Here is a 55217-nt window from a genome sequence, read left to right on the forward strand (position 1 = left end):
GTGCAGGTCGGCGCCGCGCTGATGTTCAACCTGCGGCGCCTCTATCCGCGCTCGAACGCACAAATCGAACGGCAGCTGGTGCTCGCCGGCGCGGCGGCCGGCCTGTCCGCGGCGTTCAACACGCCGCTCGCCGGTATCGTGTTCGCGATCGAGGAACTCACGCGCAGCTTCTCCGCGCGCGCAAGCGGCGTGCTGATCACCGCGATCATCCTCGCCGGCGTCGTCGCGTTGGGCGTGAACGGCAACTACACGTACTTCGGCACGATCAACGCCGGCCAGCATTTCCCGAAGATGCTGGCGGTCGCCGTGCTCGTCACCGCGATCGTGACGGGCATCGCCGGCGGCCTGTTCAGCTGGCTGCTGCTCAACACCGGACGCTGGCTGCCCGCGCGCCTGCTCGTGCTGTATCGCGAGCGCCCGATCGCGTTCGCCGCGCTGTGCGGGTTCGTGATCGCCGTCGTGGGCATCGTGTCGGGCGGCACGACGTTCGGCAGCGGCTATGCCGAGGCACGCGGGCTGCTCGACGGCCACGAGCAGCTGTCGGTGTTCTATCCGTTTCTGAAGATGGTGTCGATGGTCGGGTCGTACCTGCCCGGCATCCCGGGCGGGATCTTCGCGCCGTCGCTGTCGATCGGCGCGGGGTTCGGCAACCTGCTGCACCTCGCGTTCGGCAACATGAGCCTGCCGATGCTGATCGCGCTCGCGATGGTCGGCTACCTCGCGGCGGTCACGCAATCGCCGATCACGTCGTTCGTGATCGTGATGGAGATGATCAACGGCCACGCGCTCGTGATTTCGCTGATGGCGACCGCGCTGGTGTCGAGCCGCATCGCGCGCTTCTTCGCCCCGCCGCTCTATGAAACGCTCGCGGAGCGCTATCTCGCGCCGCCGGCCGCCGCACCGTCCGCTACGGCACCAGCGGCGGCTGCCGCTGCCGCGGCGGCTACGGCCGCGAGCGGCGTCACGGAGCCGCAGGATGCGCCAGCCGATCCGCTCGACACGCTGCGCGAAGAAGACGGCGACGCAGAGGTCGCGACGCAGGCGCAATCGCCGTCATCCGGATCGGCACCCGCAGCCGGCCACGACGCAGCGCACGCCTCTGCGGCACGGCCCGATGCCGACTCGCCGGCGTCGACGGCAGCCGACCCGCGCGACCCTCAGTAGATCACCACCGGCGCGGGCCGATAGTAAATCGGCCGGGCCGGCACGACGATACAGCCCGCGAGCGTGATGGCGACGAGCGCAATCGCGATGGCGGTCCGTTTCATCGCAGCCCCCGGTCAGGCCCAGTGGCCGCGGGTCCAGAACCAGTTCGGCCCGCGCTGATCCCAGTGGCCGGGCACCCAGTGCATGCCGATACGCTCGGCTTCCCAGTGGCCGCCGATCCAGACGTAACGGCCATGCTCCCAGCGCCAGTGACCGCGCTCCCACACGTAGCCGACGCGCGCGTCCGGCACGACCTCGTAGCGAACCGGCGGCGGCGCGTTCGGCGCGACGACGACGATCTGCTCGGCCGGCATCGCGACCGGCTCCGCGACGACCATCCGGCCCGACGGCACCATCAGCGGCGCGCCGACGAGAATCTCGTCCGCGCGCGCGGCGAGCGGCGCGACGACGGCCGACAGGCCCGCGACGCACAAGGCCAGCGAAACGATACGGCGTTGAACAGTAGAGACAGCCATCACAACCTCCTGATTGACGAATGACGCGAGCGTATTCGTTCAATGCGGGAGGCCGGCGAGCGGCCGACAGGCGCCGTGTTACGGCGTGCCCGAAAGTGCAACAGGGCGTAAGACGCGCACGGCGGCGTGGCGCCGCCGTGCGGAGAGGGAGCGAACAGCTCAGGCCTGCGGAATCTCGATCTTCACTTCGAGCACTTCGAGATCGTCCTGGCGCTCGAGGCTCACGCGGATGTCGTCGTTCGAAATCTGCACGTACTTCGAAATGACCGCGACGAGTTCCTTCTGCAGCGCCGGCAGGTAATCGGCCGGCGGACGACCGCCGACCCGCTCGTGCGCGATGATGAGCTGCAGGCGCTCCTTCGCGACCGACGCGGACTTCTTCTTCTCACCGAGGAGAAACGAAAGAATGGACATGGGCGGCCTCCGTTACTTGCTGCCGAAGAGGCGCTGCAGCAGGCCCGGCTTCTGGTAATCGGTGAAGCGCAGCGGCTTGTCCTCGCCGAGGAAGCGCGCGACGACGTCCTTGTACGCTTCGGCGACGTCGGTGCCGTCGATATGGACGGCCGGCAAGCCCTGGTTCGATGCGTGCAGCACGGCTTCCGACTCCGGCACCACGCCGATCAGCTTGATGCGCAGGATCTCGCTGATGTCCTCGAGCGACAGCATTTCGCCTTCGCTCACGCGCTTCGGGCTGTAGCGGGTGATCAGCAGATGCTCCTTGATCGGCTCCTTGCCTTCGGTCGCGCGCTTGGTCTTCGACGACAGGATGCCGAGGATGCGGTCCGAGTCGCGCACCGACGACACTTCCGGGTTCGTGACGATCAGCGCTTCGTCGGCGAAGTACATCGCGTGCAGTGCACCGGCCTCGATACCGGCCGGCGAGTCACAGACGATGAATTCGAAGTCCATCGCGGCCAAGTCGTTCAGCACCTTCTCGACGCCGTCGCGCGTGAGCGCATCCTTGTCGCGCGTCTGCGACGCCGGCAGGATGAACAGGTTCTCGCACTTCTTGTCCTTGATCAGCGCCTGGTTCAGGTTCGCTTCGCCCTGGATCACGTTCACGAGGTCGTACACGACGCGACGCTCGCAGCCCATGATGAGATCGAGGTTGCGCAGGCCGACGTCGAAGTCGATCACGGCCGTCTTGTGGCCGCGCAGCGCAAGGCCGGACGCGAAGCTGGCGCTCGTCGTCGTCTTGCCTACGCCGCCCTTGCCCGAAGTCACCACGATGATTTTTGCCATTTACCCAATACCCTGTGTTCGTCAATGAGAGCCGATCGATCCGGAGCGCAGCGCGTGAATCACGTCAGGCGCAGCGGTTCGATCATCAGTTTTTCCTCTTCGAGCCGGATCTGCACCGCTTTACCCAGTATGTCGGCGGGCAACGGGTTCTCGGTGGTTCGATAGATACCCGCGATCGAAATCAGTTCCGGCTCCAGACACGTGCAGAAAATGCGCGCATCGTGGTTGCCGTGCACGCCCGCGAGTGCGCGGCCGCGCAACGGCGCGTAGATGTGGATGTTGCCTTCCGCGATGATCTCGGCGCCGTGGCTGACCGGCGCGAGCACCACGAGGTCCCCTTTCGCGTAAATCTGCTGCCCCGAACGCAGCGGCCGGTCGATCACCAGCGTCTGCGCACCCGTCGTGGGCGCGCTCGGTGCGAGCTCTGGCGCCGGTTCCGGCACCGCTTCCGCTGCCGCCGCAGCGACAGGCGGCTCGGCCTCGTCGGCCGGCTCCGGCTTCGCCGTGGCCCCGCGGCGATCGCGCGCCTCGAGCAACGGCAGGCCGGCTTCGGCCGCCCACGCCTGCGACGCCTGCGCGACGACACCCACCGGACGCATCCGCACGTCGTTCAGCATCTGGCGGATGTCCGAGAGCGCGACGCGTTCGCCCTCCGCCAGGCGGCGGACGTCGATCGCGACGACGTCGTCGGCGAAAAATTCGGGAGTCGCTTCGAAGCGCTTGACCAGTTCGGCACGCAACGCATCGAGATCGGTCGTCTTCACGGTGAACAGCAACGTATCGACCGATCCGCTGCGCAGCTCGAAGAATGGCGATTTTTTAAGCGACATGGACACTCTGCAAAAATTTTTTGCGTATTTTACAGGCGTCCAAGCGGCCGGCCATTATTTTTGGGCGACCTGGCAAGCGGTGTCGCAAGACGCGCGCGACCGGCGCGCGGACAGCGGGACGCGTACACGGGCCTTCGTCGCTCGGCGCGGGCCCGCACCGGCGCGCGTCACGGTGTATCGATGTGGGATACGAACAACGACTTCATCGCGCCGGGCATCCGCGCGACCGGCGCGTGCTCGCCCGTGTTGCCGAAGCCGGCGCGCTCGTAGAAACGGATCGCGTCGCGGTTCGCATCGGCAATCCATGCGTAGATGTCCCGCGCGCCGCGCTCGGCCAGCCAGCCGGTGGCCGTTTCGAGCAGCAGCACGCCGCCGCGCAGGTGGCGCACCGCGTGAGCGACCCACAGTTCGCTGACGAACGCGCGCCGCTCGGGCGTATTGTCGAAATACGCGCCGATCATGCCGGCCGGATGGCCTTCGGTGTACAGCAGGAAAGTCGTCGACTCGTCGGACGCGGCGCGCAACGCGGCAATGGCCGCCGCCGCGTCGGCGTCGACGCTCAGCAATTCGGCCTCCGGCGCTTCGCCCGGCGCGTAGGGCTCACGAAGCGACGCGGCGCGGAGTTCGCGATACACGCTGCCCTGGTCGGCAGCGATACGACGAACGGTCAAGGTCGAACTCATGCAGGCACAGCCCCCTTCGGACAGCAAGCTACTAGCTTCAACCGAAAGCGGGGCATGAGTCAAATCGTTATTTTCAAACGGCCGCGCCGATCGAGAGTCGGCGCGCAACGCAAGCGCGTGCGGGCCGCCGCCGCTGTGCAGGTGCAGCATGCTGCCGTCGGTCGGCGAACCGTCACGACGATCGCGTCCGGCCTTCGGACCGTGCGCCTCGCTCGGCTTGTCACTCGGGCATTCCAGCAATCGACGTCCGATGCGGAGGCGTCGAAACCGTCAGCGCCCGGCATCCGCACATGCGAAAACGCGGCGCGCGCCGTCCTCGTCGCGCGATCGATATTGCGACGCAACATTCGTTGCAGCGTCGGCCGTCGTCTGTCGCACAGGCCTCGGCATGCATTCATCTGATCAGAACGCAGGCCTTGCGGGAGGATCGCGCTGCGCGACGCCCGTTTCAATCGTCCGGCGTCGCCGCCCGCCCGCGAGCCCAACATGCGGTCCGCCGTTTGGAGTTTCGCGCCTAGCGCCTGAGTTTGGAAAGCGGCCGCGGCCGTCGTATAACTGGCACAGCCGGACGATCGATCCGGTGCCGCGCATGCCTCACGCTGCATCGCGGACCAACCACGACGAAATGACACGAGCGGCCGTCGCGCTTGCAGGCGCAGCCGGCCCCCAATGGAGGGAGACGATGGCAACGACCGACGGACCGGCCTCGGGCTGGTCGGATGGCAAACGTTATCTGTGGCTGCTCGGCGCGGTGACGATCACGTTGCCGATCCTCGCGGCGCAACTCGCGCTGTCGACCGGCGTGCACCTGTTCTGGTGGTTCGGCCCGCTGTTCGCCTTCGGCGTGATCCCGATCCTCGACACGCTGATCGGCGACGACCGCGACAATCCGCCCGAAGCCGTGGTGCCGCAGCTCGAACGGTCGCGCTACTACCGCTGGATCGTCTATCTGGCGACGCTGGTCGAATACGTCGCCTTCTTCATGTGCGTGCGGATCGTCGGCACGCATGCGCTCGCGTGGTACGACTACGTCGGCTTCGCGCTGTCGCTCGGTGCCGCCACCGGCATCTCGATCAACACCGCGCACGAGCTCGGGCACAAGACCAACCGGTTCGAGCGCTGGCTCGCCAAAATCACGCTCGCGCCGGTCGCGTACGGACACTTCTTCGTCGAACACAACCGCGGCCATCACGTGCGCGTCGCGACGGCCGAGGATCCCGCCAGCGCCCGCTTCGGCGAGTCGTTCTGGGCGTTCCTGCCGCGCACGGTTGCCGGCAGCATCCGTTCGGCGTGGCGGCTCGAGAAGGCACGCCTCGAACGGCTCGGCCGCTCGCCGTGGACCTGGCGCAACGAGGTGCTGCACGCGTGGGCGATGACCGTCGTCGTGTGGGGCATCGCGATCGCGATGGCCGGCCCGGTCGTGATCCCGTTCCTCGTGATCCAGGCGGCGTACGGCGCGTCGCTGCTCGAAGTCGTCAACTACGTCGAGCACTACGGGCTCGGCCGCCGCAAGCTGCCGAGCGGCCGCTACGAGCGCTGCACGCCGCAGCATTCGTGGAACAGCAATCACGTCGTCACGAACCTGTTCCTGTACCAGCTGCAGCGCCACGCCGACCATCACGCGAATCCGACGCGCTCCTATCAGGCGCTGCGCCATTTCGACGACTCGCCGCAGCTGCCGGCCGGCTACGCGACGATGATCCTGTTCGCCTATGTGCCGCCGCTCTGGTATCGCGTGATGAACCCGCGCGTGGTCGCACATTACGGCGGCGACATGGCGCAGTCGAACATCAAGCCGTCGATCCGCGAACGCGTGCTCGCGCAGTATCCGGCCGCGACCTGACGCGGGCCTAGGCGGTCGCGGCCGCGCCGCTCAAGCGGCCTGCGGCAGCCTGAATACGGCTACCGCGCGCCGCAGCGCGTTCGCCTGCTCGGCGAGCGCCTGGGTCGCGGCCGAGGCCTGCTCGACCAGCGCCGCGTTGCGCTGCGTCGCTTCGTCCATCTGCGCGACGGCGACGTTCACCTGCTGGATGCCGGCGCTCTGCTCCTGCGATGCCGACGAGATCTCGCCGACGATCGTGGTCACGCGCTCGACCGCGCCGACGATCTCGCGGATCGAGTCGCCCGCGCGGCCGATCAGCACCGCGCCCTGATCGACGCGCTGCGTCGATTGCTCGATGAGCCCCTTGATCTCCTTCGCGGCGGACGCGCTGCGCTGCGCGAGCGAGCGCACCTCCGACGCGACGACCGCGAACCCGCGCCCCTGCTCGCCGGCCCGCGCCGCCTCGACGGCCGCATTCAGCGCGAGGATGTTGGTCTGGAACGCGATGCCGTCGATCACGGCGATGATCTCGCCGACCTTCGCCGAACTCGCGGCGATGCCGTCCATCGTCTGGACGGCGTCGGTCATCACCCCGCCGCCCGCCGACGCGACCTCGGACGCGTCGCGCGCCAGTTGCGCCGCATACTGCGCGTGCTCAGCCGATTTACCGACGATGCCGGTCAGCTCGGTCATGCTGGCCGCGGTTTCCTCGAGCGACGCGGCCTGCGACTCGGTACGCGACGACAGGTCGTGATTGCCCGAGGCGATCTCCGCGCTCGCGGTCGCGACCGCTTCGGCGTGCGTGCGCACTTCGTGCACGACCTCCGACAGGCTCGCCTGCATCGTCTGCAACGCGCGCAGCAGATCGGCGATCTCGTCGCGGCCGGCCGCGTCGACCGTACGCGTGAGGTCGCCGCCGGCCACCGCCTGCGCACAGGCGACCGCGCGATCGAGCGGCCGCAAGATCGCGCGACTGAACAGGAAGGCGCCGATCATCGCGATGCCGAGCACGATCAGCATCAGCACGACGCTCGTCACGCTCGCGTAGCTCGCATCGCGGCTCGCCTGCGCGGACACCGCCGCGCTCTGCTCGGCGATCACCTTCGCCGCGCGTTCGAGCAACGCGGCGGGCGTCCGGTCGACGCCGGCGACCGCCGCGTCGCCGGCGGAAGGCTCGAAGCCCGCGGCCTTGAATGCGTCGAAGCCGCGGCGATAACCGTCGCCCATCGCCGCATGCGCGCGCGTGAACTGCTCGACGAGCGCTCTGCTGTCGCCGGGCGGCAGCTGCTTGACGAGCTGCGCGGCGAGCGTATCGACGGTGCGCTCGCGCGTCTCGAACGCGTGCCAGTATTTGTCGAGCATCTCCGGCTGCTTGCCACGCAGCAGCGTGTCCTTCCATTCCTGGACCTGCAGCTTGAATTCAATGAGCGTCGCCGACACGAGCCGCTCGTTGGCGACCTGCGTCTGGACGTCGTTGGCGAACGTGTCGATCGAGCGATTGAGAATGCGGATGCCGTACAGCGCGCCGCCGAACATCAGCAACAGCGCAACGGCGAATGCGAGAGGAATCTTGTAACTGAGCTTCATGGGGCCTTGAATCGGAAGACGGCGACGACGCGGAAAACGCGCGTTGCTGACTTCTGTTAACGGCGTAAGGGGCCGGGGCTGAAGCGGCGAAGCCGCGGGGATGGGCGGTGCTGGCGACGTTGCGGAGCGGAATGCCTGCCGGCGCGCATGCGGGGCATCGAAGGCATCGACACCGCTTCCGTTCGCGATCGCACGGACAAAACGAAAAACCCCGTGATCCTTTCGAATCACGGGGCTTCGTATTTTGGCGGAGAGGGTGGGATTCGAACCCACGGTACGGGGAAACCGTACGCCTGATTTCGAGTCAGGTACATTCGACCACTCTGCCACCTCTCCTTCCTTGCTGCATTTCGCGGTTGGTCGTTTCCGCGAGAAAAAGATTATAAGACGATCGCTTCGCGGCTGACAAGCCCTTTCTGAAAATTTTTTACGAGGGCTTCGCAAGACCCGCGTTACGACGCCTGCACCGGTGCGTCGATCCGCTCCATGCCACCCATGTACGGACGCAGCACTTCCGGCACCGTGACCGAGCCGTCCGCGTTCTGGTAGTTCTCCAGCACCGCGACGAGCGTGCGACCGACCGCCAGACCCGAACCGTTCAGCGTATGCACGAGTTCCGGCTTGCCCTGCGCGTTGCGGAACCGCGCCTGCATCCGGCGCGCCTGGAACGCCTCGGTGTTCGAGCAGCTCGAGATCTCGCGATAGGTGTTCTGCGCGGGCAGCCATACCTCGAGGTCGAACGTCTTCGCCGCCGAGAAGCCCATGTCGCCCGTGCACAGCGTGATCACGCGGTACGGCAGGCCGAGCTTCTGCAGGATCGCTTCCGCATGGCCGACCATCTCGTCGAGCGCAGCGTACGACGTGTCGGGCGCGACGACCTGCACCATCTCGACCTTGTCGAACTGGTGCTGGCGAATCATGCCGCGCGTGTCGCGGCCATACGAGCCGGCTTCCGAGCGGAAGCACGGCGAATGCGCGGTCAGCTTGATCGGCAACGCCGACGCATCAACGATCGACTCGCGCACGGTGTTCGTCAGCGAGATCTCGGACGTGGAGATCAGGTACTGCGTGATCGTGTTTTCGGCGCCGCCCTTCTCGACGCGGAACATGTCGTCCGCGAATTTCGGCAACTGGCCGGTGCCGTACAGGATCTCGGGATTCACGATGTACGGCGTGTACGTCTCGCTGTAGCCGTGCTGCTGCGTGTGCGTGTCGAGCATGAACTGCGCGAGCGCGCGGTGCAGGCGCGCGATCGGCCCGCGCAGCATCGTGAAGCGCGCGCCGGCGAGCTTCGCACCGGTTTCGAAATCGAGGCCGAGCGGCGTGCCGACGTCGACGTGATCCTTCACGTCGAAATCGAACTGGCGCGGCGTGCCCCAGCGACGCAGCTCGACGTTGTCGGCCTCATCCTTGCCGACCGGCACGCTTTCGTGCGCGATGTTCGGCATGCCCAGCATCAGGTCGGACAGGCGCGACTGGATCTCGCCGAGCTTCACCTCCGACGCCTTCATCTCGTCGCCGATGCCGCCGACTTCGGCCATCACGGCCGACGTGTCCTCGCCCTTCCCCTTCATCGCGCCGATCTGCTTCGACAGGCTGTTGCGGCGCGCCTGGAGCTCTTCGGTACGGGTCTGGATCGCACGGCGTTCCGCTTCGAGGGCGGAGAACGCGGCGACGTCGAGGGTGTAGCCGCGATCGGCGAGGCGCTTCGCGACGCCGTCGAGGTCTTTGCGCAGCAACTGGATGTCGAGCATGGGAGGACTTGGAAAATCGTTGTGTAAGACGCGAATTCTAACGCACCGCGGCGGCGCCACGGCATCGGCCGGACGGACAGTACCGCAAATAGCCGGCCGCGTGGCAGTATCGGATCCGGCGGCGCACCCGCGTCTGTGCCGCGCCGGCCGCACGCGACGTCGCCGGCAACGCGTGCACCCGCACCACCCTCAACGGAGCAACCCGATGGCCATCGATCTGGACAAGGACGTACGCGAGCGCGCGATCGCATCGCTGCAACGCTATTTCACCGAAAACATGGACGAGCCGATCGGCAACATCCAGGCCGGTGCGCTGCTGCACTTCTTCGTCGAGGAGATCGCGCCGGCGATCTACAACCTCGCGATCGCGGACGCGCAGGAGCGGCTGCACGCACGCGTCGCCGAACTCGACATCGAATGCCACGCGGAGCCGTTCGAATACTGGAACAAGCAGCCGGGCCGCAGGCGCTGATGTGCCGAGGCCCGTCGCGGCCGGCCGCTCAATCCTTCTTGCCGGCGTCGCGATCGAGCTCGCGCAGCCATGCGAGCTTCTCGGCGATCTTCGATTCGAGCCCGCGCGGCACCGGCTTGTACCAGTGCGGTTCGCGCATGCCGTCCGGCAGATAGGTCTCGCCGGCCGCATACGCGTTCGGCTCGTCGTGCGCGTAGCGATACGCATGGCCGTAGCCGAGCTCCTTCATCAGCTTGGTCGGCGCATTGCGCAAGTGCACGGGCACCTCGCGCGACTTGTCCTGCTTGACGAACGCCATCGCCTGGTTGAACGCGTTGTAGCCCGCATTGCTCTTCGCCGCGCACGCGAGATAGATCACCGCCTGCCCGAGCGCCAGTTCGCCTTCCGGCGAGCCGAGCCGTTCGTAGGTTTCGGCCGCATCGTTCGCGATCTGCAGCGCGCGCGGGTCGGCCAGGCCGATGTCTTCCCATGCCATCCGCACGATGCGCCGCGCGAGATATTTGGGATCGGCGCCGCCGTCGATCATCCGGCAGAACCAGTACAGCGCACCGTCCGGGCTCGAACCGCGCACCGACTTGTGCAACGCCGAGATCTGGTCGTAGAAATTGTCGCCGCCCTTGTCGAAGCGGCGCGCGTTCAGCGTCATCGCGCTGCTGACGAAATCGGCGTCGATCGTCGTCACGCGCGCGGACGACGCGGCCGTCTGCGCCTGCTCGAGCAGGTTCAGGAAGCGCCGCGCGTCGCCATCCGCATAGCCGATCAGCGTATCGACCGCCTTGTCGTCGAACGCGAGGCCGTCGAGCGCAATTTGCTGCGCGCGCTCGAGCAGCTGACGCATCTCGTCGTCGTCGAGCGACTTCAGCACGTACACCTGAGCGCGCGACAGCAGCGCCGAGTTGACCTCGAAGCTCGGATTCTCGGTGGTCGCGCCGATGAAGGTCACGAGCCCCGACTCGACGAACGGCAGCAATGCATCCTGCTGCCCCTTGTTGAAGCGGTGGATTTCGTCGACGAACAGGATCGTGTGGCGGCCGGTGCGATTCAGCGTGTCCTTCGCCTGCTCCATCGCCTCGCGGATATCCTTCACGCCGCCGAGCACCGCGGACAGCGCGATGAACTCGCAGTCGAACGCGAGCGCGGTGAGGCGCGCGAGCGTCGTCTTGCCGACGCCCGGCGGCCCCCACAGGATCATCGAATGCGGCTTGCCGGATTCGAAGGCGAGGCGCAGCGGCTTGCCTTCGCCCAAGAGATGCGTCTGGCCGATCACTTCGGCGAGCGTCTTCGGCCGCAGCGCCTCGGCGAGCGGTCGGCGCGGCTCGACTTGAAACAGGTCGGACATGAACCCTCGCTCCAGATCAAACGGTGGCGGCCGCGACGGCCGCCGGACCCGCCATTATGACAGCCGCACGACCCGGCGGCGGTGCGCGCGGCCGCAAGCGCGGCGCGCCAAAACAGCACGGGCCCGCCGTCGCCGGCAGGCCCGTGCAGCGAAACGGCGCGATGCCGGTCAGCCGTTGATCACGTCCGCGCCCTTCGGCACGACGAACTTGAACGTATCGTTCTTCAGCGGCGGGTTCGTCTGGATGTTGGTGAACGTGAGCAGCGTCACGTTGCCGAACACGTCGTGCAGCTCCATCGCGGCGAGCGTGCCGTTGCGAAAGCCGATGCCGATCCGCTGGAACTGCGTGTCCTGCGCCTTCGGCAGCATTTCGAGCCAGTCGATGCCGCCCTTCTCGCCCGCGTCGCGCAGCGTGTAGTTCTTGTCGAGATCGTTGCTGCCGAACAGGATCGCGGCCGGGCTCGCGCCCAGTGCGCCGTTCAGCTTGCGCTCGGTCACCTGGTTCAGGTCGCGGTCGTACACGTAGAGCTTGTCGCCGTCGGCCTGCAGCACCTGCTGATACGGCTTCTGATAAGTCCAGATGAATTTGCCGGGGCGCGCGAACACGAACGTGCCGCTCGAGTTGTCGTTCGGCTTCGGCGCGACCTGTGCGGCGCTCGCGCCCTTGGCCGGCGCCTTGACGATCTGCTGCGTGAAATCGCCCCTCGCCGAGCGCACCTGCGACACGAAGGCCTTCAGTTGTTCGGTGCCGCCCGCGAACGCGTGCGTCGCCGCGAGCATCAGCGATGCGCCGGCGAGCGCCGCGCCGAGCCAGCGCCGCGTCGAACGAAGGGAAGGAACGAACGAATGTTGCTGCATGATCCGGTTTTCTCCGTGGGTGGCCGGCGCCTCGGGCGCCGCGGACTCATTCCGCGTCGCGCGCCGGCACAAGAATTTCGCGGTTGCCGCTCGACGACATCGCCGACACGAGCCCCGACTGTTCCATTTGTTCGAGCAGCCGCGCCGCGCGGTTATAGCCGATCCGCAGATGACGCTGCACGAGCGAGATCGAAGCGCGGCGGTTCTTGATGACGATCTCGACCGCCTGGTCGTACAGCGGATCAGACTCGCCGCCGCCTTCGCCGGTTCCCGCGCCGGCCGAACCTTCGTCGCCGTCGACGGTGCCGCCTTCGAGCAGACCTTCGACGTAGTTCGGCTCGCCGTGCTCCTTGAGCTTCTCGACGACGCGATGCACCTCGTCATCGGCGACGAACGCACCGTGCACGCGCACCGGCAGCCCGCTGCCGGGCGGCAGGTACAGCATGTCGCCCATCCCGAGCAGCGATTCGGCGCCCATCTGGTCGAGAATCGTGCGCGAGTCGATCTTCGACGACACCTGGAACGCGATGCGCGTCGGTACGTTCGCCTTGATCAGCCCGGTGATCACGTCGACCGACGGACGCTGCGTCGCGAGGATCAGATGAATGCCGGCCGCGCGCGCCTTCTGCGCGATCCGCGCGATCAGCTCCTCGACCTTCTTGCCGACGACCATCATCAGGTCAGCCAACTCGTCGATCACGACGACGATGTTCGGCAGCCGGCCGAGCGGTTCCGGTTCGTCCGGCGTCAGGCTGAACGGGTTCGGAATCTTCTCCTCGCGCTTGGCCGCCTCGTCGATCTTGTTGTTGTAGCCGGCCAGGTTGCGCACGCCGAGCTTGCTCATCAGCTTGTAGCGGCGCTCCATCTCCGCGACCGTCCAGTTCAGCGCGTGGCCGGCCTGGCGCATGTCGGTCACGACCGGACACAGCAGATGCGGAATGCCTTCGTAGACGCTCATTTCGAGCATCTTCGGATCGATCAGGATCAGGCGCACCTGCTCGGCCGTCGCCTTGTACAGCAGCGACAGGATCATCGCGTTGATCCCCACCGACTTGCCGGAGCCCGTCGTGCCGGCGACCAGCAGGTGCGGCATCTTCGCGAGATCGGCGCACACCGGCTTGCCGCCGATGTCCTTGCCGAGGCTCAGCGTCAGCGCCGACGACGCGGCCGCATAGACCTCGGAGCCGATGATCTCCGACAGATGGACCGTCTGACGGCGCTGGTTCGGCAGCTCGAGCGCCATGTAGTTCTTGCCGGGGATCGTCTCGACCACGCGGATCGACACGAGCGACAGCGAGCGCGCGAGGTCCTTCGCGAGATTCACGATCTGGCTGCCCTTCACGCCGGTGGCCGGCTCGATCTCGTAGCGCGTGACGACCGGGCCCGGATAGGCGGCGACGACGCTCGCCTCCACGCCGAAGTCCTTCAGCTTCTTCTCGATCAGGCGCGACGTGAATTCGAGCGTGTCGGCGGAAATGGCTTCCTGCGCCTTCGGCGCGGGATCGAGCAGCGACACCGGCGGCAGCGTCGAATCGCCGGGCAGGTCGGTGAACAGCGGCACCTGGCGCTCGCGCTCGACGCGCTCGGACTTCGCCGGCGTGACGACCGGCGGCACGATCGTCACGGGCTCGTGATCCTCGATCCGCACGCGCTCCTCCTCGACCTTGCCTTCGCGGCGCACGGCCGCGGCCTCGCCGAGCCGGCGGTCGCGCTCGGCCTCGCGGCGCAGCTTCGCGACGTTGACGGCGGACAGGATCGCCCCGCCGACGCGCTCGGCGACCGACAGCCACGAGAAGCGGAAATACAGCGACAGCCCGATCGCCAGCAGGACCAGCAGCAGCAGCGTGCCGCCGGTGAAGCCGAACGCATGCGACATCGCGCCGGCCACCGCCTCGCCGATCACGCCGCCCGGCGCGCGCGGCAACTGCACCTTCAGCGACCACATCCGCAACGCCTCGATGCCGTCGCACGCGAGCACGACGAGCACGAACGCGAAGATCTCGGTAAGCCAGCCGATCGGCCGCTCCGGCTCGTCGACGACGGCCTCGTGACGCGTGATGCGCCGGTAGTTGACCGCGATGCGCCGCCCGAGCGGCACGATCAGCCAGTAGGCCGACAGGCCGAACAGCAGCAGGATGATGTCGGCCGTCCACGCGCCGACGCGCCCGGCCCAGTTCGAGATGTGATCGACCTGCGCAGCATGCGTCCAGCTCGGATCGCGCCGGCTGTAGCTCAGCAGGGCCATCACCAGAAAAGCGCAGAGCGCGACCTGGAGAATCCAGCGGATCTCCGTGAGGAGCTTCGACATCCGGTGCGGCAACGCCTGTGCCTGGGCGGAATAAGGAGCTTTTGCCATGAATCCGTATAAAGATGGCGGGCCGCGCGCCCGCCTGTCGTTCGTTCCCGCTTATTGTAAACGCTGCACTGCGCCGCCAAGTGTAAATGACGGTTACATCGCGCGAAGACGAACGCGCACTGAGGCGCCGCCTGCGCGCACGCCGAACGCCACGCGTGCATCACATTCGCGCATGCGGCAACGCGCCGCGACAGGCGGCCGGGCAGCCGCCTGCGCCGCGCTCCCCCGCTCCTGCCGGCCGCCGCGTGCTTGGCCCGGTACGTGCCGCCGCCACACGCTATCGCCGCGATTGAAACTCTCGTTCGGCAGTGCCGCAACGGGGCCTTTATAATGCGCGTCTGATACCCATCTATGACGGCATACCGGTCAACCCAGACCGTCCGGCGAGCCTTGTCCCGCACGCCGCGGCCGCCTTTTACGGATTCGCACATGTCCACGCCCAAACACGCCAAAGTCCTGATTCTCGGTTCCGGCCCTGCCGGCTACACGGCTGCCGTCTACGCGGCACGCGCCAACCTGTCTCCGGTGCTGATCACCGGCATCGCGCAGGGCGGCCAGCTGATGACGACGACCGACGTCGAAAACTGGCCGGCGGACGCGAAGGGCGTGCAAGGTCCGGAACTGATGGCGCGCTTCCAGGAGCACGCCGAGCGCTTCAACACCGAGATCGTGTTCGATCACATCCACACCGCGAAGCTGCACGAGAAGCCGATCCGGCTGGTCGGCGACGCGGGCGAATACACATGCGACGCGCTGATCATCGCGACCGGCGCATCGGCGCAGTATCTCGGCCTGCCGTCCGAGGAAGCGTTCATGGGCAAGGGCGTGTCGGCCTGCGCGACCTGCGACGGCTTCTTCTATCGCAACCAGGAGGTCGCGGTGATCGGTGGCGGCAACACGGCCGTCGAAGAAGCGCTGTACCTGACGGGCATCGCGAAGAAGGTCACGGTGATCCACCGCCGCGACAAGTTCCGCGCGGAGCCGATCCTGATCGACCGGCTGCTGGAGAAGGAAAAGGAAGGCGTCGTCGACATCAAGTGGGATCACGTGCTCGACGAGGTGACCGGCGAGGAGTCGGGCGTCACGGGCCTGCGCATCAAGAACGTGAAGACCGGCGCGACGCAGGACCTGACCGTGCAGGGCGTGTTCGTCGCGATCGGCCACAAGCCGAACACCGACCTGTTCCAGGGCCAGCTCGAGATGAAGGACGGCTACATCCTGACGAAGAGCGGCCTGCAGGGCAACGCGACGTCGACCAGCGTGCCGGGCGTGTTCGCCGCGGGCGACGTGCAGGACAACGTCTACCGCCAGGCGATCACCAGCGCCGGCACCGGCTGCATGGCCGCGCTCGACGCGCAGCGCTACCTCGAAACCCTGCACGACAAGAAGTAAGCGCGAAAAACGAGCCGCGGGCCCCGCGGCAGCACGGCGCTACAATGGCGTTCGCTGCCGCCGAGCGGGCTCGACCGAACAACCGCTGCCGTCGCGCAGCGGTTTTTTTGTGCCCGCGCGCCCGAACGCGCCTGCCCCGTTATCGAATCATGGCGAAGAACCAGCCCCACCCGAGCGATCCCGCGAAGCGGCAGATCGCCGCCCGCCCCGTGACCCCCGCGCCCGCCGCGCCGCCACCCGCGCTCGACGCCGCCGCCTTGCGCGGCCAGGGCCTCGCCGGCCTCGGCGCCTTGCGCAAGTCGCTGCAAGGCGAAGCCGAACGGCGCGAACGCACGCGCGTCGAAGCCGCGAAGGCCACGCGCCAGGCGGAGGCCGACGCAAACCTGTTCCGCAATGAAATCGGCGCGATCCGGCCGCTGAACGCGCCGCCGCGCGCGAGCGCCGGCCGCACGCCGCCCGACCCGGTGCCGAAGCAGACGCAGCGCGACGAGGAAGCGGTGCTGAACGCGACGCTGTCGGACGAATTCGATCCCGAAACGCTGCTCGACAGCGACGAATCGCTGTACTACCACCGCCCCGGCATCAGCCGTGACGTGGTGCGCAAGCTGCGCAGCGGCGCATGGATCGTGCAGGCGCAGCTCGACCTGCACGGGATGCGGCGCGACGAGGCGCGCGACGCGCTCGCGGAATTCATCCGCGAAGCCGGCAAGAAGGGCTTGCGCTGCCTGCGCGTGATCCACGGCAAGGGGCTCGGCTCGATCGGCAAGGAGCCGGTGCTGAAGGGCAAGGTGCGCGCGTGGCTCGTGCAGAAGGAAGAAGTGATCGCGTTCTGCGAGGCGCGCGGCCACGACGGCGGCGCCGGCGCGGTGCTCGTGCTGCTGCAGCCGCCCGCGTCGCCGGCCGATCGGGGGCCGCGTGCCGCATCCTAGGCTCACGCTCGCGATCTCGATCCTCGAGGCGATCGCGACGCTGGCGTTTGCGATCTCCGGCTTCATCGAGGCGCGCAAGAACCGCCTCGACTCGGTCGGCACGTTCGTCGTCGCGCTCGCCACCGCGTTCGGCGGCGGCACGCTGCGCGACATCCTGCTCGAACGCCGGCCGTTCTACTGGGTCGTGCACGACGACTACGTGATCGCGATCTTCGTGCTCGCGCTGTTCGCGCCGTTCGTGCTGCGGATGCTGTCGCGGCTGTCGGCCGAGCGCCTGCTGCTCGTCGCCGACGCGATCGGGCTCGGCATCTTCAGCATCTCCGGCACCGCGATCGCGCTCGACGCCGAGATGCCGCGCTTCATCGCGGTGATGATGGGCGTGATCACCGGCGTGGTCGGCGGCATCGTGCGCGACGTGCTGTGCAACGACATCCCGCTGATCCTGCGCGATTCGCGCCCCTATGCGACCTGCGCGTTCGCCGGCTGCTGGTTCTATCTGCTGCTCGCATGGCTGCAGTACGACTCGGTGTACAGCGTGCTGCTCGCGACCGGCTTCATTCTCGTCGCGCGGCTGGCGACGTTCAAATTCGACGTGCGGCTGCCGCACTGACATCGTCGCGCCCCACCCTATGCCGTGCCGCGCCGGCGCCCGAAAACGAACGGGGCCGTCCATCGACGGCCCCGTTCCGTTTCATTCAGCGCATCAGCGCACGCGCTGCGTCACGCGATCCGCTCTTCCGACGCCGGATCGAACAGCACCGCCTTCGACACGTCGAACAGCAGCGACTGCGTCTGCCCCGGCTGCGGGTTCGCGGCCGGATGCACGCGGCTCACGATCCGCTTGCCGTTCACCTGCGCGAACACGTGCGTGTCCGGGCCCGTCGGCTCGGTCACGTCGACGCGCACGTCGATCGGCTGCAGTTTCGACGCCTCGCCGTGATGGGCGTTGCGCGCGTCGGTGATGCGCTCCGGACGCAGCCCGAGGATCACCTCGCGGCCGACGTGGCCGTTCATGCGCTGCGCGTCGAACGGCAGGTGCAGCGCGCTGCGCGCGAGGCCCGTGTCGATCTCGAGCGCGACGCCGCTGCCCTGCTCGACGAGCTTGCCGTTGATGAAGTTCATCGGCGGCGCGCCGATGAAGCCCGCGACGAACAGGTTCGACGGCGAATCGTAGATGTCCTGCGGCGCGCCGAATTGCTGGACCACGCCGTCCTTCATCACCGCGATGCGGTCGCCGAGCGTCATCGCCTCGATCTGGTCGTGCGTCACGTAGACGATCGTCGTGCCGAGACGCTGGTGCAGCAGCTTGATTTCGGCGCGCATTTCGATGCGCAGCTTCGCGTCGAGGTTCGACAGCGGCTCGTCGAACAGGAACAGCGACGGATCGCGCGCGAGCGCGCGGCCCATCGCGACGCGCTGCCGCTGGCCGCCGGACAGCTGGCCCGGCTTGCGATCGAGCAGATGCTGGATCTGCAGCATCGCCGACACGCGCTCGACGATCTGCTGCTGCTCGCTCTTCGGCACCTTGCGGATGTTCAGGCCGAACGAGATGTTCTCGCGCACCGTCATCGACGGATACAGCGCGTACGACTGGAACACCATCGCGATGTCGCGATCCTTCGGCGACAGGTCGTTGACGACCTTGCCGTCGATGCAGATCTCGCCGCTCGTCACCGTCTCGAGGCCGGCGATCATGTTGAGCAGCGTCGACTTCCCGCAGCCCGACCCGCCGACCAGGATCAGGAACTGTCCGTCCTCGATCTCGATGTCGACACCCTTCAGGACCGGCACCCCGTTCGGGTAGGTCTTGTACACGTCACGGATGGAAAGGCTTGCCATGCTGTGAATCCTCTGTCTCGTCTCGCGCGGCGCACACGGGCGCCGCTTCGGGTTCGTTTCGATGCGCCGCGCGCGCGGCGCGGCCGGTTCGTCGTATCGGATGGAGCCGCTTACCCCTTCACCGCGCCCGCCGTCAGCCCGCGCACGAAGTAGCGGCCGGCGACCACGTAGACGAGCAGCGTCGGCAGCGCGGCGATGATCGCGCCGGCCATGTCGACGTTGTATTCCTTCACGCCCGTCGACGTGTTGACGAGGTTGTTCAGCGCAACCGTGATCGGCATCGAGTCGACGCCGGAGAACACGATCCCGAACAGGAAGTCGTTCCAGATCTGCGTGAACTGCCAGATCAGGCAGACCATGAAGATCGGCAGCGACACGGGCATCAGGATCTTCGTGAAGATCGTGAAGAAGCCCGCGCCGTCGATGCGCGCGGCCTTCACGAGCTCGGCCGGCACGCTCACGTAGAAGTTGCGGAAGAACATCGTGGTGAATGCGATCCCGTACACGACGTGCACGAACACCAGGCCCGGAATCGTGTTCGCGAGGCCGAGCATCCCCTGCAGGCGCGCCATCGGCAGCAGGATCACCTGGAACGGAATGAAGCAGCCGACCAGCATCATCGTGAACAGCGCGTCGGCGCCGCGAAAGCGCCAGTGCGTGAGCACGTAGCCGTTGAACGCGCCGATCAGCGACGAGATCAGCACGGCCGGGATCACCATCTGCAGCGAGTTCAGGAAGAACGGCTTCATGCCGTCGCAGCGCACGCCGGTGCACGCGCCGCTCCACGCCTTCACCCACGGATCGAAGGTCCAGTGCGACGGCGGCGTCAGCAGGTTGCCGGTGCGCAGCTGGTCGAGATCCTTGAACGAGGTCGACAGCATCACGTAGATCGGGAACAGGAAATACAGCGCGAACAGGATCAGCGCCGCATAGATCACTGCCCGGCTGATCGTCATCTTAGGCTGCATTGCGGGTGCTCCTCGATTCCATATACATCAGCGGCACCAGCACCGCGACCACGGTCGCGAGCATCATCACCGACGACGCCGCGCCGAGCCCGAGCTGGCCGCGGTTGAACGAAAACGTGTACATGAACATGGCCGGCAGCGACGACGACGTGCCGGGGCCGCCCGCCGTCAGTGCGACGACCAGGTCGAAGGTCTTGATCGTGATGTGGCAGAGGATCAGCAGCACCGAGAAGAACACCGGGCGCATGCTCGGGATCACGATCTTGCGGTAGATGGTCGGCAGCGTCGCGCCGTCGACCTGCGCGGCCTTGAAGATCTCCGCGTCGACGCCGCGCAGCCCCGCGAGGAACAGCGCCATCACGAAGCCGGTCGACTGCCAGACGGCCGCGATCACGATACAGAAGATGGCCTTGTCCGGATCGTCGAGCCAGCCGAACGAGAAGCTCGTCCAGCCCCAGTCGTGCATCACCTTCTCGAGGCCGAGGCCGGGGTTCAGGATCCACTGCCATGCGGTGCCGGTGACGATGAACGACAGCGCCATCGGATACAGGAAGATCGCGCGCAGCGCGCCTTCGTTGCGGATCCGCTGGTCAAGCAGGATCGCGAGGAACAGCCCGAGCCCGACGCAGATCGCGATGAACGGAATCCCGAACCAGCCGAGGTTCGCGGCGGAGGTCCACCACACGTCGTTCTGGAACAGGTCCGTATAGCGGCCGAAGCCGTCGAATTCGTAGTTCGGCAACAGCCGCGAGTTGGTCAGCGACAGATAGCCGGTAATCAGAATGAAGCCGTAGATGAACACCACGGCGATCGCGAGGCTCGGCGCGAGCACGAGCTTCGGGATCCAGCGATCGGCGAAGGCCGACATCGGCGACGTGCGCCGTGCGACGGCAGCGCCGGATCCGTTTCCGCTAAGAGGGGCAGCCACTTGATTCGACTCCTGGAACGAGGGCGGCGCAGGCCGGGCCGGCGCCGGGTACGGCACGGGCTCGCGGGCGAGCCCGTTTGCTGCACATGCAAAAACGCCCGGCCGACGATGCGTGTGCGGCCGGGCGCCCGTCGCGCGTTACTTGACCTTCGCGGCCTTCGCGAGCGCGGCGACCGCGCTCTTCGAATCCTGCTGCGAGTTCATGAACTTCGTCACGACGTCGGTGATCGCGCCGGCGGTCGCGTCGCCCTGGGCCATCCCGTGCGCGAGCGACGGCACGAACCCGCCCGACTTGATCGCGGTCTGCTCGTCGGCATACGACTTCTTCGCGCAGTCGTCGAACTTGTCCATCTTCACGCCGAGACGCACCGGCACCGAACCCTTCAGCAGGCTGAACTGCTCCTGGAACGCCGGCGTCATGATCGTCTTCGCGAGCGCGAGCTGGCCCGGCGTCGCGTTCTTCTCGCCCTTCTGCTGGAAGAACACGAACGAGTCGACGTTGAACGTGTAAGCGTTCGCGGTGCCCGGCACCGGCGCGCAGATGTAGTCCTTGCCCGCCTTCTTGCCGGCGTTCTCGAACTCGCCCTTCGCCCAGTCGCCCATGAACTGCATGCCGGCCTTGCCGTTGATCACCATCGCGGTCGCGAGGTTCCAGTCGCGGCCGTTGCGGCCGGTGTCGAAGTAGCCCTGGATCTTGCGCACCGTGTCGAACACCGACAGCATCTGCGGCGACGTCAGCGTGGCCTGGTCGAGATCGACCAGCGCCTTCTTGTAGAACGCCGGGCCCTGCGACAGCACGACGTCTTCCCACAGCGTCAGGTCCTGCCACGGCTGGCCGCCCATCGCGACCGGCTGGATGCCCGCGGCCTTCAGCTTGTCGGCGACCGCGAAGAATTCAGGCCAGGTGGTCGGGACTTTCGCGCCGATCTTGTCGAGCGCGGCCTTGTTCACGTAGAGCCAGTTGACGCGGTGCACCGAGAACGGCGCGGCGACCGTGTGGCCCTTGTACTTGATGATCTTGTCGATTTCCGGCGGCAGGTTCTGCTTCCAGTCGGTGGCGGCGGAATCGATGTTGACGAGCACGCCCTGGTCGGCCCAGTCCTGGATCAGCGGGCCCTTGATCTGCGCGGCCGACGGTGCGTCGCCGCTGATCACCTTGGTCTTCAGCGCCGTCATGGCCGCCGCCCCCGCGCCGCCTGCGACCGCGAAGTCCTTCCACACGTAGCCCTGCTTCTGCAGGTCGTCCTTCAGCACGCCGACGGCCTTCGACTCGCCGCCCGAAGTCCACCAGTGCAGCACCGTAACGTTCTCGGCCGCCTGCGCCGCCACGGCGCCAGCCATCAGACCCGCGGCGCAGAGCGCGCCCATGATCGAGCGAACTTTCATTACTTATCTCCTCCAGACTGAATCAACTCTTGAAGTTCCCCGCGGGGAACCGGCTTCTTGATAAACGACGGGGAAATCGAGCCGCGGGACGCATGCAGCGTACGGGGCCGATGACCGGCCGGGCTCTTACAGAAAGCGTGAATCGAGATTCAACGGCGTGTCTCCTCTTTGTGTTTCTGGCCCGCCGCAATGCCGCGACGCGAGCCCGGGGCGACGGCGCGCGAACCATGCGCACCGCCAATGTCCGATAACATTCGGCACAAGGCGCTCCACCGGCGAAGCTCGTGCAGTTCGTCGACCGCACATGTTTTTTTCTTCACCCAGGTGCTACCCCTTGCGGCGGATTGTAGTTAAACTACAATTCAGTGTCAAAAATATTTTTATCGCACTACGGATCGCTTCCCAGCACCCCAACCGGCGGAGACACATGCATACCGATTCCAGCTTTACTTTCGTCCTTTTCGGCGGCACCGGCGACCTGTCGATGCGCAAGATCCTGCCCGCGCTGTTCGAAGCGCACCGCGGCAACATGCTCGCGGAAGGCGGCCGGATCGTCGCCGTCGCGCGACACGAATCGGATCAGGCCGGCTATCTCGAATGGGTCGACACGCACGTGAAACCGCACGCGGTGAAGGCGGCCGGCAAGGCGTTCGACGAAAGCGCGTGGAAGTCCTTCCTCGCGCGCATCGAATACGTGAAGCTCGATCTCGGCCGCGCGGAAGACTACGTCGTGCTGCGCGACGCGGTGGCGCCGCACGCGGGCATCCGCGTGTTCTATCTGGCGACCGGCCCGTCGCTGTTCGTGCCGATCTGCAACGCGCTCGCGTCGGTTGGGCTGAACGAAGGCGCGCGCATCGTGCTGGAGAAGCCGCTCGGCTACGACCTGCGCTCGTCGAACGCGATCAACGACGCGGTCGGCGAGATCTTCGCGGAAGATCAGATCTACCGGATCGACCACTACCTCGGCAAGGAGCCGGTGCAGAACCTGCTCGCGCTGCGCTTCGGCAACGCGCTGTTCGAGCCGCTGTGGCGCCGCGAATGGGTCGAGAGCATCCAGATCACGATCGCCGAGGAACTCGGCGTCGAGGCGCGCGGCGATTTCTACGACAATACGGGCGCGCTGCGCGACATGGTGCAGAACCACCTGCTGCAGCTGCTGTCGATCGTCGCGATGGAGCCGCCGCATTCGATGGATTCCGACTCGGTGCGCGACGAGAAGCTGCGCGTGCTGCGCGCGCTGAAGCCCATCGATCCGCGCGACATCGGCAAGGTCGCGGTGCGCGGCCAGTACCATGCGGGCGTGATCAAGGGCGCGCAGGTGCCGGCCTATGCGACCGAGCCAGGCGTGAAGCCCGACAGCCCGACCGAAACCTTCGTCGCGCTGAAGGTCGAGATCGAGAACTGGCGTTGGGCCGGCGTGCCGTTCTTCCTGCGCACGGGCAAGCGTCTGGCCGATCGCGTCGCCGAGATCGTCGTCAACTTCCGGCCGGTGCCGCACTCGGCGCTCGGCGCGCCCGCGCTGCGCCCCGGCTCGAACCGCCTGGTGATCCGGCTGCAGCCGAACGAGACGATTCGCCTGTATTGCCTCGCGAAGCAGCCGGGCGAAGGCATGAACCTCGCGAGCGTGCACCTCGATCTGGCGTTCGACCGGTTCTTCAAGGAAGGGCAGATGGAGGCGTATCAGCGCCTGCTGCTCGACGTGATCAACGGCCGCCTCGCGTTGTTCGTGCGCCGCGACGAGCAGGAAGCCGCATGGCGCTGGGTCGAGCCGATCCTGAATGAATGGGCACGCACGCTGAAGCCGCCGAAGCCGTACGCGGCGGGCACGTGGGGGCCGGCTGCGTCGAGCGCGATGCTCGCGCAGCACGGCACCTGCTGGCTCGAAGAGGAAAACTGATGCAGACCGGTGGCGCGCGCCACCGTGTCAGATGGTTCACATGAATTGAACAGACAAAGCAGTCCGGAGGAGATGTGATTGAGATCCACGCTTTCGACACCCAGGAAGCGCAAAGTGAAGCGCTCGCACGCGCCGTCGGCGACGCGCTGCGCGCGGCCCTCGCCGGCCCCGCGCGCCCGACGCTCGCGGTGTCGGGCGGCACCAGCCCGCGCCCGTTTCTGCACACGCTGTCGCACACGGCCCTCGACTGGGCCGGTGTCGACGTGACGCTGGTCGACGACCGCTGGGTACCCGAGGACGACCCGGCCAGCAACGCGCAACTCGTGCGCGACACGCTGCTGCAGGACGCGGCGCGCGCCGCGCGCTTCCTGCCGCTCGTCGACACGCGCGTGCCGCTCGACGCGCACGTCGCCGCGCTCAATGCGAACGCCGACCATCGCGTGCCGAACGTCGCGGTGCTGGGCATGGGCGAGGACGGCCACACCGCGTCGATCTTCGCCGACGCGCCCGAATGGCAGCACGCGATCACGACCCGCGAGCGTTTCGTCGCGGTTCATCCCGGCGCCGCGCCGCATGCGCGCGTGAGCTTGTCGCTCGATGCGCTCAAGCGCGTCGACCGGCTGTTCCTGCTGATCGCAGGCGCCCGCAAACGCGACGTGCTCGAAGCCGCGGCCGCAACGCTGCAGCACAACGCGATTTCCCAACTGGCCAACGACAAGGGGACCCAGCTCGATGTCTACTGGTGCGCAAAGTAAGGCCGTCGTCGCGGGTCAGCATGCCGACGGCCCGCGCCTGCTCGCGGATGTCGGCGGCACCAACGCGCGTTTCGCGCTGGAAACCGGCCCGGGTGAGATCACGCAGATCCGCGTCTATCCGGGCGCCGATTATCCGACGCTCACCGACGCGATCCGCAAGTATCTGAAGGACGTGAAGATCGCCCGCGTGAACCACGCGGCGATCGCGATCGCGAACCCGGTCGACGGCGACCAGGTCACGATGACCAACCACGACTGGAGCTTCTCGATCGAGGCGACGCGCCGCGCGCTCGGCTTCGACACGCTGCTCGTCGTCAACGACTTCACCGCGCTCGCGATGGCGCTGCCCGGCCTCACCGATGCGCAGCGCGTGCAGATCGGCGGCGGCACGCGGCGCCAGAACAGCGTGATCGGGCTGCTCGGCCCGGGCACCGGGCTCGGCGTGTCGGGCCTGATCCCGGCGGACGACCGCTGGATCGCGCTCGGCAGCGAAGGCGGCCACGCTTCGTTCGCGCCGCAGGACGAGCGCGAGGACCTCGTGCTGCAGTACGCGCGCAAGAAGTTTCCGCACGTGTCGTTCGAGCGGGTGTGCGCAGGCCCCGGCATCGAGATCATCTATCGCGCGCTCGCCGCGCGCGACAAGAAGCGCGTCGCCGCGAGCGTCGACACGGCCGACATCGTCGAGCGCGCGCACGCGGGCGAAGCACTCGCGCTCGAGACGGTCGAATGCTTCTGCGGCATTCTCGGCTCGTTCGCGGGCAGCGTCGCGCTCACGCTCGGCGCGCTCGGCGGCGTCTACATCGGCGGCGGCGTCGCGCTCAAGCTCGGCGAGCTGTTCACGCGCTCGTCGTTCCGCGCGCGCTTCGAGGCGAAGGGCCGCTTCGCGCACTATCTGCAGAACATCCCGACCTACCTGATCACCGCCGAATATCCGGCGTTCCTCGGCGTGTCGGCGATCCTCGCGGAGCAGTTGTCGAACCGCTCGGGCGGTGCGTCGTCGGCGGTGTTCGAGCGGATTCGCCAGATGCGCGACGCGCTGACGCCGGCCGAGCGCCGCGTCGCCGATCTCGCGCTGAACCATCCGCGCTCGATCATCAACGACCCGATCGTCGATATCGCGCGCAAGGCCGACGTGAGCCAGCCGACGGTGATCCGCTTCTGCCGCTCGCTCGGCTGCCAAGGGCTGTCGGACTTCAAGCTGAAGCTCGCGACCGGCCTCACCGGCACGATTCCGATGAGCCACAGCCAGGTGCATCTCGGCGACACGGCCACCGACTTCGGCGCGAAGGTGCTCGACAACACGGTGTCGGCGATCCTGCAGCTGCGCGAACACCTGAACTTCGAGCACGTCGAGAACGCGATCGAGATCCTGAACGGCGCGCGCCGCATCGAGTTCTACGGGCTCGGCAACTCGAACATCGTCGCGCAGGACGCGCACTACAAGTTCTTCCGCTTCGGGATTCCGACGATCGCCTACGGCGACCTGTACATGCAGGCCGCGTCGGCCGCGCTGCTCGGCAAGGGGGACGTGATCGTCGCGGTGTCGAAATCGGGGCGCGCGCCCGAGCTGCTGCGCGTGCTCGACGTCGCGATGCAGGCGGGCGCGAAGGTGATCGCGATTACGTCGAGCAACACGCCGCTCGCGAAGCGCGCAACCGTGGCGCTCGAAACCGACCACATCGAGATGCGCGAGTCGCAGTTGTCGATGATCTCGCGGATCCTGCATCTGGTGATGATCGACATCCTCGCGGTCGGCGTCGCGATCCGCCGCGCGTCGACCGCCGGCGAACTGCCGGAAGCTGTCGCGCAGGCGCGTGCGCGCGCGAGCGACGACGAAACGGCCGACGTGCTCGACTGGCTGAGCCACGGCGCGTCGCCGGCGGCGAAGGACGTCGCGCGCGACTGAGGTGCTCGGCAGCGGTCGGCGGCGCTCGCCGCCGTGCGCGCGCCGCAAAACGAAACGCCACCGCGCGCGCTGCGCCGGTGGCGTTTTTCATGGCGGGCCGCAGCCGCGGCGCGTCGGGCGTCAGGCGTCGGCCTTCACCGGCCGGCCATGCCAGCGCAGCACGAACCAGCGGCCGACGAAACACAGCACGCCGCACACGCCGATCGTCACGCCCATCGCGAACGGCGTGCCGTCCGCAAGCGCGCCGATCGCGACGCTCGCGAGCGCGCCGAGCGCGAGCTGCATCGCGCCGAACACGGCCGCCGATGCGCCCGCGTTGTGCGGATAGCGATGCATCAGGTCGGTCGTGCAGTTGGCCGACAGGATGCCGACTACGCCGACCACGAAGAACAGGCACGCGACGATCGACCACAGCCCGCCCCACCCCGTCAGCGCGACGAGCGCGACCGCGAGCGACGCGATGCAGCTCACGAGCGACGCGGCCGCGATGATGCGCAGCGAGCCGACGCTGCCCACCAGCCGCGTGTTCGCGAAGTTGCCGATCATGATGCCGACGACGTTCAGCCCGAACAGCAGCCCGTAGTGCTGCGGCGAGACGTGGAAGTACTCGATGTAGACGAACGGCGTCGCGGTGATGTACGAGAACATCGACGCGAACGCCATCCCGCCGCACAGCATGTGCCCCCACGCGACCGGGTCGGACAGGATGCGCCCGTACGACGCGAACGATGCGAGCACGGCCGCGCTCTTGCGCCGTTCCTTCGGCCAGGTTTCGGGCACGCGCAGGTAGGCGGTCGCCGCGCACAGCGCGCCGAATGACGCCAGCACGACGAACACGCCGCGCCAGCCGGCGAAACGCAGGATCTGGCCGCCGATCAGCGGCGCGAGCAGCGGCCCGACCGCGGTGACGATCGCGACCATCGACAGCACCTTCGCCGCATCGGTCGGCTCGTGCGCGTCGCGCGCGATCGCGCGGGCCAGCACGGACGCAGCGCCCGCGCCGAGCGCCTGCAGGAAGCGCACGAAGATCAGCATGTCGATGGAGCCCGCGACGAAGCAGCCGATGCTCGCGAGCGTGAATAGCGCGATGCCGCCGAGCAGCACGGGCCGGCGGCCCCAGGTGTCGGACAGCGGGCCGTACAGCAGCATGCCGATCGAGAAGCCGGCCATGAAGCTCGTGAGCGTGCGCTGGGCGGCGCCGGCGCTCACGGAGAAGCCGTCGGCGATCGACGGCAGGCTCGGCAGGTACATGTCGGTGGCAATCGGCCCGCAGGCGGCGAGCGCACCGAGCAACAGGATCAGCCGGGCATCGGGCCGGCGCCGGACGACGTGGGACATGGGTATCCGCAATGGGAGCCCGCGCGCAGCGACGCGCGTGGCGGTGAAGACGACGGAGCGCGCCGCGGGCGGCGCATCGGCCCTTGATTGTACGCGCAACTTTTCGCGCCGCCGGCCGTCGGCCGGTGTCGGCGTAGGGCCGCGAACGCACGCGCTGTGGCTTCGCGCGCGTACGGGCGGTTGCGCGCTTCGCCCGCGCGCCCGAGCCGAGTCGTCTCAATCGTATTAAGCTTGCCGCTCGCCGCTGCCCCCATCCGACCCAATCGACGCACGACCGAACCGATGACCGCCTTCCTGCTGATCTGGAGCCCCAAGAAATGGCCGTGGCCCGAACTGCCCGACGTCGCCGCGCGCGTGAAGGCCGGCGACGCCGTGCACGACGTATGGGGCTGCGGCTTCGCACGCGGCATCGTGCCGGGCGACCGCGTGTTCCTGCACCGCGTCGCGCAGGCGCCGAAAGGCGTGTTCGGCTCCGGCTACGTGACGCGCGCGCCGTACGAGGTGCCCGACGCGACGACCAAGCGCGGCTACCGGCTGTGCATCGACTTCGTCTACGACTGGCTCGTCGACGCGCATCAGGACGTCATGATCCCGCGCGACGCGCTGCGCGTGCATCCGTACTCGGTGCAGACCTGGGATGCACAGAGCTCCGGCACGTCGATCAAGCCGATGGTCGAAGGTCCGCTGGAAAAGCGCTGGGCGGAGCTGACCGGCAAGCGCAAGCCGCGCCGGTAAACGGGTCCATAAGCTGGCCGAGATTCGAGCCGAGAAGCTGGCCGAAAAGCGTGCCGCATCGCCCCGGCCGGCCCCGTGCGCGCCGGCCCGCATCGCGCGCGCAAAGGCCGCAGCGCGCGCGCCGGGCCCGCCGCGTGCGTCTCCGGTACAATCAGACGATCGTTCCGCCCAGGCGCCGCGGCCCGTGCACGAGGCCCCCGCGCCCTTCTCTCAGGTTTCGCTCATGTCCAACAACCAGATCCTCTTCGAACGCGCCCAGAAGACCATCCCGGGCGGCGTCAACTCGCCCGTCCGCGCGTTCCGTTCCGTCGGCGGCACGCCGCGCTTCGTGGCGCGCGCGCAGGGCCCGCACTTCTGGGACGCCGATGGCAAGCAGTACATCGACTACATCGGCTCGTGGGGCCCGATGATCGTCGGTCACGTCCATCCGGAAGTGCTGGCGGCCGTGCAGCGCGTGCTCGCCGACGGCTTCTCGTTCGGCGCGCCGACCGAGGCCGAGATCGAGATCGCCGAAGAAATCTGCAAGCTGGTGCCGTCGATCGAGCAGGTGCGGATGGTGTCGAGCGGCACGGAGGCGACGATGAGCGCGCTGCGGCTCGCGCGCGGCTTCACGGGCCGCAGCCGCATCGTCAAGTTCGAGGGCTGCTACCACGGCCACGCGGACAGCCTCTTGGTCAAGGCCGGCTCGGGCCTGCTGACGTTCGGCAATCCGACCTCGGCCGGCGTGCCCGCCGACATCGCGAAGCACACGACCGTCCTCGAATACAACAACGTCGCCGCGCTGGAGGAAGCGTTCGGCGCGTTCGGCGACGAAATCGCCGCGGTGATCGTCGAGCCCGTCGCGGGCAACATGAACCTCGTGCGCGGCACGCCGGAATTCCTGAACGCGCTGCGCGCGCTGTGCACGAAGCACGGCGCGGTGCTGATCTTCGACGAGGTGATGTGCGGCTTCCGCGTCGCGCTCGGCGGCGCCCAGCAGCACTACGGCATCGCGGCCGACCTCACCTGCCTCGGCAAGGTGATCGGCGGCGGGATGCCGGCCGCCGCGTTCGGCGGCCGCCGCGACATCATGGCCCATCTCGCGCCGCTCGGCGGCGTGTACCAGGCCGGCACGCTGTCGGGCAATCCGATCGCGGTCGCCGCGGGCCTGAAGACGCTGCAGCTGATCCAGGCGCCCGGCTTCTACGACGCGCTCACCGCGCAGACGAAGCGCCTCGCCGACGGCCTCGCGGCGGAAGCGCGCGCGGCCGGCGTGCCGTTCGCGGCCGACTCGATCGGCGCGATGTTCGGCCTGTACTTCGCCGAGCGCGTGCCGGCGAGCTTCGCGGAAGTCACGAAGAGCGACGTCGAACGCTTCAATCGCTTCTTCCATCTGATGCTCGACGAAGGCGTGTACTTCGCGCCGTCCGCGTACGAGGCCGGCTTCGTGTCGAGCACGCACGACGACGCGGTGATCGACGCGACGCTCGCCGCCGCGCGCCGCGCGTTCGCGGCGCTCGCCGCCTGACCGGGCCCGCGCGCATGTTCTCCGATACCGACTTCGCGCACATGCAACGCGCGCTCGCGCTCGCGGCGCGCGGCATGTATACGACGGCGCCGAATCCGCGCGTCGGCTGCGTGATCGTCAAGGACGGCGACGTGATCGGCGAAGGGTTCACGCAGCCGGCCGGCCAGGATCACGCGGAAGTGCAAGCGCTGAAGGACGCGCGCGCGCGCGGCTGCGACGTGGCCGGCGCGACCGTCTACGTGACGCTCGAGCCGTGCAGCCACTTCGGCCGCACGCCGCCGTGCGCGAACGCGCTGATCGACGCGCGCGTCGCGAAGGTCGTGGCGGCGATGGAAGACCCGAACCCGCAGGTGTCCGGGCGCGGCCTCGGGATGCTGCGCGACGCGGGCATCGACGTACGCTGCGGGCTGCTCGCGTACGAAGCCGGCGAACTGAACATCGGCTTCGTGTCGCGGATGACGCGCGGACGTCCGTGGGTGCGGATGAAGACCGCCGCCTCGCTCGATGCGCGCACCGCGCTGCCGTCCGGCGAAAGCCAATGGATCACCGGCGAGGCCGCGCGTCTCGACGGCCATGCGTGGCGTGCGCGCGCGTGCGCGATCCTCACCGGCATCGGCACCGTGCGCGAGGACAATCCGCTCCTGACCGTCCGCGGCATCGACACGCCGCGTCAGCCGCAGCGCGTGCTGGTGGACAGCCGGCTCGACCTGCCGCTCGACGCCCGGCTGCTCGAAGGCGCGCCGCTGCTGATCTTCTGCGGCCGGCTCGACGCCGCCGGCGAGATCCGCGCGAACGTGCTGCAGTCGCGCGGCGCCGAAGTCGTGTCGCTGGCGAACCTGCAAGGCAAGGTCGATCTGCCCGGAATGCTTGCGGCGCTCGGCGCGCGCGGCGTCAACGAGCTGCACGTGGAGGCCGGCCACAAGCTGAACGGTTCGCTGCTGCGCGAGCAGTGCGTCGACGAGCTGCTCGTCTATCTGGCGCCGAGCCTGCTCGGCAGCGACGCGGCCGCGATGTTCGATCTCGCCGCGCCGACGAGCCTCGACGGCCGCACGCGGCTGGCGTTCCACAGCGTCGAGCGGGTCGGCGACGATCTGCGGATCGTCGCGCGCGTCGCGCCGCCCGCGGGCGCCCACTGAACGGCGCCTTCGCCGTCGCGATGCTCACCGGCATCGTCGCGGCCGTCGGCCGCATCGAATCGCGCCGGCCGCTCGGCGCGCCGGACGACGCCGACGCCTGCGTGCGGCTGACCGTGCACGCAGGCGGCCTCCACCTCCCCGATGGCGCACTCGGCCACAGCATCGCGATCGAGCGGATGATCTGCGCGTCGCAGAGCCTGCACCGGGACTGATGCGACGGGCGCGGGCCCGCGGTCGTCCGATGGCCGTCGGCGGCGCGTGCCGACACCTGGCCGGACGGCCAACGGCGCGCACGCGCCGGCGCGTCGCGCTAAGATGCAACGGCAGCGGATTCGGCGCCACGCCGCGTACCGGCTGCTCCCTTTTCCACCAGGAGTCGTTTCCATGTCCATCTCGATGTATCAGGCTTCGCTGCCCGTCCTGATCCGCGGCCTCACCAACCTGCAGCACATCCTCGGCAAGGCGCAGGCGCATGCGGCCGAGAAGCAGATCGATCCGTCGGTGTTCATCGGCGCACGCCTCTATCCGGACATGCTGCCGCTCGTGCGCCAGGTATACATCGCGACCGACACGGCCAAGGGCTGCGCCGCGCGGCTTGCCGGCGTCGATATCCCGAGCTATCCGGACGTCGAACAGTCGTTCGACGAGTTGCATGCGCGCGTCCAGAAGACGATCGACTATCTGAAGAGCTTCGACGCAGCCCAGATCGACGGCAGCGAAGCGCGCCAGATCGTGCTGAAGATGCGCGTCGGCCCGATCGAGTACACCGGCCAGTCTTACCTGCTGAACTTCGTGCTGCCCAATTTCTTCTTCCACGTGACGACCGCGTACGGCATCCTGCGCCACAACGGCGTCGAACTCGGCAAGCTCGATTACCTCGGCGGCCGCAACGACCACGCTTGATGCCCTGCGTGACGAACACGTGACACCGGGCGCGACGGCCGGCGCAACACCCGGCGCGGCGGCCCGGCCGGCCGTCCTGCCGTCGCGCATTGCAGGTTCGCGTCACGGCCCGGTCGCGCGGCTTTTCGGCGCGCTTGCCGGGCGCGCGGCCCGTGCCAGCCGAAACGCGGTCCGGCTGGCGTAAAATACGCACTTTCCTTTTTCTCGCCCCTTTATGACGCTCGCCTCCACGCTCGACATCATCGCGGAGTTGAAAGCCGGCCGGATGGTGATCCTGGTCGACGAAGAAGACCGCGAAAACGAAGGCGATCTCGTGATCGCCGCCGAGTTCGTCACGCCGGAAGCGATCAACTTCATGGCCCGGTACGGCCGCGGGCTGATTTGTCTGACGTTGACACAGGAACGCTGCAAGCAGCTGCACCTGCCGCTGATGACCTACCGCAACGGCACCCAGTACGGCACCGCATTCACGGTCAGCATCGAAGCGGCCGAAGGCGTGACGACCGGCATCTCGGCCGCCGACCGCGCACATACGATCGCCACGGCGGTCGCGCACGACGTGCGCCCCGAGCACATCGTGCAGCCGGGCCACGTGTTCCCGATCATGGCGCAGCCGGGCGGCGTGCTGGTGCGCGCCGGCCATACCGAGGCCGGCTGCGACTTCACCGCGCTCGCGGGGCTCACGCCGGCCGCGGTGATCTGCGAGATCATCAAGGACGACGGCACGATGGCGCGCCTGCCCGATCTGCTCGAGTTCGCGAAGGAACACGATCTGAAGATCGGCACGATCGCCGACCTGATCCAGTACCGCAGCCGCACCGAGTCGATCATCGAGCGGATCGCCGAGCGCACGATGCAGACCGCGCACGGCACGTTCCGCGCGGTGCTGTACCGCGACCAGCCGAGCGGCTCGCCGCACATCGCGCTGGTGCGCGGCGCGCCGGCGCCCGACGTCGATACGCCGGTGCGCGTGCACGAGCCGCTGTCGGTGCTCGACCTGCTCGAGACGGGCATCTCGACGCACTCGTGGACGCTCGACGCAGCGATGCGCGAGATTGCGGAGCGCGACCTCGGCGTGATCGTGCTGCTCAACTGCGGCGACACGAAAGAACATCTGATCGACGTCTTCAAGGCGTTCGACGAGGAACAGAAGGCCGCTGCGCTGAAGCGCCGGCCGGTCGATTTCAAGACGTTCGGCATCGGCGCGCAGATCCTGCGTGATGTCGGCGTCGGCAAGATGCAGGTGCTGTCGAATCCGCGCAAGCTGGGCAGCATGTCCGGCTACGGCCTCGAAGTCACGGGCTTCATTCCGATGCCCGGCGACGAAGCCAAGTCCTGCCCGGCGTCCAACGCGTAACCCGCCGCGGCGCTTTCGCCCTATAACCGTTCATCCACACCACGGACCAGATCATGGAAATCGGACAATACCAACCGAATCTCGAAGGCGACGGCCTGCGTATCGGCATCGTGCAATCCCGCTTCAACGAACCCGTCTGCAACGGCCTCGCCGATGCATGCGTCGAAGAACTCGAGCGCCTCGGCGTGTCGGGTGAAGACGTGCTGCTCGTATCGGTGCCGGGCGCGCTGGAAATCCCGCTCGCGCTTCAAAAGCTCGCGGAAAGCGGCCAGTTCGACGCGCTGATCGCGCTCGGCGCGGTGATCCGCGGCGAGACGTACCACTTCGAACTCGTGTCGAACGAAAGCGGTGCGGGCATCACGCGCATCGGCCTCGACTTCAACCTGCCGATCGCGAACGCGGTGCTGACGACCGAAAACGACGAGCAAGCCGTCGCGCGCATGACCGAAAAGGGTCGTGACGCCGCTCGCGTCGCGGTCGAGATGGCGAACCTGACGATGGCGCTCGACCAGCTCGGCGACGACGAAGAAGAAGACGAAGACGACGAAGAGGAGCGCGCATGAAAAAGAGCGCCCGCCGACAATCGCGCGAGCTGGCGACGCAGGGCTTGTATCAGTGGCTGCTGTCGAACGCGTCCTCCGGCGAGATCGACGCGCAACTGCGCGGCGCGCTCGGTTACGACAAGGCCGACAAGGAACTGCTCGAGGCCATCCTGCACGGTGTGATTCGCGAGCACGCGACGCTGGTCGAAGCGATCACGCCGTCGCTGGATCGTCCGATCGACCAGTTGTCGCCGGTTGAACGCGCCGTGCTGCTGATCGCGACGTTCGAGCTCACGCACCATGTCGAAACGCCGTACCGCGTCATCATCAACGAAGCGGTCGAACTCACGAAGACGTTCGGCGGCTCCGACGGCTACAAGTACGTGAACGGCGTGCTCGACAAGCTCGCCGCGAAGCTGCGCCCCGCCGAAACGCAGGCGCGTCGCAACAGCTGATCCGTGTATCGACGGGCGCATACGCGCCCGTTTTTCGTTTCCCCTTCCCCTGCCCGCTCCGCCCGACCGATGAATACCACCGCCGATTCGCTCGTCACGCTCGCCGCACGCGTCGACGCGATCCAGCCGTTCTATGTGATGGAACTGATGAAGGAGGCACAGCGGCTCGAGTCCTCCGGGCGCGATGTTATCCACATGGGGATCGGCGAGCCGGATTTCACCGCGCCGGAGCCCGTCGTCGAGGCGGCCGCGGCTGCGTTGCGCCGCGGGGTCACGCAGTACACGAGCGCGCTCGGCATTGCGCCGCTGCGCGAAGCGATCGCGGCGCACTATGCGCGCGCGTACGGCCTCACGATCAGCCCCGAGCGGATCGTCGTGACGGCCGGCGCATCGGCCGCACTGCTGCTCGCGTGCCTCGCGCTCGTCGGCCGCGACGACGAGGTGCTGATGCCCGATCCGTCGTATCCGTGCAACCGGCACTTCGTCGCGGCGGCCGAAGGCCGGCCGGTGCTCGTGCCGAGCGGCCCGGAAGCGCGCTTTCAGCTCACCGCCGACGACGTCCGCACGCGCTGGGGCAACCGCACGCGCGGCGTGCTGCTCGCGTCGCCGTCGAACCCGACCGGCACGTCGCTCGAGCCGGACGAGCTCAAAAGGATCGTCGAGGCGGTGCGCGCACGCGGCGGCTTCACGATCGTCGACGAGATCTATCAGGGCCTCAGTTACGATGCGGCGCCCGTGTCGGCGCTGTCGTACGGCGACGACGTCGTCACGGTGAACAGCTTCTCGAAGTACTTCAGCATGACCGGCTGGCGGCTGGGCTGGCTCGTCGTGCCGCCGGCGCTGGTCGGCACGTTCGAAAAGCTGTCGCAGAATCTGTTCATCTGTCCGTCCGCGCTCGCGCAGCATGCGGCGCTCGCCTGCTTCGAACCGGCGACGCTCGACATCTACGAAGCGCGCCGCCTCGAATTCAAGCGTCGCCGCGACTTCATCGCGCCGGCGCTCGAACGGCTCGGCTTCAAGGTCCCGGTAATGCCCGACGGGGCGTTCTACGTCTACGCACATTGCGGCGGCGTTGCCCACCCGGCAGCCGGCGACAGCGCCGCGCTCACGCATGCGATGCTGCACGACGCCGGCGTCGTGCTGGTGCCGGGCATGGATTTCGGCGTCCATGCGCCGCGCGACTATATCCGGCTGTCGTATGCGACGGCCTATTCACGGCTCGAGGAAGCGGTCGAGCGGCTGGCCAGGCTGTTCGGCCACCACTGAGCCACGGAACCCGTGGCGCCGCGCCGGCCGGCGGTCCAGCTGCGTCGATACAAATGAAAAAAGCACCCGACCGGGTGCTTTTTCTATTCGTGCGGGTGAAACCTGCGGTCGTTACGCGCCCAGTTCCGAATGCTCGCCGTGCGATTGCTTCGCGGTGTCGACGCTCGCGTCGTCCTGCTGCGCGCCCTTCGGTGCCGCGGTCTTCGCGGCGAGCGGCTGCGCGGCGTCGAGCGTCGCATGCACGCGCTTGGCGCCGCCTGCGGCTGCCGTGACGGCCGCGGTGACGATCGGCTTCGACGCCTGGACCGGCGCCTGCGGTGCATTGACCGGCACGTTGCGGCCGTGCGCCACGTCGCGCAGGCGGCCGCGCTCGGCCATGACCTTCGCGCCGTACGCGTTGTCGTCCGGGTTCGTCGAGCCGTTGTACAGGCGCAGGCCGTTCGCGAGCGAGCCGCCGCGCGCGATGCAGTCCTTCAGCACCAGCGCACCGACCTGCAGGTTCGCGAGCGGCTGCAGCGCGGTATCGGTGCCGCCGAAGTATTCGAACTTGTCGGAATGGACCTTCGACATGACCTGCATCAGCCCCTGCGCGCCGACGCCGCTTTCCGCGTACGGGTTGAAGCCGGATTCGATCGCCATCACCGACAGCAGCAGCAGCGGATCGAGGCCGACGTCGCGGCCGGTCTGGAACGCCGCCTTGACGAGCTGGCCGAGCGGCTCCTGCGCGACCCGGTAGCGGCGCGACAGGTAGGTGGCGACGAGCGCCTGTTCACGGTTCGACGCGAGCGTGCGATCGTCACGGGCGTCGGCCGGAACCCGCTGGGTCGGAATCAGTTTCGCGAGCGCGACCGGCGACGGGCCGTTGCGGGCCGCATCGGCCGCATCGTTCTGCGCGGAGGTTTCAGGCGCGACGTCGAGACCGACGGCGAGCGCGTCCGTTTCGGTCGCGTCTTCCTGCTGCGGCTGCGCGCCGGCGGGCGCGAAGTTCGGCAGCGGATGGCCGGACAGCAGACGGGCCGGACCGGCTTGCATGGCCGCGGATACGATCGGCATCAGCTTTGCGGCGAGGTTCCCGCGCACGGTCGGCACGAGCCAGAGGGCGAGCGCAACTGCGACAGCGAGACAGCCGACAACGCTGAATAAGTGGTGACTGACACGCGTCCCCCGGCGCAGCATGTCGCGCACGAACTGCGCATGCTGCTCTGTGGGACGCCACGATAACCAAGCGTTCATTCAGATCATCTCCCATGAACATGACTCGTGCGGCTCGCTCGGCTCGATGGCGAGACAGAATACGCGCCGCGGAATCACGACGCCGCACGCCTTGGTCGGACGCACAAGCATCGGGGAAACGGTATAAGTACCGTTCGAGGCCACGGTGTAAGAAGGCCAGCACCTTTGCATCTTGTGCAAGGTGGGCACACGCGGTGGCACTCACGCAAAAAACCAGCGTCAGGTGGCGCTGGCCGAGACTACAACTAAAGACCGTCGAAAGACGCCGTGCAGGATTCGGCGGACGGTGACGCGCTGCGTCGAAGATCGGTGATTGGCGGCTCGAAGCCTTTTACCCTGCAACCAATGTGAGCGGATTCTAGCAGGGTTTTATAGATCGTCAACACTATAAAACCTCGAAATTATAACAAAAAGTAATGTTGAAGCGGCCTTCAGATCGCGAGGCCTCTGCCGAAGGGGCTTCCAGCGCGGTCTACTTTTTTCACTCGCGGGCGAGCGCGCGGCGGCGCGGGTAAAATCGGCGATCGATTCGGGGCCGCACCGGCAGTTGCGCCCGCTCACCGTTGCCCGCGTCGCGGGCAATCCGGACCATCTTCATGAAATACAAAGACTTACGAGATTTCATTCAGCGCCTCGAGGCGCTCGGCGAACTGCGGCGCGTCACGCAGCCCGTGTCGCCCGTGCTCGAAATGACTGAGCTGTGCGACCGCGTGCTGCGCGCCGGCGGCCCTGCGCTGCTGTTCAACGCGCCGCCGGGCAATGCGTTTCCGGTGCTCGGCAACCTGTTCGGCACGCCGCGCCGCGTCGCGCTCGGGATGGGCGTCGATGCGGGCGACGACGCCGCGCTCGGCTCGCTGCGCGACCTCGGGCGGCTGCTGTCCGCGTTGAAGGAGCCGGATCCGCCGAAGAGCCTGAAGGACGCCGGCAAGCTGCTGTCGCTCGCCAAGGCCGTGTGGGACATGGCGCCGAAATCGGTGTCGTCGCCGGCATGCCAGGAGATCGTCTGGGAAGGCGCCGACGTCGACCTGCACAAGCTGCCGATCCAGACCTGCTGGCCCGGCGACGCCGGGCCGCTCGTCACGTGGGGCCTCACGGTCACGCGCGGGCCGAACAAGTCGCGCCAGAACCTCGGCATCTACCGCCAGCAGCTGATCGGCCGCAACAAACTGATCATGCGCTGGCTCGCCCATCGCGGCGGCGCGCTGGATTTCCGCGAATTCGCCTTGAGGAATCCGGGCCAACCGTATCCGGTCGCGGTCGTGCTCGGCGCCGACCCGGCCACGACGCTCGGCGCCGTGACGCCGGTGCCCGACACGCTGTCCGAGTATCAGTTCGCCGGCCTGCTGCGCGGCAGCCGCACCGAGCTCGCGAAGTGCCTGACGCCCGGCGTCGACACGCTGCAGGTGCCCGCGCGCGCGGAAATCGTGCTCGAAGGCTTCATTTATCCGCAGCAAGGCACGCCCGCGCCGGCCCCGGCCGGCGCGCCGCCGCGGCCGGCCGGCAATGCGGCGGCCGCGTACGAGCACGCGCTCGAAGGCCCGTACGGCGACCACACCGGCTACTACAACGAGCAGGAGTGGTTTCCGGTGTTCACGGTCGAGCGCATCACGATGCGCCGCGACGCGATCTATCACTCGACCTATACGGGCAAGCCGCCCGACGAGCCGGCCGTGCTCGGCGTCGCGCTCAACGAGGTGTTCGTGCCGCTGCTGCAGAAGCAGTTCACCGAGATCACGGACTTCTACCTGCCGCCGGAAGGCTGCAGCTACCGGATGGCCATCGTGCAGATGAAGAAGAGCTACGCGGGCCATGCGAAGCGCGTGATGTTCGGCGTATGGAGCTTCCTGCGGCAGTTCATGTACACGAAGTTCATCGTGGTCGTGGACGAGGACGTGAACATCCGCGACTGGAACGAGGTGATCTGGGCCATCACGACGCGCGTCGATCCGGTGCGCGATACCGTGATGGTCGACAGCACGCCGATCGACTATCTCGACTTTGCGTCGCCGGTCGCCGGGCTCGGTTCGAAGATGGGGCTCGACGCGACCAACAAGTGGCCGGGCGAGACCAACCGCGAATGGGGCCGGCCGATCGAGATGGACGCGGCCGTCAAGGCGCGCGTGGACCGGCTCTGGCAGGAGATCGGACTTTGATCGGCCCGTGCGCCGGCACGCGTCGGCACGCACCATCGACTCCACCCGAGCAATGACGATGAGCTTTCCACCCGCCTCGATGCTGTCCGACGGCTTCTTCCTGTCGCTGTCGCTGTGTCTCGACATCGGCCTCGTCAACGTCGCGATGCTGTCGCTAACGCTGTCGCACGGCTTTCGGCCGGGCTTCTGGCTCGGCCTCGGCTCGTGCGTCGGCGATCTCGTCTACGCCGCGCTCGCGCTGGCCGGCATGGCCGTGCTGCTGCAGTTCGAGGCCGTGCGCTGGATCGTCTGGATCGGCGGCGGCGCGGTGCTGCTGTTCCTCACGTGGAAGATGGCGCGCGAAGCGATCGCGCCGCCCGCCGATGCCGACGACCGCGCCGGCGACGCACCCGCGCCGCGTGCGAGCGCGCGCCGCAGCTTCGTACGCGGGCTGCTGCTGGCGATGTCGTCGCCGAGCGCGATCCTGTGGTTCGCGGCGGTCGGCGGCGCACTGATCGCGAAAGCCGGCGCGACCACGCCGGCTACGGCTTCGGTGTTCCTGTCCGGCTTCTTCCTCGGCGGCCTCGCGTGGACGCTGTTCATCTGCACGCTCGCGAGCCACGGCCGCAAGCGTGCGGGCGCGGGGCTGATGCGCGCGTGCCATGTCGCGTCGGCGCTGCTGTTCGCGTATTTCTCTTATAGCGTGATCGTCGGCGGCTACCGCGATCTAATCGTTCACGCCGCGTGAGCGCAACGTGCCGCCCACGCGGCATCGGGCGCCTGAAATGAAGAACGGCGCAACGTCCGTCACCGGGCGTTGCGCCGTTCTGCTTCACGCGGCCGTCGCCGCGCGCGACGCGTCAGCGGCGCCAGTAGCCGTGGTGGCCCCAGCCGCCATAACCGTGATGCCAGTACGGACGGCCGTAATAGCCGCCGACCACCACCGGCGGCGGCGCATAGTACGCCGGCGCAGGCGCGTAATACACGGGCGGAGGCGGCGGTGCGTAGTAGACGGGCGGCGGCGGCGCGTACACGGGGTATGCCGGCGCAACCGGGATACCGATGCCGACCCCGATCGACACGTGGGCCTGCGCGGCGCTCGCGGCACCCAGGCCGAGCGCGGCGGCGGCGATGAACGGAATGAGCTTTTTCACTTCGATTCTCCTGCTGGAGCGGTAATTTGTGCGCTCCGGTCGGCGACGGCAGGCGCGCACGTCGCATGCAAGCAATGTAGCGAAAACCCGCTCCGGGCGGGTCGCGCATTTGTTGCAAATTGCAATTCCGGGCCGCGAGGGCCACCACGATGCCCCGCTCGCGCGGCCATCGCGTGCCGCACCGACACGCAGGATTTCGTCCGACCGGCCCACGCGGGGCACACCACTCGGTCGTTCTTACCGGACCACGCCCCCACGGCTCGCAGCGTGCCGTAATGAACGATTACAAATTCGAGACAAGACGCCGACCGTTCCGATGGGCAAGCGGCCCACTCAGTTTGAGGGTCGTAACCGTCCTCCCTCGAAGCTCCGCGCTCACGACATACATTCTTGCAACGACCCGCCACGGCGAGCACCAACGCGCTCGACGAGCTCCACGCGTGCCCGCGCCGTCGCGACGCCGTCGTCATTCCTGCGATACTGGCGGCTGCCCCGTTCTTGTCCCCGCCCCGCCCATGTCCGTACCCGATACTCCCCGCCTCGGCTTCATCGGCGCCGGCCGTCTCGCGCGCTGCGTCGCGATGCGTTTCGCGGCGGCCGGCTTTCCGGTCACCGCAGTCGCGAGCCGCACGGCCGCTTCCGCCGCAGAACTCGCAGCCCGCATCGACGGCTGCCGGGCAGTCGACACGCCGCAGCAGGTCGTCGATGCGGCCGACCTGATCTTCCTGACCGTCCCCGACGACCAGCTCGCGCCCGCCGCCGCCGCACTGCGGTTCGATGCGGCCCGCGCGAGCGGCCAGGCGCTCGTGCACTGCAGCGGCGCCTCGGCGGTGGAACTGCTCGATCCGGCCCGGCTGCAAGGCGCAGCCACCGGCGGCTTTCATCCGCTCTACCTGTTCGGCGGCACCGACGCCGACCTCACGCGCATCGACGGTTGCTCGGTCACGATCGAGGCCGACGGCGCATTGCATGCGACGCTGATGCGGCTCGTGGCCGCACTCGGCTGCCACCCGCTGTCGATTCCCGCCGGCGGCCGGATGCTGTATCACGGGGCCGCGCATTACGCGGCGAGCTTCGCGCTGTGCGGGCTGGCGGAAGCGGTCGAGCTGTGGCGCGGCCTCGGCTTCGACGAAGCCGCCGCGCTGCGCGCGCTGCTGCCGATGCTCGCCGGCACGATCGAGACCGCCCGCGACAAGGGGCTCGCGAACGCGCTCGCCGGCCCGGTGTCGCGCGGCGACACCGGCATCGTCGAGCGCCAGCTCGCGCTGCTCGAGGCGCACGGCGGCGATCACGCGACGCTGTACGCGCTGATGACGCGCCGCGCGGTCGCGCTCGCGGCGCAACGCACGGCGCCGCCGGCCACGCTGCCGGCGCTCGCCCAGGCCGTCGAAGCGTCGCTCGCGCGCACCACCGGACACCCCTCCCCGCCGCGAGACGAGGCGTGATAAGGTGTCGGCCGATGCGCCGCCATCCGGCGTTGGCGGCCGCACGCTACTCGACTGCATAAAAAGGATGCCAACGATGTTCGGCGAGATCGCCCGTTTTCTGCTCAATACCGTCTTCACGCTGTTCGGCGCCGCGCTGATATTGCGCGTCTGGATGCAGGCCGTGCGCGTGCCGCCGTACAACCCCGTCACGCAGGCCGTCCTGCAGGCCACCAATTGGCTCGTGCTGCCGCTGCGCCGCGTGATCGCGGGCGTGCGCGGGATCGACTGGGCAAGCGTCGTCGCCGCGCTGCTCACCGCGCTCGTCTATGTGGTGCTGATGGTCGTGATGGCCGGCTTCGATCCGGCTTCGGTGATCGCGACGCTCGTCGTAGTCGCGCTGCTGACCGTCGTGAAGTGGGCGCTCAATCTGGTGATCTGGATGACGATCCTGATGGCGCTGCTGTCGTGGCTCAATCCGCGCTCGCCGGCGATGCCGATCCTCTACCAACTCACCGCGCCGTTCCTGAACCCGCTGCGCCGCGTGATCCCGAACCTCGGCGGCATCGATCTGTCGCCGATCCTGCTGTTCGTGATCGTGCAGGTGCTGCTGATGATCGTCACGCGCGCAGCCGTGTCGCTGACGCTGTTCGGCATCTGAAGCGTTGCGCTACACCGCCGGCCCCACGGCCGGCGGCGCCGACAGCGTGTCGATCACGCCGAAGCTCGCCGGGATCATCGCGTAGCACACGCGCACTTTCTCGCGCGACAGCCGTTCGAGCAGTTGCCGCGCCTCGGCCTCGGTGACGATGAATTCGACCTCGATCGTGAGCGAGCCCTGCAGCTCGAAGAAGCGGTCCTCATGCAGCACGCGATGCCGGCCGAAGCCGGCCATCGCGCGGAACGCGGAACCGCCCGCGACGCCCATCCGGTTAGCTTCCTCCAGCAGCCATTCCCATAGCGGCTTCCAGTGCAGCCGCTGCTGCTCATGCACATAGAAACGCAGGAACACGGTGTCCATCGCGTTCTCCGGATGCCGGCGCGCTCAGGCCGGCGCGAACCACGCGCTGGCGGTCCACATGCCGAGCGCCGTCAGCGTGAACGAACCAGTCAAGTGTAGGACAGCCACCGCGAACGCCCATCCGAATTCGCCCTGCAGCGCGTGCGTCATCACTTCGACCGAGTAGGTGGAGAACGTCGTGAGGCCGCCGAGGAAGCCGGTGATCACGAACAGCCGCCACTCGGGCGGCAGGCCGACGCGGCTCGTGAACACGACGGCCGCGATGCCGATCGCGTAGCCGCCGAGCAGGTTCGCGGCCAGCGTGCCGAGCGGCATGGCCGGCACGAACGCGTTGAGCGCGAGGCCCAGGAACCAGCGCAACACGGCGCCGAGCCCGGCGCCGACGAAGATCGCGACGATCGAAGGGAACACGAAAACTCCTTGCTGACGGCGCCGGATGGCCGGCGCGGCGTACGCCGAACTGTATGCGCAATCGTGCGGCGGCCGCAATGCCGGCGCGTCGTATCGTTCGCACACGGCCGCCGGATTCGCCATTTTCCGATGAATTACGCCGAACATTACAAATCCACAAAATAAATCGATTAATGAGTCAGCGGCCGTTCGGAAGTCGGAGAAACCTGCGCCAGGCGGTCCGTTCCGGTCATGACAAGCCCCATGCGCCGGGCATTCCGCGTATTTACCCTCATCCAGACATTCCCGCATCCTGCCGATATTCGATGTAATTCATTCCGGCTATTTCATAGAATCAATTCGCCGTCGATCCGTCGGCACGGGGAGATTCTCAAAATGAACAATATTCGCCTGTCGTCCATGTTGATTCCGGCGCTGTGCGCATCGCTGCTCGGGTCGAGCATCGCGCTCGCCGACGACGGCGCCCAGCAGTCGTACATCGAAGGCCACCGCGCGCCGAAAGGATTCGCCCGCCCGCCATTCCACACCAAGCCGCGTGCAAGCACGGCCACCGTCGCCGGCCTCACGCCCGCGCTCGTGCGGCACGCGTACGGATTCGATGCGCTCGCGAACCAGGGCGACGGGATGGTCGTCGCGATCGTCGACGCGTACGACGACCCGAAGATCGAGGCCGATCTCGGCGTCTTCAGCAACGCGTTCGTGCTGCCTGCCTGCACGTCGTCGAACGGGTGTTTCACCAAGGTGTATGCGCGCGGCACCCGGCCCAAGACGGACGCCGGCTGGTCGCTCGAGATGTCGCTCGACGTCGAATGGGTGCACGCCATCGCGCCGAAAGCGAAGATCGTGCTGGTCGAGGCCGCATCGGCGAGCTTTACCGATCTGATGGCTGCGGTCGACGTTGCGGTAAAACGCGGCGCGTCGGTCGTGTCGATGAGCTTCGGCGGCAACGAGTTCAGCGGCGAAACCGGCTACGACGGCCACTTCAACGTGCCGGGCGTCACCTTCGTCGCGTCGTCCGGCGACAGCGGCACCGGGACCGAGTACCCGGCCGCATCGCCGTATGTGGTGGCGGTGGGCGGCACGACGCTGTCGGTCGACGCAGCGGGCAACTACGTCGGCGAAGCGGCGTGGAGCGGCAGCGGCGGCGGCGTGAGCACCGCCGAGGGCGAGCCGGCCGGTCAGGCCGGCTGGCCGATTCCGGTGGCCGGCAAGCGTGGCGTGCCCGACGTCGGCTACGACGCGAATCCGTCCAGCGGCTTCGCCGTGTACGACTCGGTGACGTACCAGGGGCAGGCCGGCTGGTTCCAGGTCGGCGGCACGAGCGCCGGCGCACCGCAATGGTCGGCGCTCGTCGCGATCGCGAATTCGCTGCGCGCGGCGGCCGGCAAGAGCCGTCTGAGCGGCACCTACGACACGCTGTATGCGATCGGAAAGAGCGCGTACGGCAGCGACTATCACGACGTCACGATCGGGTCGAACGGCAGTTGCGGCAGCATCTGCAACGCGGCCGGCGGCTACGACTACGTGACGGGCCTCGGTTCGCCGGTCGCGCCGTCGCTCGTTCAGGCGCTCGTCGCGCAGCCGTAACCGCGCAACCGGCGGCGGCCGCGCGCCGCCGCCGCGTTCAAGCGCCGTGCCACGCGCGCTCGAGTTCGACGAGCGTCGCGAGCGCGCCGCCCTGCAGCCCGATCACGTCCGCGCGGCGCGCATGCGCTTCGCGTGCGTTGATGCGGATCACATCGGCGCCGAGCCGCTCGCTCGTCAGCCGGACGGTCGGGATCGCGGTGCCTGCGCCGAGCTCGACCACCACCACCCGCCCCGCCTGCGCGATCCATTCGTCGAGCGCGCGCTGCTGCGCGTCGTAGCGCTCGCCGAGCCAGCCGTGATCGCCGAACATCAGGATGTTCGGCCGCGCCAGGCCGCCGCAGCGCGGGCAGCGCGGCGGCTCGCCGATCAGCCGGCACGCGACGGCGTCGACGTCGGGGACGAACGATGCCGCATCCCACGTGTCGTCCGAGCACGGACGCAGACACTGCAGCGCGTGAATCGAACCGTGGATCTCGACGATGCGCGCCGGATCGAAGCCGGCTTTCTGAAACTGACCGTCGACGTTGCTCGTCAGCACGAAACCGCCGTTCGGCATCGCGTCGATCCAGCGTCGCAGGATCGCGAAGCCCTGATGCGGCAGCGTCTGTCGATACAGCGCAAGACGGTGCCCGTAGAAGCCCCACGCCAGCCGCGGTTGCGCGCGAAACGCCTGCGGCGACGCGATCTCGTGAAATTCGAAGCGCTCCTGGCGCAGCGCCGGATAGGCGCGCCAGAAGCCGTCCGTGCCGCGGAAATCGGGCAGCCCCGAATCGACGCCGATGCCGGCGCCGGCCGTCACGAGGAGCGCATCGGCGCGCGCGAGCGCCTCGACGGCGGCGCCGACGCGATCAGTGGGCAGTGGGAGTGGTGCGGCGGACGCATCGAAGGAACGGGAAAGCGGCATGGCGAAGCTGGGCAAAGAATCGAACGGTAGGCGGCGGATGTCGCGCGATCATACGCCGGTTCGAGCGCGATGCTGCGGCGGCGTGGCTGCACGGCGGCGCAGCGCAGTGCCGCGCCGAGCGTCGAGCGCACCGCGAACCGGTCGTTGTCGCCGCACGCACGGTCGGGCACGCCGCACGGCATTGCGTTCAGGCTTGCGGATTCTCCTGCGCGACCGGAATCGCCTCGACCGACGAGTAGACCGGCTTGCCGAACTGCTGTGCGAGCGTCACGTCCGCGTCCGCGCCGCGCGATGCGCCGTCGATCCGCAGCACCGCATCGCAGCGCCGCAACAGCCGGTGCGCCGCCGGATACAGGAACGATTCGCTGATCGCGTCGCCGATCGCCGTGGCGCCGGCCGCCGCGGCGAGCGGCAACGACAGCCACTCGCCGATCATCGGCACGTGCCCGCGGCGATACACCGCGAGCGCGGCCTGCTCGAGCCGACGCAGGTTGGCGGCGATGCGCGCGGGGTCGCCGTCGGTGCCGCTGCGCCACGGCCCGGCGACGAGCACCAGCAGCGGCGTCATGCCGGGCGCACGCCGGCGGTTTCCCGCAGCGCGACGTACTGCAGCAGCATGATGGTCTTCGCATCGACGATCTCGCCGCGCTCGATCGCGTCGAGCGCCGCGTGCAGCGGCATCTCGACGACTTCGAGATCCTCGCCCTCCTCCGCGACGCCGCCGCCGTCGCCGATGCGCAGCGACGCGTCGTATTCGCCGATGAAGAAGTGCAGCTTCTCCGTCACCGAGCCGGGGCTCATGAACGCCTCGAACACCTTGCGCACGCCGCGCACGCGGTAGCCGGTTTCCTCTTCCGCTTCCGCGCGGATACGCGCATCGGGCGTCGCATCGTCGAGCAGGCCGGCCGCCGCTTCGAGCAGCATCCCGTCGTGGCCGTTCACGAACGCCGGCATCCGGAACTGCCGCGTGAGCAGCACGTCGCCCGTCGCCGCATTGCGCAGCAGGATGGTCGCGCCGTTGCCGCGGTCGTACGTCTCGCGGCTCAGCCGCTGCCAGGTGCCGTCGCGGCGCAGGAAATCGAACGTCACCTTCTTCAGCACGTACCAGTCATCGGACAGCACCGTCGTATCGACGATACGGACGCGCTCATGCGTTGCGGCCATCGCGGCCTCCCCATTCGACATAGGACGGCGCCCATGGTAACGTGCAGTTTCGTGCAATTTCAAGATATTTCGTGCAATGCGATGCTGACGACCCAACGCAAGAAAGCGATCCTCGACGCGCTCGCCCGTGACGGCCAGGTGCTGGCCGTCGAACTGAGCGCGCAATTCGGCGTATCCGAAGACACCGTGCGGCGCGACCTGCGCGAGCTGGCCGCCGAAGGGCTGTTGCAGCGCGTGCACGGCGGCGCGCTGCCGGCGTCGCCGGCCGTCGCGCCGTTCGCGCAGCGCGAGACGCTGGAAACCGCGGAAAAGCGGCGCATCGCGCGGCGCGCCGCGCAGATGATCGCGCCGGGACAAGTCGCGATCGTCGATGGCGGCACGACGTCGGCGCTGCTCGTCAGCCAGTTGCCGGCCGACCTGCGCGCGACGATCGTCACGCACAGCCCGAGCGTGGCCGTCGCGCTGGCGGCGCATCCGTCGATCGACGTCATCCTGATCGGCGGGCGGCTGTACAAGCATTCGATCGTCGCGGTCGGCGCAGCGGCGATCGAAGGTATCTCGCGCATCCATGCCGACCTGTATTTCATGGGCGTCACCGGCGTGCATCCGGTCGCCGGCCTGAGCACCGGCGACTTCGAGGAAGCCGCGATCAAGCGCGCGCTCGCGGCACGCGCCGCGGAGACGGTCGTGCTCGCGTCGCAATCCAAATTGCGCGCGGCGTCGCAATTCGTGATCGGCGAGCTGGCGCTCGCGCAGGCCGTGGTCGTCGAGCAGGAAACCGACGTCGCCCTGACCGAGCCGATCGAGGCTGCCGGCGTGACGGTCGTGCGGGCGTAGCGCGGTGGAAAGCGGGATGAGCGCCGACGGCCCCACGTCAGCGTGCCGACAGGCAGGCCTTGCTACCATGGGCGACTGCCCAACCGACACGTCAGCGCCCGCCCGATGCCGACCGCCCCGAACTCCGTTCCAGACGCTATCGCCCCGCCTCCGGGCATCCTCGCCTTGTTCGCCGCGTTCGCGCAGATCGGCCTGACCAGCTTTGGCGGCGGATTGAGCGGGCGCATGATGCGCGCATTCGTGCACGAGCGGCGCTGGCTCGACGAGGAGGCGTTCCTGAACGGACTCGCGTTGTCGCAGGCGTTGCCGGGCGTCAATGTGAAGAACCTCGCGATCTGGATCGGCTACCGGCTCGCCGGATGGCGCGGCGCGGTGGCCGGCTTCACCGGCGTCATCGCGCCGCCCGCCGTGCTGATCGTGCTGTTCGGCGTCGCGCTCTCTGCACTCACGCGCTTCACGCTCGCCCACGTCGCGCTCGCCGGCGCCGCGGCCGCGGCGATCGGGCTGTCGATCTCGATGGCGATCACCGCGGTGCGCCGACTGCCGCGCCGTGCGCTGCCGCTGACGGTGATGACGCTCACGTTCGTGTCGGTGACCGTGCTGCACTGGCCGCTCGTGTGGACCGTGGTGATCGGCGGCACGCTGAGCGTCGCACTCGAATACCGTCGTGCGGCGCGCGCGACGGCCGGGGGGAGCGGCCGATGATCACGCCGTCCCGCTATGTCGCGCTGGCCGGCGTGTTCGCGCCGCTGTCGATCGCCACCATCGGCGGCGGCCAGGCGATCGTCGCCGATATCCAGCGGCAGGTCGTCGATGTTCATCACTGGATGACGGCCGCACAGTTCGTGAACGACTTCGCGATTGCGCGGATGGCGCCGGGCCCCGGCTCTCTGCTTGCAACGCTGATCGGGTGGCAGGTGGCCGGCTTCTGGGGCGCGGTGATCGCGACGCTCGCGCTGTTCGGGCCGACCGCGTTCCTCATTTACGGCGTCGCGCATCTATGGCGGCGGCACCAGGGCGCACGTTGGCAAGTCGCCCTCGAGGCCGGCCTGCGGCCGGTTGCAGCGGGGATGATTCTGGCGTCGGCCTGGGTGCTCCTGCAGGCGCTCGACGGCGGCTGGCCGGCCCGCGCGATCGCGCTTGCGTCGACTGCATGCGTGATGCTCACGCGCGTTCATGCGGTGCTGCTGATCGTCGTCGGGGCGTTGTTGCTGGTCGTCATGCATGCGATCGGCTGACGTCGGCGACCGCGCCGCGAGCCGTCGGCGCACCGCGCGATATTGGATGACGAACGGGGATTTGCGACTTGGCGAGACGCGCGTCGCTAGGGGTCGAAGCCTTGCAGCGCCCCCGTCGAGAATAAGATGGACATCGGCCACGAAGCGCGTATGATCAATTTATCCGAGCGCGCGTCACGTCCCAGATCGCTCGTCCCGCCCTCTGCCCTCTTGCTGCGTTGCGCCGTCATCCGCACGCATCGTTTTCTTTTCACCCCCACCCGTCGCGCCGCGTAGCGGTGATACCGGTCGGTTGCGTTCGTCCGTGCGATTTGTCGCGACGAACAGAGGAGTTCCTCATGAGCATGCATCTGTATCGTGGCTTCGAAATTTACCCGCTGATCTACCCGCACGTTCCGTCGCGGAACGGCAGTGCGCACAACTACGACGGCGGCTTCGACGCGGCCGTGAAGATCTGCCTGCGCGGCACCATCGACACGCTGACCCGCAGCGAGACGTTCCGGTTGGCCAGCAAGACGCCGTTCGAATCGGCGGGCGATGCGCGGCGGGCGTCGGTGCTGTACGCAGAGCAGGTCATCGATGGCAATCGCGGCGAGCAGCCGCTGTTCGCGTAGTTCCACCGATTCCACCGATGCATGTCGACGCGGCCGGCGACAGTCGGCTGGCGATTCGGAGCGCGAAATGATCATCGACGAATTGCTCGGCCTGATCGAGCGACACGAGATTTCCCCGACCGACGCTGTCCCGCAATACCGGCTTGCCGGATCCGCGTTGCGCCATCAACCCGAGTTGCAAATGTTCGCTGCCGTGCGCGCACTGTCGATCGGCGCCGGATATTCCGAGTTCGAGTCCGACGGGATAGCGAGCGCCGTCATGACGCGACTCGGCTAGCTTCCCACCACACGCTTTTAGAACAGGATCTGCATGACGACCATCATCCTCAAGCCCGACGAACCAGTCGAGGTCGCGCTGCGCCGCTTCCGGCGAAACATCGAGAAAACCGGACTCATCCGCGAGTTGCGCAGCCGCACCGGGTATGAGAAACCGACCACCGAGCGCAAACGCAAGAAAGCGAGCGCCGTGTCGAGACAGCGACTCCGCGCGAAGCGCATGCTGCCGCCGCGGAAGCTGTACTAGGGCGCGAGTCGTGTACGAGCCGCCCGTCGAAGTGCGTCCGTTCTTTCCATTGACGAAATGCGAAGTCGACTTCGATCGACAGAACGATGCGATCACGCTGTTGCCGAGCTTCTACGCGTTCGGCTGCGAGTACACCAGCCGCGGCCTGCGGATCGGTCGCGACGACGCGTTCAAATTGATCGCCGCGATCGAAAAGGCGCTGAGCGTCGATTAGCGGAGCGCGCGGTTGGACGCATCGGTCTCCGACCGGCGCTTTCGCACCGGACGGACCGAACGGTTCGTTCACGCGAATACGAAATACTTGCGCACCGTCTCCACGACTTCCCACGTTCCCTTCATGCCCGGCTCGATCACGAACACGTCGCCGGCCTTCAGGTGCACCGGTTCCTCGCCTTCCGGCGTGATGATGCAATAGCCGTCGAGGAAGTGGCAGTACTCCCATTTCTCGTAGTTCACTTCGAACTTGCCGGGCGTGCAGATCCACGTGCCCATGATCTTGCTGCCGTCGCGGGACACGTAAGCGTTGAGGTTCACGGTGTGCGGATCGCCGCCGATGCGCTTCCACTTGGTCGCATCGACGACGGGCATCGGGCAGGTCTTGCGCAGCACGGTGATGAAATCGGACATGTCGGCTCCTGAAGAACGAACGGATGAGAGGACTGTCACGTTAGTTCGAATGGTCGCGCACGGCTTGTGTCGTTCCGACATCGAGTCGTTCATTTTCGACATGGGCGGGCGGAGGGGTGGCGAGTGCGTTTTGGGAGCCGCGTCGCTTCGAGGCACGCGTCAGGCTCGTCGTCGATGATCATTCCGGTGCTGTTCGACCTGTGCGCGAGCGGCGCTAGCAGGCTGTTGAAATTGGATACGGTGTAAACGGGCGTTGCGAGCGGTGCGTTAGAGATATCGTGTTCATGATCTTGGGCAGACGAGAGCGATGCGCGGAATGGACGAGATGCAAGAACCGCTGTTCACGACGGTGAAGCTGGAAGACTTCGTGCCGGCCGATCACCCGTTGCGGCCGCTTCGGCTGCTGGTCAATCAAGCGCTGAAGCGGCTCAATGGGCTGTTTGGCACGATCTACGCGGATAGCGGCCGTGCGTCGATTGCGCCGGAGAAACTGCTGCGTGCATTGCTGCTGCAGGTGCTGTACTCGGTGCGCAGCGAGCGCATGTTGATGGAACAGATGCGCTACAACCTGCTGTTCCGTTGGTTCGTCGGACTGGCGATCGAAGACGCCGTCTGGGACCACTCGGTGTTCTCCAAGAACCGTGATCGTCTGCTCGAGCACGAAGTGGTCGAAGCGTTCTTTACCGAAGTCATGAGCTTGGCCGACAAGCAAGGGCTGCTGTCCAGAGAACACTTCTCGGTCGATGGCACGCTGATCCAGGCTTGGGCCAGCCACAAGAGCTTCCGGCCCAAGGACGGCTCGGACGATCCACCAGCCGGCGGTGGTCGCAATGTCGACACCGACTGGAAGGGCAAGCGGCGCAGCAACGATACGCATGAATCGAGCACCGATCCGGACGCGCGCCTGTTCCGCAAGGGGCGGCAAAGCGGAGCCATCCTTTGTTATCAGGGGCACATCCTGATGGAGAACCGCTCGGGCTTGGTGGTCGGCGCGGTGGTCAGCCACGCTGACGGTTTCGGCGAACGCGCAAGTGCGTTGCGCTTGCTCGATTGCGTGCCGGGCCGTCACGCCAAGACGCTCGGCGCCGACAAGGGTTACGACATGCGCGACTTTGTGCGGGACTGTCGTGCGCGCAAGGTGACGCCGCATGTCGCGCGCAACGACGCGCATCAAGGCGGCAGCGCGATCGATGGCCGCACCTCGCGGCACGCCGGTTATGGCATCAGCCAGGTGATTCGCAAGCGCATCGAAGAGCACTTCGGCTGGGGCAAGACCGTCGGCAGGATCCGACAGACCGCGTATCGCGGCATCAAGCGAGTCGACCAGCACTTCAAGCTGACGATGCTGGCGAGCAACCTGACTCGAATGGCTCGAATACTGGCAGCGGTGCCGCAGGGAGCAGCGCGATGAGCCGCCCAACCGTAGCTGTTGCGCGGCAACGCGCCGGCCGGCCCGCTCGCAAGCGGGGCATCCGGCACGATTCGTCAGCAACTCAGCGGCCAATCGCATACGAAACCCTTTTAAACAGTGCCCCGATCGTCGGAACGAGGCGCTTTTCAACAGCCTGCTAGGTCATAGACGGCGGCGGCAACGAGCATCACACTCGATCGCGCCGATTGTCTTGCACACCGGACTGGGCCCATCGTCGCCCCGATGGGCAGCAAACCTGTCGCTCAACTCGCGTGATGGGGCTGCGGGTCCGCGTAATGCCAGATGACCATTCCCCACGTCGTGCGCTGCGGCCCCGGCATCGGCGCTCCGGCTTCGACGTGAACCGAATCCTTGACAGCCGGACTTTGCCAGTAACCTCTGCGCGGACAAGGCTCCCCGGGCAGGGCCCGGAGCCTCGGTTGCACGACAGGCGTCGGGAAATAAGTCGCCTCTTCCGCCGGAATGCTGCCGTCCCGGTAACGCTTGTCTTCCCACAGCAGCCGCCAGGCCACCGCATGTTCGTCGTTGGTGCCTTCCAGCAAGTAGGTGTGGGCGATACTGCCTTTCAGGAAGTAACTCGGGCAACCGACCTTGCCGGCCGGAAACGATGGCTCCGAGATACCCTCGACTGGAATCTCCTCGCCGCTGTGAATCTCCCCGGCCGCGGATTCGTTCTTCGGCGGGCACGGAGGAAGGTCGGCGGGATAGCTGCGACCGGGCGGCCAATATCGCCATGCCGGGAGCGGCGCACTTTCGAACATCGATTCGTAAGTCCAGTGCTCAAAGACACGGGTCCCTCCATCGGCGCGTGTTCCGTATGCAAGCATCCCGGTAAAACCGAATCCGACCGTGCATTTAAGCGCATAGCAAATCAACCTCTCGATCCAGACGCCCTCCGCGAATCCGGTGGCATACACCGGGTCCGAAAAGTTGGTGTCCTTCAGTCCCAGCGCATGGAAAAACGGATCGTATTTACGGCCGATTTCGAGCGCACTCCGCCCAAACAACAGGTCACCACCTTGCTGGCTTCCTACGATCAACGCGTCGTACGCCGCTCTCTTGTCGAGACCTCGGCGCAATGCATCGATGCCGAGGTCCATTTGCACTAGCGCTCCGAGGAAGTCGCGAATATAGGCTTCTTCAAGCTCAACCTGATTTGGGCACGGCGTATCCAGTTGTTTCGCATACGCGGCCAGAAAGTCCCTGTACAGTCCAACGGCGTAGTCCAAGAACGTGAAACTGGTCCATTTCTTGAGCAGATGAAACGCCTTCGCCCGCGCATCGCGTTCCTGCTCGGCGGTCATGTTCGAAATATTCAACATCAGGGAGCCTGTTCCTCAGTCGATTGTTTTCCGACAACGGCAGTGGTTCGCCGCGCATAGCCTTCGTGTCTGATCTTGGCCGATCATTTCCGCTCTGCCGGGAAGGGTACTCGCCACGTCCGTCGAATCGTTGATATTGGGGCACCCATGCTGCGCAGCGCCACGAGAATGTGCAGTTCGCGTGAACGGCACATTCCGCAAACCGCTCGGAGACTCGCCCCACCGCCCCCTTGCCATCCCCACCCAACCCCCTGTACAATTGCGCGTTCTGCGGGCGTCGTATAATGGCCATTACCTCAGCTTCCCAAGCTGATGACGTGGGTTCGATTCCCATCGCCCGCTCCACCTTCGGCTGCCCGGCAGCCAGCGCAAGAGCCGCCTCGTCGAAGGCGGCTTTTTTGTACCATGTGCCCGTTCATCCGGCGCACCGCTACGCGTAACGGCCTCGCGCCCGAACCGAGTCTTACTCAGTCACCGATGATGCACGACGATCCGAACGAAGCCGGCCTGCCGCCGGACGACGCCGCCCTTCCCGACGAAGCCGCCGACGGCGCCGACGAAGTCAATCCGCTGCACCACCGCCGCATCCGCAGCTTCGTGACGCGCGCCGGCCGCGTGTCGACCGGCCAGCGCCGCGCGATCGACGAACTCGGCCCGCGCTTCGTCGTCCCGTACGCACCGACGCTGCCCGACTGGGACGCCGTGTTCGGCCGCAGCGCACCGCGCATCCTCGAGATCGGCTTCGGGATGGGCGCATCGACCGCCGAAATCGCCGCGCACCGCCCCGGCGACGATTTCCTCGGCGTCGAAGTGCACGAGCCGGGCGTCGGCGCGCTGCTGAAGCTGATCGGCGAGCAAGGCCTGACGAACATCCGCATCATCCAGCACGACGCGGTCGAAGTGCTCGAGCACATGCTCGCCCCGGAAAGCCTCGACGGCGTGCACATCTTCTTCCCCGACCCGTGGCACAAGGCGCGCCACCACAAGCGCCGGCTGATCCAGCCGCCGCTCGTCGCACAGCTCGCGGCGCGCCTGAAACCCGGCGCGTACCTGCATTGCGCGACCGACTGGCAAAACTACGCCGAACAGATGCTGGAAGTGCTCAGCGCCGAGCCGACGCTCGAAAACACCGCGGCCGACTACGCGCCGCGCCCCGACTACCGCCCGGTCACGAAGTTCGAACGCCGCGGCCTGCGGCTCGGCCACGGCGTCTGGGATCTGGTGTTTCGCAAGCGCGCCGCCTGAACCCGACGCACCCCGCGCAACGCAAAACGGCCCGACCGGCATCTGCCGATCGGGCCGTTCGTCATTGACCACTGCCTTCAACGCCGGGCGTCACGCCCAGTTGAGCCATCCGCTGTAACCGACGAGCAGCACGAACAGCCCAAACGCGATCCGGTACCACGCGAACACGGTGAAATCGTGCGTCGCGACGAAGCGCAGCAGCCAGCGCACGCACACGAACGCACTGACGAACGCGGCAACCAGCCCGAGCGCGAACAGGCCGAGCGAGTCGACCGTGAACGCCTGCCAATCCTTGACGGTTTCATACAGCGTCGCGCCGAAGATGATCGGAATCGCGAGGAAGAACGAGAACTCGGTCGCGACACGCCGGTCGAGCCCGAACAGCATCCCGCCGATGATCGTCGAGCCCGAGCGCGACATGCCCGGCACGAGCGCGAAGCATTGCGCGATGCCGACCTTCAGCGCATCCAGCGGAGTCAACGCGT

The 55217-nt window shown here is 67.5% G+C and carries 56 protein-coding genes, 2 tRNA genes and 1 pseudogene (2 of these 59 only partly in view); 33 read left to right on the forward strand and 26 right to left on the reverse strand.

The window, feature by feature from the left end; genetic code table 11:
- Positions 1-1164: the 3' portion of a chloride channel protein gene (locus tag MBR110_RS12810; RefSeq protein WP_043290855.1), read on the forward strand. 423 nt of this gene lie to the left of the window's left edge; 1164 of the gene's 1587 nt are visible here — the last part of the coding sequence; its start codon lies beyond the left edge, outside the window; its stop codon occupies positions 1162-1164.
- A 116-nt stretch (positions 1165-1280) separates the two neighbouring features.
- Here the strand turns inward: MBR110_RS12810 and MBR110_RS12815 are convergent, their stop codons facing one another.
- The 5 genes from MBR110_RS12815 to MBR110_RS12835 form a co-directional block, all read right to left on the reverse strand.
- Complete coding sequence (locus tag MBR110_RS12815) at positions 1281-1682, reverse strand: YXWGXW repeat-containing protein (RefSeq protein WP_011883705.1); 402 nt, start codon at positions 1680-1682, stop codon at positions 1281-1283.
- Between the two features lie 159 nt (positions 1683-1841).
- Entirely contained in the window at positions 1842-2096 is a 255-nt protein-coding gene (gene minE, locus MBR110_RS12820) for a cell division topological specificity factor MinE (RefSeq protein ID WP_006400798.1), read from the reverse strand.
- 12 nt (positions 2097-2108) lie between these two features.
- Entirely contained in the window at positions 2109-2924 is an 816-nt protein-coding gene (gene minD, locus MBR110_RS12825) for a septum site-determining protein MinD (RefSeq protein ID WP_011883701.1), read from the reverse strand.
- A 59-nt stretch (positions 2925-2983) separates the two neighbouring features.
- Entirely contained in the window at positions 2984-3754 is a 771-nt protein-coding gene (gene minC / locus MBR110_RS12830; RefSeq protein ID WP_011883699.1) for a septum site-determining protein MinC, read from the reverse strand.
- A gap of 167 nt (positions 3755-3921) precedes the next feature.
- Positions 3922-4587: a GNAT family N-acetyltransferase gene (locus MBR110_RS12835; RefSeq protein ID WP_224019293.1), complete on the reverse strand. Its 666-nt coding sequence runs from the start codon at positions 4585-4587 to the stop codon at positions 3922-3924.
- A 532-nt stretch (positions 4588-5119) separates the two neighbouring features.
- Between MBR110_RS12835 and MBR110_RS12840 the strand changes: the two genes are divergently transcribed.
- A complete protein-coding gene (locus tag MBR110_RS12840) occupies positions 5120-6280 on the forward strand; it encodes an alkane 1-monooxygenase (protein WP_045579368.1) in 1161 nt (386 codons plus the stop codon).
- A gap of 30 nt (positions 6281-6310) precedes the next feature.
- Here the strand turns inward: MBR110_RS12840 and MBR110_RS12845 are convergent, their stop codons facing one another.
- The 3 genes from MBR110_RS12845 to serS form a co-directional block, all read right to left on the reverse strand.
- Positions 6311-7846 carry a methyl-accepting chemotaxis protein gene (locus MBR110_RS12845; RefSeq protein ID WP_014722637.1) on the reverse strand — a complete coding sequence of 512 codons (1536 nt, stop codon included), beginning with the start codon at positions 7844-7846 and terminating at the stop codon, positions 6311-6313.
- Positions 7847-8091: 245 nt separating this feature from the next.
- A tRNA-Ser gene (locus tag MBR110_RS12850) sits at positions 8092-8182 on the reverse strand.
- A 116-nt stretch (positions 8183-8298) separates the two neighbouring features.
- Positions 8299-9600 (reverse strand): serine--tRNA ligase, encoded by a 1302-nt coding sequence (gene serS, locus MBR110_RS12855; RefSeq protein WP_014722636.1) that lies wholly within the window; start codon positions 9598-9600, stop codon positions 8299-8301.
- Between the two features lie 205 nt (positions 9601-9805).
- Between serS and MBR110_RS12860 the strand changes: the two genes are divergently transcribed.
- Entirely contained in the window at positions 9806-10072 is a 267-nt protein-coding gene (locus tag MBR110_RS12860) for a DUF2164 domain-containing protein (RefSeq protein WP_045579370.1), read from the forward strand.
- Positions 10073-10100: 28 nt separating this feature from the next.
- Here the strand turns inward: MBR110_RS12860 and MBR110_RS12865 are convergent, their stop codons facing one another.
- From MBR110_RS12865 to MBR110_RS12875, 3 genes are all read right to left on the reverse strand, one after another.
- Positions 10101-11411: a replication-associated recombination protein A gene (locus MBR110_RS12865; protein WP_011883689.1), complete on the reverse strand. Its 1311-nt coding sequence runs from the start codon at positions 11409-11411 to the stop codon at positions 10101-10103.
- A gap of 168 nt (positions 11412-11579) precedes the next feature.
- Entirely contained in the window at positions 11580-12269 is a 690-nt protein-coding gene (gene lolA / locus MBR110_RS12870) for an outer membrane lipoprotein chaperone LolA (protein WP_059566955.1), read from the reverse strand.
- Between the two features lie 46 nt (positions 12270-12315).
- Positions 12316-14625 carry a DNA translocase FtsK gene (locus MBR110_RS12875; protein WP_034194112.1) on the reverse strand — a complete coding sequence of 770 codons (2310 nt, stop codon included), beginning with the start codon at positions 14623-14625 and terminating at the stop codon, positions 12316-12318.
- Positions 14626-15054: 429 nt separating this feature from the next.
- Between MBR110_RS12875 and trxB the strand changes: the two genes are divergently transcribed.
- From trxB to MBR110_RS12890, 3 genes are all read left to right on the forward strand, one after another.
- Positions 15055-16017: a thioredoxin-disulfide reductase gene (gene trxB / locus MBR110_RS12880; protein WP_014722632.1), complete on the forward strand. Its 963-nt coding sequence runs from the start codon at positions 15055-15057 to the stop codon at positions 16015-16017.
- Positions 16018-16166: 149 nt separating this feature from the next.
- Complete coding sequence (locus MBR110_RS12885) at positions 16167-16946, forward strand: Smr/MutS family protein (protein ID WP_014722631.1); 780 nt, start codon at positions 16167-16169, stop codon at positions 16944-16946.
- Entirely contained in the window at positions 16933-17556 is a 624-nt protein-coding gene (locus MBR110_RS12890) for a trimeric intracellular cation channel family protein (protein ID WP_011883680.1), read from the forward strand. Before MBR110_RS12885 ends, MBR110_RS12890 begins: the two co-directional genes overlap by 14 nt.
- A gap of 110 nt (positions 17557-17666) precedes the next feature.
- Here the strand turns inward: MBR110_RS12890 and MBR110_RS12895 are convergent, their stop codons facing one another.
- The 4 genes from MBR110_RS12895 to MBR110_RS12910 form a co-directional block, all read right to left on the reverse strand.
- Positions 17667-18785: an ABC transporter ATP-binding protein gene (locus MBR110_RS12895; RefSeq protein ID WP_011883678.1), complete on the reverse strand. Its 1119-nt coding sequence runs from the start codon at positions 18783-18785 to the stop codon at positions 17667-17669.
- Positions 18786-18895: 110 nt separating this feature from the next.
- Positions 18896-19753 (reverse strand): carbohydrate ABC transporter permease, encoded by an 858-nt coding sequence (locus MBR110_RS12900; RefSeq protein WP_011883676.1) that lies wholly within the window; start codon positions 19751-19753, stop codon positions 18896-18898.
- Positions 19743-20681 (reverse strand): carbohydrate ABC transporter permease, encoded by a 939-nt coding sequence (locus MBR110_RS12905; RefSeq protein ID WP_011883674.1) that lies wholly within the window; start codon positions 20679-20681, stop codon positions 19743-19745. The genes MBR110_RS12900 and MBR110_RS12905 overlap by 11 nt, the downstream gene beginning before the upstream one ends.
- 138 nt (positions 20682-20819) lie before the next feature.
- Positions 20820-22067 carry an ABC transporter substrate-binding protein gene (locus MBR110_RS12910; protein WP_011883672.1) on the reverse strand — a complete coding sequence of 416 codons (1248 nt, stop codon included), beginning with the start codon at positions 22065-22067 and terminating at the stop codon, positions 20820-20822.
- 427 nt (positions 22068-22494) lie between these two features.
- On the opposite strand from MBR110_RS12910, the gene zwf reads away from it, so the two are divergent.
- The 3 genes from zwf (at position 22495) to MBR110_RS12925 (ending at position 26625) form a co-directional block, all read left to right on the forward strand.
- Positions 22495-23964 (forward strand): glucose-6-phosphate dehydrogenase, encoded by a 1470-nt coding sequence (gene zwf / locus MBR110_RS12915; protein WP_011883670.1) that lies wholly within the window; start codon positions 22495-22497, stop codon positions 23962-23964.
- Positions 23965-24038: 74 nt separating this feature from the next.
- Complete coding sequence (gene pgl, locus MBR110_RS12920; RefSeq protein WP_046425163.1) at positions 24039-24719, forward strand: 6-phosphogluconolactonase; 681 nt, start codon at positions 24039-24041, stop codon at positions 24717-24719.
- Positions 24697-26625: a bifunctional transcriptional regulator/glucokinase gene (locus tag MBR110_RS12925; protein WP_011883666.1), complete on the forward strand. Its 1929-nt coding sequence runs from the start codon at positions 24697-24699 to the stop codon at positions 26623-26625. Before pgl ends, MBR110_RS12925 begins: the two co-directional genes overlap by 23 nt.
- A 120-nt stretch (positions 26626-26745) precedes the next feature.
- Here MBR110_RS12925 and MBR110_RS12930 read toward each other — a convergent pair whose 3' ends face one another.
- On the reverse strand, positions 26746-27963 hold the full coding sequence (locus MBR110_RS12930; RefSeq protein WP_059475594.1) for a Bcr/CflA family multidrug efflux MFS transporter: 1218 nt from the start codon (positions 27961-27963) through the stop codon (positions 26746-26748).
- Between the two features lie 282 nt (positions 27964-28245).
- On the opposite strand from MBR110_RS12930, the gene MBR110_RS12935 reads away from it, so the two are divergent.
- From MBR110_RS12935 to MBR110_RS12975, 9 genes and pseudogenes are all read left to right on the forward strand, one after another.
- Positions 28246-28698, forward strand: a complete 453-nt coding sequence (locus tag MBR110_RS12935) for a hypothetical protein (protein WP_011883662.1) — start codon at positions 28246-28248, stop codon at positions 28696-28698.
- Between the two features lie 223 nt (positions 28699-28921).
- Entirely contained in the window at positions 28922-30205 is a 1284-nt protein-coding gene (hemL, locus tag MBR110_RS12940) for a glutamate-1-semialdehyde 2,1-aminomutase (protein WP_059733967.1), read from the forward strand.
- Between the two features lie 14 nt (positions 30206-30219).
- Positions 30220-31341, forward strand: coding sequence for a bifunctional diaminohydroxyphosphoribosylaminopyrimidine deaminase/5-amino-6-(5-phosphoribosylamino)uracil reductase RibD (ribD, locus tag MBR110_RS12945; protein ID WP_014722623.1), 1122 nt, complete (start codon positions 30220-30222; stop codon positions 31339-31341).
- A 20-nt stretch (positions 31342-31361) separates the two neighbouring features.
- Positions 31362-31514 (forward strand): annotated as a pseudogene (locus MBR110_RS12950) (riboflavin synthase); the annotation flags it as partial.
- Between the two features lie 211 nt (positions 31515-31725).
- Positions 31726-32244, forward strand: coding sequence for a DUF1993 domain-containing protein (locus MBR110_RS12955; protein ID WP_045579377.1), 519 nt, complete (start codon positions 31726-31728; stop codon positions 32242-32244).
- A gap of 214 nt (positions 32245-32458) precedes the next feature.
- Positions 32459-33601, forward strand: a complete 1143-nt coding sequence (ribBA, locus tag MBR110_RS12960) for a bifunctional 3,4-dihydroxy-2-butanone-4-phosphate synthase/GTP cyclohydrolase II (RefSeq protein WP_011883653.1) — start codon at positions 32459-32461, stop codon at positions 33599-33601.
- Between the two features lie 53 nt (positions 33602-33654).
- Positions 33655-34164, forward strand: a complete 510-nt coding sequence (gene ribH, locus MBR110_RS12965) for a 6,7-dimethyl-8-ribityllumazine synthase (RefSeq protein WP_011883652.1) — start codon at positions 33655-33657, stop codon at positions 34162-34164.
- Positions 34161-34598: a transcription antitermination factor NusB gene (gene nusB / locus MBR110_RS12970; RefSeq protein WP_011883649.1), complete on the forward strand. Its 438-nt coding sequence runs from the start codon at positions 34161-34163 to the stop codon at positions 34596-34598. The genes ribH and nusB overlap by 4 nt, the downstream gene beginning before the upstream one ends.
- Positions 34599-34667: 69 nt before the next feature.
- A complete protein-coding gene (locus MBR110_RS12975) occupies positions 34668-35864 on the forward strand; it encodes a pyridoxal phosphate-dependent aminotransferase (protein WP_034194107.1) in 1197 nt (398 codons plus the stop codon).
- A gap of 111 nt (positions 35865-35975) precedes the next feature.
- Here MBR110_RS12975 and MBR110_RS12980 read toward each other — a convergent pair whose 3' ends face one another.
- A complete protein-coding gene (locus MBR110_RS12980) occupies positions 35976-37097 on the reverse strand; it encodes a transglycosylase SLT domain-containing protein (protein WP_011883645.1) in 1122 nt (373 codons plus the stop codon).
- A 596-nt stretch (positions 37098-37693) separates the two neighbouring features.
- Here MBR110_RS12980 and MBR110_RS12985 point away from each other — a divergent pair.
- Both MBR110_RS12985 and MBR110_RS12990 read left to right on the forward strand, forming a co-directional pair.
- Positions 37694-39250: a UbiD family decarboxylase gene (locus MBR110_RS12985; protein WP_011883644.1), complete on the forward strand. Its 1557-nt coding sequence runs from the start codon at positions 37694-37696 to the stop codon at positions 39248-39250.
- Positions 39251-39308: 58 nt separating this feature from the next.
- Complete coding sequence (locus tag MBR110_RS12990; protein ID WP_014722614.1) at positions 39309-39977, forward strand: LysE family translocator; 669 nt, start codon at positions 39309-39311, stop codon at positions 39975-39977.
- A 112-nt stretch (positions 39978-40089) separates the two neighbouring features.
- On the opposite strand, the gene MBR110_RS12995 is transcribed toward MBR110_RS12990, so the two are convergent.
- Positions 40090-40383: a hypothetical protein gene (locus MBR110_RS12995; RefSeq protein WP_014722613.1), complete on the reverse strand. Its 294-nt coding sequence runs from the start codon at positions 40381-40383 to the stop codon at positions 40090-40092.
- Between the two features lie 515 nt (positions 40384-40898).
- Between MBR110_RS12995 and MBR110_RS13000 the strand changes: the two genes are divergently transcribed.
- Together MBR110_RS13000 and MBR110_RS13005 are read left to right on the forward strand one after the other, a co-directional pair.
- Positions 40899-41828 carry a Rossmann-like and DUF2520 domain-containing protein gene (locus tag MBR110_RS13000; RefSeq protein ID WP_034194106.1) on the forward strand — a complete coding sequence of 310 codons (930 nt, stop codon included), beginning with the start codon at positions 40899-40901 and terminating at the stop codon, positions 41826-41828.
- Positions 41829-41904: 76 nt separating this feature from the next.
- A complete protein-coding gene (locus MBR110_RS13005) occupies positions 41905-42468 on the forward strand; it encodes a YggT family protein (RefSeq protein ID WP_011883636.1) in 564 nt (187 codons plus the stop codon).
- Positions 42469-42477: 9 nt separating this feature from the next.
- On the opposite strand, the gene MBR110_RS13010 is transcribed toward MBR110_RS13005, so the two are convergent.
- Positions 42478-42828: a DUF190 domain-containing protein gene (locus MBR110_RS13010; RefSeq protein WP_059604096.1), complete on the reverse strand. Its 351-nt coding sequence runs from the start codon at positions 42826-42828 to the stop codon at positions 42478-42480.
- Positions 42829-42852: 24 nt separating this feature from the next.
- Complete coding sequence (gene crcB, locus MBR110_RS13015; RefSeq protein ID WP_011883633.1) at positions 42853-43239, reverse strand: fluoride efflux transporter CrcB; 387 nt, start codon at positions 43237-43239, stop codon at positions 42853-42855.
- 375 nt (positions 43240-43614) lie between these two features.
- On the opposite strand from crcB, the gene MBR110_RS13020 reads away from it, so the two are divergent.
- Entirely contained in the window at positions 43615-44826 is a 1212-nt protein-coding gene (locus MBR110_RS13020) for a S53 family peptidase (RefSeq protein WP_059733963.1), read from the forward strand.
- Positions 44827-44863: 37 nt separating this feature from the next.
- Here the strand turns inward: MBR110_RS13020 and MBR110_RS13025 are convergent, their stop codons facing one another.
- From MBR110_RS13025 to MBR110_RS13035, 3 genes are all read right to left on the reverse strand, one after another.
- On the reverse strand, positions 44864-45730 hold the full coding sequence (locus MBR110_RS13025; RefSeq protein ID WP_059733961.1) for an SIR2 family NAD-dependent protein deacylase: 867 nt from the start codon (positions 45728-45730) through the stop codon (positions 44864-44866).
- Between the two features lie 187 nt (positions 45731-45917).
- Positions 45918-46298 carry a hypothetical protein gene (locus tag MBR110_RS13030; RefSeq protein WP_059733959.1) on the reverse strand — a complete coding sequence of 127 codons (381 nt, stop codon included), beginning with the start codon at positions 46296-46298 and terminating at the stop codon, positions 45918-45920.
- Positions 46295-46894 carry an NUDIX domain-containing protein gene (locus tag MBR110_RS13035; protein WP_059460709.1) on the reverse strand — a complete coding sequence of 200 codons (600 nt, stop codon included), beginning with the start codon at positions 46892-46894 and terminating at the stop codon, positions 46295-46297. The genes MBR110_RS13030 and MBR110_RS13035 overlap by 4 nt, the downstream gene beginning before the upstream one ends.
- Positions 46895-46975: 81 nt before the next feature.
- On the opposite strand from MBR110_RS13035, the gene MBR110_RS13040 reads away from it, so the two are divergent.
- The 7 genes from MBR110_RS13040 to MBR110_RS13070 all read left to right on the forward strand — a co-directional run bounded on the left by MBR110_RS13040 (position 46976) and on the right by MBR110_RS13070 (position 50320).
- Positions 46976-47731, forward strand: coding sequence for a DeoR/GlpR family DNA-binding transcription regulator (locus MBR110_RS13040; protein WP_043291640.1), 756 nt, complete (start codon positions 46976-46978; stop codon positions 47729-47731).
- A 105-nt stretch (positions 47732-47836) separates the two neighbouring features.
- Positions 47837-48436, forward strand: a complete 600-nt coding sequence (locus tag MBR110_RS13045) for a chromate transporter (protein WP_059733957.1) — start codon at positions 47837-47839, stop codon at positions 48434-48436.
- On the forward strand, positions 48433-48969 hold the full coding sequence (locus tag MBR110_RS13050) for a chromate transporter (protein WP_014722602.1): 537 nt from the start codon (positions 48433-48435) through the stop codon (positions 48967-48969). The genes MBR110_RS13045 and MBR110_RS13050 overlap by 4 nt, the downstream gene beginning before the upstream one ends.
- 338 nt (positions 48970-49307) lie before the next feature.
- On the forward strand, positions 49308-49583 hold the full coding sequence (locus MBR110_RS13055; protein ID WP_014722601.1) for a hypothetical protein: 276 nt from the start codon (positions 49308-49310) through the stop codon (positions 49581-49583).
- Between the two features lie 67 nt (positions 49584-49650).
- Positions 49651-49860, forward strand: a complete 210-nt coding sequence (locus MBR110_RS13060) for a hypothetical protein (RefSeq protein WP_034194099.1) — start codon at positions 49651-49653, stop codon at positions 49858-49860.
- Between the two features lie 33 nt (positions 49861-49893).
- Positions 49894-50106 (forward strand): 30S ribosomal protein S21, encoded by a 213-nt coding sequence (gene rpsU / locus MBR110_RS13065; protein ID WP_011883613.1) that lies wholly within the window; start codon positions 49894-49896, stop codon positions 50104-50106.
- Between the two features lie 10 nt (positions 50107-50116).
- Positions 50117-50320 carry a hypothetical protein gene (locus MBR110_RS13070; RefSeq protein WP_014722600.1) on the forward strand — a complete coding sequence of 68 codons (204 nt, stop codon included), beginning with the start codon at positions 50117-50119 and terminating at the stop codon, positions 50318-50320.
- A gap of 68 nt (positions 50321-50388) precedes the next feature.
- On the opposite strand, the gene MBR110_RS13075 is transcribed toward MBR110_RS13070, so the two are convergent.
- On the reverse strand, positions 50389-50733 hold the full coding sequence (locus MBR110_RS13075) for a cupin domain-containing protein (protein WP_011883612.1): 345 nt from the start codon (positions 50731-50733) through the stop codon (positions 50389-50391).
- A gap of 316 nt (positions 50734-51049) precedes the next feature.
- Here MBR110_RS13075 and MBR110_RS13080 point away from each other — a divergent pair, with 316 nt between their 5' ends.
- Positions 51050-52144: an IS5 family transposase gene (locus tag MBR110_RS13080; protein ID WP_009961431.1), complete on the forward strand. Its 1095-nt coding sequence runs from the start codon at positions 51050-51052 to the stop codon at positions 52142-52144.
- Positions 52145-52407: 263 nt separating this feature from the next.
- Here MBR110_RS13080 and MBR110_RS13085 read toward each other — a convergent pair whose 3' ends face one another.
- Positions 52408-53487 (reverse strand): Imm72 family immunity protein, encoded by a 1080-nt coding sequence (locus MBR110_RS13085; RefSeq protein ID WP_230948539.1) that lies wholly within the window; start codon positions 53485-53487, stop codon positions 52408-52410.
- Positions 53488-53757: 270 nt separating this feature from the next.
- Here MBR110_RS13085 and MBR110_RS13090 point away from each other — a divergent pair.
- Both MBR110_RS13090 and trmB read left to right on the forward strand, forming a co-directional pair.
- Positions 53758-53832 (forward strand) — tRNA-Gly (locus MBR110_RS13090).
- A gap of 132 nt (positions 53833-53964) precedes the next feature.
- Positions 53965-54732, forward strand: coding sequence for a tRNA (guanosine(46)-N7)-methyltransferase TrmB (trmB, locus tag MBR110_RS13095; RefSeq protein WP_011883607.1), 768 nt, complete (start codon positions 53965-53967; stop codon positions 54730-54732).
- 90 nt (positions 54733-54822) lie between these two features.
- Here the strand turns inward: trmB and MBR110_RS13100 are convergent, their stop codons facing one another.
- Positions 54823-55217 carry the end of an undecaprenyl-diphosphate phosphatase gene (locus MBR110_RS13100; protein WP_011883604.1) on the reverse strand. The gene runs 436 nt beyond the window's last position, so only the last 395 of its 831 coding nucleotides appear in the window; its start codon lies off the right edge, out of view; it ends in the stop codon at positions 54823-54825.

It is taken from the genome of Burkholderia sp. MBR-1 (assembly GCF_013822785.1).
Lineage (GTDB): Bacteria > Pseudomonadota > Gammaproteobacteria > Burkholderiales > Burkholderiaceae > Burkholderia > Burkholderia vietnamiensis.

Bases quoted from the DNA above. Each gene is read 5' to 3' on its own strand.
- MBR110_RS12815 (WP_011883705.1), bottom strand. From the start codon at position 1,682: ATGGCTGTCTCTACTGTTCAACGCCGTATCGTTTCGCTGGCCTTGTGC.
- minE (WP_006400798.1), bottom strand. From the start codon at position 2,096: ATGTCCATTCTTTCGTTTCTCCTCGGTGAGAAGAAGAAGTCCGCGTCG.
- minD (WP_011883701.1), bottom strand. From the start codon at position 2,924: ATGGCAAAAATCATCGTGGTGACTTCGGGCAAGGGCGGCGTAGGCAAG.
- minC (WP_011883699.1), bottom strand. From the start codon at position 3,754: ATGTCGCTTAAAAAATCGCCATTCTTCGAGCTGCGCAGCGGATCGGTC.
- MBR110_RS12835 (WP_224019293.1), bottom strand. From the start codon at position 4,587: ATGCTGCACCTGCACAGCGGCGGCGGCCCGCACGCGCTTGCGTTGCGC.
- MBR110_RS12840 (WP_045579368.1), top strand. From the start codon at position 5,120: ATGGCAACGACCGACGGACCGGCCTCGGGCTGGTCGGATGGCAAACGT.
- MBR110_RS12845 (WP_014722637.1), bottom strand. From the start codon at position 7,846: ATGAAGCTCAGTTACAAGATTCCTCTCGCATTCGCCGTTGCGCTGTTG.
- serS (WP_014722636.1), bottom strand. From the start codon at position 9,600: ATGCTCGACATCCAGTTGCTGCGCAAAGACCTCGACGGCGTCGCGAAG.
- MBR110_RS12860 (WP_045579370.1), top strand. From the start codon at position 9,806: ATGGCCATCGATCTGGACAAGGACGTACGCGAGCGCGCGATCGCATCG.
- MBR110_RS12865 (WP_011883689.1), bottom strand. From the start codon at position 11,411: ATGTCCGACCTGTTTCAAGTCGAGCCGCGCCGACCGCTCGCCGAGGCG.
- lolA (WP_059566955.1), bottom strand. From the start codon at position 12,269: ATGCAGCAACATTCGTTCGTTCCTTCCCTTCGTTCGACGCGGCGCTGG.
- MBR110_RS12875 (WP_034194112.1), bottom strand. From the start codon at position 14,625: ATGGCAAAAGCTCCTTATTCCGCCCAGGCACAGGCGTTGCCGCACCGG.
- trxB (WP_014722632.1), top strand. From the start codon at position 15,055: ATGTCCACGCCCAAACACGCCAAAGTCCTGATTCTCGGTTCCGGCCCT.
- MBR110_RS12885 (WP_014722631.1), top strand. From the start codon at position 16,167: ATGGCGAAGAACCAGCCCCACCCGAGCGATCCCGCGAAGCGGCAGATC.
- MBR110_RS12895 (WP_011883678.1), bottom strand. From the start codon at position 18,785: ATGGCAAGCCTTTCCATCCGTGACGTGTACAAGACCTACCCGAACGGG.
- MBR110_RS12900 (WP_011883676.1), bottom strand. From the start codon at position 19,753: ATGCAGCCTAAGATGACGATCAGCCGGGCAGTGATCTATGCGGCGCTG.
- MBR110_RS12910 (WP_011883672.1), bottom strand. From the start codon at position 22,067: ATGAAAGTTCGCTCGATCATGGGCGCGCTCTGCGCCGCGGGTCTGATG.
- zwf (WP_011883670.1), top strand. From the start codon at position 22,495: ATGCATACCGATTCCAGCTTTACTTTCGTCCTTTTCGGCGGCACCGGC.
- MBR110_RS12925 (WP_011883666.1), top strand. From the start codon at position 24,697: ATGTCTACTGGTGCGCAAAGTAAGGCCGTCGTCGCGGGTCAGCATGCC.
- MBR110_RS12930 (WP_059475594.1), bottom strand. From the start codon at position 27,963: ATGTCCCACGTCGTCCGGCGCCGGCCCGATGCCCGGCTGATCCTGTTG.
- MBR110_RS12935 (WP_011883662.1), top strand. From the start codon at position 28,246: ATGACCGCCTTCCTGCTGATCTGGAGCCCCAAGAAATGGCCGTGGCCC.
- hemL (WP_059733967.1), top strand. From the start codon at position 28,922: ATGTCCAACAACCAGATCCTCTTCGAACGCGCCCAGAAGACCATCCCG.
- ribD (WP_014722623.1), top strand. From the start codon at position 30,220: ATGTTCTCCGATACCGACTTCGCGCACATGCAACGCGCGCTCGCGCTC.
- MBR110_RS12955 (WP_045579377.1), top strand. From the start codon at position 31,726: ATGTCCATCTCGATGTATCAGGCTTCGCTGCCCGTCCTGATCCGCGGC.
- ribBA (WP_011883653.1), top strand. From the start codon at position 32,459: ATGACGCTCGCCTCCACGCTCGACATCATCGCGGAGTTGAAAGCCGGC.
- ribH (WP_011883652.1), top strand. From the start codon at position 33,655: ATGGAAATCGGACAATACCAACCGAATCTCGAAGGCGACGGCCTGCGT.
- nusB (WP_011883649.1), top strand. From the start codon at position 34,161: ATGAAAAAGAGCGCCCGCCGACAATCGCGCGAGCTGGCGACGCAGGGC.
- MBR110_RS12975 (WP_034194107.1), top strand. From the start codon at position 34,668: ATGAATACCACCGCCGATTCGCTCGTCACGCTCGCCGCACGCGTCGAC.
- MBR110_RS12980 (WP_011883645.1), bottom strand. From the start codon at position 37,097: ATGAACGCTTGGTTATCGTGGCGTCCCACAGAGCAGCATGCGCAGTTC.
- MBR110_RS12985 (WP_011883644.1), top strand. From the start codon at position 37,694: ATGAAATACAAAGACTTACGAGATTTCATTCAGCGCCTCGAGGCGCTC.
- MBR110_RS12990 (WP_014722614.1), top strand. From the start codon at position 39,309: ATGAGCTTTCCACCCGCCTCGATGCTGTCCGACGGCTTCTTCCTGTCG.
- MBR110_RS13000 (WP_034194106.1), top strand. From the start codon at position 40,899: ATGTCCGTACCCGATACTCCCCGCCTCGGCTTCATCGGCGCCGGCCGT.
- MBR110_RS13005 (WP_011883636.1), top strand. From the start codon at position 41,905: ATGTTCGGCGAGATCGCCCGTTTTCTGCTCAATACCGTCTTCACGCTG.
- MBR110_RS13010 (WP_059604096.1), bottom strand. From the start codon at position 42,828: ATGGACACCGTGTTCCTGCGTTTCTATGTGCATGAGCAGCAGCGGCTG.
- MBR110_RS13020 (WP_059733963.1), top strand. From the start codon at position 43,615: ATGAACAATATTCGCCTGTCGTCCATGTTGATTCCGGCGCTGTGCGCA.
- MBR110_RS13025 (WP_059733961.1), bottom strand. From the start codon at position 45,730: ATGCCGCTTTCCCGTTCCTTCGATGCGTCCGCCGCACCACTCCCACTG.
- MBR110_RS13030 (WP_059733959.1), bottom strand. From the start codon at position 46,298: ATGACGCCGCTGCTGGTGCTCGTCGCCGGGCCGTGGCGCAGCGGCACC.
- MBR110_RS13035 (WP_059460709.1), bottom strand. From the start codon at position 46,894: ATGGCCGCAACGCATGAGCGCGTCCGTATCGTCGATACGACGGTGCTG.
- MBR110_RS13040 (WP_043291640.1), top strand. From the start codon at position 46,976: ATGCTGACGACCCAACGCAAGAAAGCGATCCTCGACGCGCTCGCCCGT.
- MBR110_RS13045 (WP_059733957.1), top strand. From the start codon at position 47,837: ATGCCGACCGCCCCGAACTCCGTTCCAGACGCTATCGCCCCGCCTCCG.
- MBR110_RS13050 (WP_014722602.1), top strand. From the start codon at position 48,433: ATGATCACGCCGTCCCGCTATGTCGCGCTGGCCGGCGTGTTCGCGCCG.
- MBR110_RS13055 (WP_014722601.1), top strand. From the start codon at position 49,308: ATGAGCATGCATCTGTATCGTGGCTTCGAAATTTACCCGCTGATCTAC.
- MBR110_RS13060 (WP_034194099.1), top strand. From the start codon at position 49,651: ATGATCATCGACGAATTGCTCGGCCTGATCGAGCGACACGAGATTTCC.
- rpsU (WP_011883613.1), top strand. From the start codon at position 49,894: ATGACGACCATCATCCTCAAGCCCGACGAACCAGTCGAGGTCGCGCTG.
- MBR110_RS13075 (WP_011883612.1), bottom strand. From the start codon at position 50,733: ATGTCCGATTTCATCACCGTGCTGCGCAAGACCTGCCCGATGCCCGTC.
- MBR110_RS13080 (WP_009961431.1), top strand. From the start codon at position 51,050: ATGGACGAGATGCAAGAACCGCTGTTCACGACGGTGAAGCTGGAAGAC.
- MBR110_RS13085 (WP_230948539.1), bottom strand. From the start codon at position 53,487: ATGTTGAATATTTCGAACATGACCGCCGAGCAGGAACGCGATGCGCGG.
- trmB (WP_011883607.1), top strand. From the start codon at position 53,965: ATGATGCACGACGATCCGAACGAAGCCGGCCTGCCGCCGGACGACGCC.